Here is a 57,671-nt window from a genome sequence, read left to right as displayed (position 1 = left end):
AGTCGATGAACATAAAATCTTTGTAGATGCTATATTAAAAAAATTAAGTGATGTATTAGAAAGTGAAGACCCTTCTGCTTTCGAAATCGCAAAAACACACTTCCAACACTTTATAACAATTTACTTCCCGTTTATCCCAATACCAGCGGATATAAATACATGGGCAGCCTGTTTTTATTGCATCGTCCAACAATTTTTTGATCGCAGTGTAGATGAAGAGGAATTAAAAGACTTATTTAATGTAGAATATTTTCCTGTGAAAAGTGCAATTGCTTTAGTAAAACGGTTTGAAGATGAAGGATACTTTAACATAAAATGAGATGTTAGACTTCCCGCTAAACGCTCGCTTTCTTCATTGCTTCGCCTGCCTGCGCGGTGCTCATTACCGCTTTAGGGTTACTCCGCTCCTCACCAGGCTTCGCGTCTCGAAAGACAAGCGCTTGCAATCAGTCTGATAATCAAGTTTGTAGAAATTTTCTATACGCTAAAATTAATTTAAAATGAAATAGTTGGAAAAAACATAGATGTTCTATTTGAGTTTCTATGTTTTTTTTATGTAAAAAAAGTATTTTAATGAGATGGAAGTGGCGATAAAATCGAGTTGTAATTGGAGTGAATGCGACGAGGGGCTTAGGTCTCGGCTTACGGAAAGCAAGCAATAGTGAAAGGAAGTCATCGTTCTTATTTTTATTGGTACTAAACTGATTTAAAATTCGAAATTAAAAATCTCTAATATTTTCTCCTTATAAAAATAGGAAATATTGAAACAAAAAAGGAATGTGTTATAATAGAATGGTTGTAACGACTATTTACTTAATTATACATGCATTTTCTTTATTAAAAATGGACAGGCATGTATAGTACGAAAATACGTAAACACATATATTTTTTTAGATAATTTTGGAGGGAACTAACAATGACTGCTAAATGGGAAAAATTAGAAGCTAACGTTGGTCTATTAACTGTAGAAGTTGAAGCTTCTGAAGTAGATAAAGGTTTAGATGCAGCTTTCAAAAAAGTTGTTAAAACTATCAATGTACCGGGATTCCGTAAAGGTAAATTACCTCGCCCAATTTTCGAACAAAAATTTGGTATTGAAGCACTTTACAATGATGCTTTAGACGTAATTTTACCAGAAGCTTACAGCAAAGCTGTTGTAGAGGTTGGTATTGAGCCAGTTGACCGTCCAGAAGTTGACGTTGAGCAAATGGAAAAAGGTAAAACTTTAATCTTCAAAGCAAAAGTTACTGTAAAGCCAGAAGTAAAATTAGGCGAATACAAAGGCTTAGAAGTTGAAGAAATGGATGCAACTGTAACTGACGAAGACGTACAAGCTGAATTAACTACATTACAAGAGCGTCAAGCTGAGTTAGTAGTTAAAGAAGATGGTACTGTTGAAAACGGTAATACAGCTGTAATTGATTTCGAAGGTTTCGTTGATGGCGTAGCTTTCGAAGGTGGAAAAGGTGAAAACTATCCACTAGAAATCGGTTCAGGTTCTTTCATTCCTGGATTTGAAGAAGCTTTAATCGGTACTAAATCTGGTGTAGAAACTGATGTTAATGTAACATTCCCAGAAGAATACCACAGTGCTGAATTAGCAGGAAAAGCTGCTACTTTCAAAGTAACTGTTCATGAAATTAAAGCTAAAGAACTTCCTGAGTTAAACGACGAGTTTGCGAAAGACGTAAATGACGAAGTAGAAACTTTAGAAGATCTTAAAGCTAAAATCAAAAATGACTTAGTTGAATCTAAAAAATCTCAAGCTGAAGGTAGCTTACGTGATGCTTTAGTTCAAAAAGCAGCTGAAAATGCTGAAATTGAAATCCCAGACGTAATGTTCGAAAGCCAAGTTGACCGTATGGTTAAAGACTTTGAACAACGTATTGCACAACAAGGATTAAACTTAGAGCTTTACTACCAATTTACTGGTACTAAAGAAGAAGATCTTCGTGCTCAAATGCGTCAAGATGCTGAAGCTCGTGTAAGAATCGACTTAACAATCGATGCGATCATCGAAGCTGAAAAAATCGATGCAACTGAAGAAGAAATGAACGAAGAATTAACTCGTTTATCTGCAATGTACAACATTCCTTCTGAGCAATTAGTAACTATGCTAGGTGGAACTGACGCTGTACGTGATGATATTCAAATCCGTAAAGCTGTTGAATTATTAGTAGATAGCAGAAAAAAATAAGCGTTAAATAAACATATATTGACTTAAACAAGGCGCGAGATTTTTCGTGCCTTGTTTTTAAATAATGAAATATTTGGTAAAGTGAACTGATTCCTTTAAAATACACATATACATATGTTAGAATCTGTTATACAGATTTTAAAAAATTATTGTGGCTATACTAAAAATAATTCTTCAAAAGAAGGATTATTAGCTTAAGATTAGAATATATATATTCTAAAAATTTAAACAATTTTAGAGTAGTAATTAATTGCTTTGTTTATTTTGTATGCTATTATATAGCTACAAGATACATATTTTTGGGATTACATACATATTGAGTGTTTTTAGAAATTTTTAGAGGGAGTGAACATATGTTCAAATTTAACGAAGAAAAAGGACAGCTAAAATGTTCGTTCTGTGGAAAGTCACAGTCTCAGGTTAGAAAATTAGTTGCAGGACCTGGTGTATATATTTGTGACGAGTGTATTGAGCTTTGTACTGAAATAGTTCAAGAAGAGCTAGCAAAAGAAGAGGAAGTAGAGTTTAAAGACGTTCCGAAACCGAAAGAAATTTGCGAAATTCTTGATGAATACGTTATTGGTCAGGACAATGCGAAAAAAGCATTATCTGTTGCTGTATATAACCACTACAAACGTATTAATTCAAATAGCAAAATTGATGAGGTTGAGTTATCAAAAAGTAATATTGCAATGATTGGGCCAACTGGTAGTGGTAAAACATTATTAGCTCAAACTTTAGCACGAATTTTAAATGTACCATTTGCGATTGCAGATGCAACTTCATTAACTGAAGCTGGATATGTTGGGGAAGATGTTGAAAACATTCTTTTAAAATTAATCCAAGCAGCAGATTATGATGTAGAACGCGCTGAAAAAGGTATTATTTATATCGATGAAATTGATAAAGTTGCACGTAAGTCTGAAAACCCTTCAATTACACGTGATGTGTCAGGTGAAGGTGTTCAGCAAGCACTTTTAAAAATTCTTGAAGGAACTGTGGCAAGCGTACCTCCTCAAGGTGGTCGTAAGCATCCACATCAAGAATTCATTCAAATTGATACAACAAATATTTTATTTATTTGTGGTGGAGCATTTGATGGCATCGAACAAATTATCAAACGCCGTTTAGGTAAAAAGGTAATTGGTTTCAGTGGTGATTCTGAAAAGAGCGATTTAAACTCAAAAGAAATCTTAAACCATGTATTACCAGAAGACTTATTACGCTTTGGTTTAATTCCAGAGTTCATTGGTCGTTTACCTGTTTTAGCTAATTTAGAGCAACTTGATGAAGCATCATTAGTTGAAATTTTAACTAAACCAAAAAATGCTTTAATTAAGCAATATCAAAAATTACTAGAGCTTGACCAAGTTGAACTTGAGTTTGAGGATAACGCTTTAACTGAAATTGCTAAAAAAGCAATTGAGCGTAAAACTGGAGCTCGTGGACTACGTTCGATCATTGAAGGGCTTATGTTAGATATTATGTTTGAATTACCTTCACGTGAGGATATTCAAAAATGTATTATCTCAGCAGAAACCGTTAAAACTGGTGCAGCTCCTAAGCTTGTACTTGAAGATGGAACAGAATTAGAGTTAAAGAAAAAAGCAAATAAATTAGCTTAAGTACGGAACCAAATGCATTTGCATTTGGTTTTTTATTTTGACTTTTTTTAAGTGGTTTTTTATCTTTCTTTAAATACATAGGAACTTTACTCGGTAAACCTTGCCTTTAATTTTTAAAATTTGGTTTATCCTTCCATATAGAGGGCGATACTAAAATTAATTTCTACTTCAGTGGAGGGGTAAAGAATGAGTTTAACAACAATTATATTATTAGCTCAATTAGCATTAGGAACAATCGTTGCTTTGTATTTTATTCATTTATTAAAGGGTCAACGAACAACAAAAGTTTCGATTGACAGGGAATCTAAAAAAGAAATGGAGCAGTTACGTAAATTAAAGTCAATCTCTTTAACGGTTCCGTTAGCAGAGAGAGTTAGACCAACCACTTTTGATGATATAGTTGGCCAAGAGGATGGAATAAAAGCGTTAAAAGCTTCACTTTGCAGTGCTAATCCTCAACATGTAATTATTTATGGGCCGCCTGGTGTCGGAAAAACTGCAGCGGCTAGACTAGTATTAGAAGAAGCAAAAAAGAGCCCGAATACACCTTTTAAACAAGATGCAGTATTTATTGAATTAGACGCTACAACTGCCAGGTTTGATGAAAGAGGAATTGCGGATCCTTTAATCGGTTCCGTTCATGATCCAATCTATCAAGGTGCAGGTGCGATGGGGCAAGCAGGTGTTCCTCAACCTAAAAAAGGAGCAGTAACCGATGCGCATGGTGGGATTTTATTTATTGATGAAATTGGCGAACTTCATCCAATTCAAATGAATAAAATGCTGAAAGTACTTGAAGATCGTAAAGTTAAATTTGAGAGTGCTTATTACCAAGAAGAAAATCCTTCTATACCAGCACATATTCATGAAATTTTTAAACACGGTTTACCAGCAGATTTCAGATTAGTTGGTGCAACAACAAGATCACCAGAAGATATCCCACCGGCAATTCGTTCTCGTTGTTTAGAGATATTTTTTAGAGAATTAGAACAGGATGAAATTCAAGCAGTAGCTAAACGATCTGCTGAAAAAATAGAATTGAGCCTATCGGATAAAGCCTTAGAATTAGTAGGTACATATGCAAAAAATGGTCGTGAAGCGATTAACTTAATTCAGTTAGCTGGCGGTATGGTTTTAACTTCTGGTCGAAAAGAATTAATAGAAGATGATATTGGGTGGGTTGTTTCTGTAAGTCGTTTATCACCAAGACTTGTTAACAAAATTCCAGAAGCTCCAACTGTAGGATTGGTGAACGGTTTAGCCGTCTATGGAGCAAATATTGGAGCGTTATTACCGATTGAAGTAAGTGCAATGAAGGCAAAAGAAAGCGGTAAAGGATCAATTACAATTACTGGAATTGTTGAGGAAGAAAGCTTAGGTAATCAAGCTAAATCCATTCGTAGAAAAAGTATGGCAAAAGGCTCTTTAGAAAATGTTACAACAATCTTACGAAAAATTGGTGTACCAATCGATGACTTTACGATTCACATTAATTTTCCAAGTGGCGCATTAATTGACGGACCATCTGCAGGGATTGCCATGGTAGTTGGTATTTTTTCAGCAGTTAATAATGTTCCAGTATTAAATACAATCGCTATGACTGGTGAAATGAGCATTCAAGGTGATGTAAAACCAGTTGGCGGTGTACCAGAAAAAGTAAAAGCAGCTGTAAAAGCAGGGGCAACTAAAATTATTGTTCCGAAAGAAAACGATCAGGCTACATTACATCAATATAAAGATGTAGAAATATTAGTAGTAGATCGCATAGAAAAAGTTCTCCATGAGGTCTTTAAAGATAATTGGAAATTTGAACTACCAGCTCAAACAAAAACTGATTTCCAACAATTAACTTTGTTTGAAGAAAATCAATCGCAATCTATGTAGATAAAAATAAGTGTTCGAATCATTTCATTTTGAATAAATAAAGAATACAAACTATTTTTGCATTCTTTTTTCAATGAAGTGAGCGAACACTTTTTATTTTGTAGAAATACATTCTATATGATTTAATCTTATTACAAGTCTTACTTCTTATTTTTAGTTAAAATCAAGATTATCGAAAAAACTTATTATATATGTTATGTTCTAGTCAGTTTTTGATTGATTGTGCTGCTTCTTTATTTCTTTTAATGCATATCATTGTAAATGATATATATGTTAAGGTAAAATAACTAAATAGAATGAAAAACATGGAGGTGTAACGTAATGAATGTTACAAAAGAAAAAGTTGTACCCCTCCTACCTTTAAGAGGAATTAGTGTATTTCCTGCCACTATTGCACATCTAGATGTAGGAAGAACGAAATCGATAAAAGCTATACAAGAAGCTGATGAGTTAGATCAGTTAATTTTTGTTGTTACTCAAATAGATGCAGATACTGAAAATCCAAAGTTAGACGAATTGTACCATTTTGGGACTTTAGCTAAATTAACACAAAAAATTACACTTCCAAACGGCACTGTTCGTATTACTGTTGAAGGATTACACAGAGGAAAAATCAAATCAATTATTGATCAAAATGATTTCTTAACTGCAAAGGTAGAAGAATATCCAGATGTAGAAGATGAATCTAAAGAGCTACGTGCTTTAATGAGAACTTTATTGCAGCATTTTAAACAATACAGTAAATTGTCAAAGCGAATTTTGCCAGAGACAATTGCTTCAATCGTTAAGCAAGACCGCCCAGGTAAACTTGCAGATGCAATGATCGATTCAATTCCATTAAGAGAAGAAGAAAAACAAAAAATATTAGCAACAATTGATGTTACTGAACGAATACATATTATCTTAAATTTTCTTCAAGATGAAAAAGAATTATTAAAGCTTGAGGAAAAGATTGGTCTACAAGTTAAGAAAAATATTGATAAAACTCAAAAAGAATATTTCTTAAGAGAGCAATTAAAGGTTATTCAACGAGAACTAGGTGATCGTGAAGGTAAGACTGAAGAAGTTGATAAGTTTTTAACAAAAATTGAAGAGGCAAATATGCCTGAAGAAACAAAGGAAGTAGTACTAAAAGAGTTAGCTAGATATGAGAAACTACCTCCTAATGCTGCAGAAGCAGGTGTAGTTCGTACATATTTAGATTGGATGGTAGCTCTACCATGGTCTAAGCAAACTGAAGACACACTGGATATACACCGTTCCGAAAAGATACTGAATAATGAACACGAAGGTCTTGAAAAAGTAAAAGAAAGAATATTAGAATATCTAGCTGTTCAACAACTTACGAATTCATTACGTGGTCCAATTCTATGTTTAGCTGGTCCTCCTGGAGTTGGTAAAACTTCTTTAGCGAAATCAATCGCAAACGCTTTGTCTAGAAACTTTGTACGCGTTTCTCTAGGTGGCGTAAGAGATGAATCAGAAATAAGAGGACATAGAAGAACATACATCGGAGCTATGCCAGGTCGAATTATCCAAGGTATGAAGAAAGCAGGAACAAATAACCCTGTATTCTTACTTGATGAAATTGATAAAATGTCTAGCGATTTTAGAGGGGATCCAGCATCAGCAATGTTAGAAGTATTGGACCCAGAACAAAATCATACATTTAGTGATCATTACATCGAAGAACCATTTGATTTATCTCAAGTTTTATTTGTAGCAACTGCAAATGATTTATCAACTATACCAGGTCCATTACGTGATCGTATGGAGATTATTACTTTATCTGGATATACTGAACTTGAAAAAGTTAATATAGCTAAAAAACATTTATTCCCTAAAAAATTAGCAGAGCATGGCTTAAATAAATCTACTGTACAAATTCGTGAAAGTGCATTAAGTGCAATTATTCGTCATTATACACGTGAAGCAGGAGTAAGATCATTAGAGCGAATTCTAGCGACACTATGTAGAAAAGCTGCTAAGTTGATCGTTTCAAACGAAAGACAAAAAATAATATTTACCGATAAAAATATTGAAGAATTTTTAGGTAAGAAAACATTCTCTTATGGTCAAATGGAAAGTGAAGATCAAATAGGTGTAGCTACAGGTTTAGCTTATACTGCATTTGGTGGAGACACACTTTCTATTGAAGTATCACTATATCCTGGAAAGGGTAAGCTAACTTTAACTGGTAAGCTAGGGGATGTAATGAAGGAGTCAGCACAGGCTGCGTTCAGCTATATTCGCTCAAAAGCAGAAGAGCTGAATATTGACCAAAATTTCCACGAGAAGTATGATATTCATATTCATGTTCCAGAAGGTGCGGTTCCAAAAGATGGCCCTTCAGCAGGTATTACGATGGCAACAGCATTGATTTCAGCATTAACAAATAAACCAATCCGTAAAGAGGTTGGAATGACTGGTGAAATCACTTTACGTGGTCGCGTATTACCAATTGGTGGATTAAAAGAAAAAATGCTTAGTGCGCATCGTGCAGGTTTAACGACTGTTATCATACCTAAAGAAAACGAAAAAGATTTAGAAGATGTACCACCAATGGTGAAAGAAGGTTTAACTGTTATACCTGTTTCCCATTTAGATGAAGTGCTTGCGCATGCAATAGTAGGAGTGAAAAAATGAAAGTAACAACAGCGGATATTGTCATTAGTGCAGTCCGACCAAATCAATATCCAGATACACAATTTCCTGAAATCGCTTTGGCAGGTCGTTCAAATGTTGGGAAATCTTCATTTATTAATAAAATGTTAAATCGTAAAGCATTAGCCCGAACATCATCAAAACCTGGAAAAACGCAAACATTAAATTTCTTTCTAATTAATGAACAGCTTTTCTACGTTGACGTACCAGGTTATGGATATGCTAAAGTTTCCAAAAAGGAACGAGAAGCATGGGGGAAAATGATCGAAACATATATTACAACTCGTGAGCAATTAAGAGCTGTTATTTTATTAGTTGATCTACGTCATTCACCAACAGAAGATGATGTAATGATGTATGATTTCTTAAAGCATTACCAAATCCCAGTCATTATAGTAGCAACAAAAGCAGATAAAATTCCTAAAGGGAAATGGGATAAACATGCAAAAGTAGTTCGTGAAAAGTTACAGATTGAAGAAGGGGATGAATTAATTTTATTCTCATCTGAAACTGGTATGGGTAAAGAAAAAGCTTGGTCAGTAATTGATCGTATGTGTAAATAAAAAATGCTGGTGGCTAAAAGGCCACCAGCATTTTTTTTAGGTCTTCTTCCCTCAAACAACGATGATACTTGAAAAGGAATTACCGTAGCCTTCTGTCGTCAAGGGAGTCATTGTCCACCACAAACCATCAAATAAAGTTGGAAAGGTTTGTGGTTCTAAACTATGTATAGTTATTGAATCAAAAGAAACAATTAGAAAAGATAGAGTTAAAATTGAAACATAATTAAATGATACAATTTTCTATAGTGTTAGGAAGCCTCCATTTAAAACTGCTAGTTATGTATAAAAAAATATGTTTATTTTTTAGAAAATAGAAAATATAAACCGATAACAGCAATCAATATTGGCCAATAGTTCTGGAAATAAGAGACTTGTGATTGGATCGAACTAAGCATTGTTGCAAGCTTTTCATTAAAAAGGAAAAATAAAGACATAATAAATAATAGTAAACCAGGCAATAGCTCACCTTTTCCTTTTCGAGATTGTAGTAACATTCCGATTGAAATGATGAGTGTTAGAACGGACCAATGGCTTGGCCAATTTTTAAAATGTTCGATGGCATAAAAATGAATTCCAAATCCAAGCACGACAATTCCCGGGAATACATAATGAGTTTCTCTTCCTTTAAAGGCTTGAACGAGAAGTGCAATACCAGTTACCAAGATGGGAGTCGTCCAAAAGGTGAAAATATGTAAAGCTGGGACATGCCATTTTGAAATAAGATAATAAATGCCAAAGCCAATTAATAAGATTCCAATAAATAATCGATTTTTTTTCATAGCAACTCCTGTTTAACATTATTTGTAATCACTTTTATTTTAAAATTATTGTATAATAAAATTTGTGTACATTTAATAGTATAAGTCGGTTTAAAAATTCTACAAAATACTACATTTATGATAGCATATTGATGTAGAACATAGATATGATATTTTGCAAAGCAAAGATAGATATAAAACACAAGTTTGTACAAAGTTTTTTAGGGGGGCTTTAGGGCATGCACATCATTACAATAGGGATTAATTATAAAACTGCCCCAGTTGAAGTGCGAGAAAGGGTAGCGTTTGCTCCAAATGAACTACAGGACGCAATGAACTCATTAAAAAAAGAAAAAAGCATTTTGGAAAACATTATTGTTTCTACTTGTAATCGTACGGAGATTTATGCAGTTGTCGATCAAGTTCATACTGGTCAATATTATATGAAACGCTTTTTATTACAACGTTTTGACTTGAAAGACGAGGAATTATCACCATATTTAATCATTAAAACTGGGAATGATGCAATCAACCATTTATTCACTGTAGCTAGTGGTTTAGATTCAATGGTAATTGGTGAGACTCAGATTCTTGGACAAGTAAAAGATAGTTATTTACTTGCTCAAGAGAATAATGTAATTGGTACGATTTTTAATCAATTATTTAAGCAAGCAATTACATTTGCAAAAAAAGTTCACTCAGAAACTGGAATCGGTGAAAATGCTGTTTCTGTAAGTTATGCTGCTGTAGAGCTATCAAAAAAGATTTTTAGCAATTTAAAAGGCTGCAAAGTACTGATTGTTGGAGCAGGGAAAATGAGTAACTTAGCTTTACAAAACTTGTATTCACAAGGCGTTGGAAAAGTTACAGTTATTAACCGAACAGTTGAAAATGCTGTTAGACTTGCAGACCAATTTAATGGAATCGGAAAAGGGTTAGAATCACTTGAAAATGCTTTGAAAGAAGCAGATATCGTTATTAGTTCAACTGGATCAAAAGAATACGTTATTACGGAAAAAATGATTCGTCGAATTGAAAAATCAAGAAAAGGTAACCCATTATTCTTAGTTGATATCGCTGTTCCAAGAGATATTGAACCATCTATTCATCATATTGATAGTGCTTTCTTGTATGATATTGATGATCTTCAAGGAATTGTTGCTGAGAATTTAGCAGAACGTGAACGTGAGGCAGTAAAAATTAAGAAGGCAATAACAGAAGAAATTGATATTTTCCAATCTTGGTTATCAATGCTAGGTGTTGTTCCAGTAATCTCTGCATTACGTGAAAAAGCGTTAGATATTCAAGCAGATACAATGAGTAGTCTAGAAAGAAAACTCCCTCATTTATCTGAAAGAGATTTAAAAATTATCCAAAAGCACACAAAAAGTATCGTAAACCAACTTTTACGAGATCCAATTATGAAAGCAAAAGAAATGGGTACATCTAAACACTCAGAAGCACAAATTGCCCTTTTTAAAGAAATATTTAGTCTAGATGAAATTTTACAAGAACCTAAAGATGAAAAACTCATGCAAACTAATCAAGAAAAAGAGACTATTTCTTTAAAACAAAACTTAGGTTTTTTATGAGGTTTAGCTAGTGGCGCTTTTGGAAAGTAGTTTTATCTATCACTTATTAATCTTATTGTTTGCATGGAGTATCGTTTTTTCTTTTATAGATTTTATAGATACAAATAGGATGGCAAGTCGGGTAGCATTTTATTTGCTAGCAATTGTTTGGGTGTTTTCTTCTGTTTTAATGATTTACACCATTAGCCAATACAGTTTATATTCCTTTATTACTTCCAGAGAAGGGCTATATATTTATGTATGGATTATTATATCGCTATCATTGTTTATTAATTGGGTAGTAAAACTAGAGTACTTAGTTTTCTTTACAAATGTTGTTTCATTTTTAGTATTTTCATTATCAATTTTAATTCCGAAGGCGGGTAAAACAGCAACATTAGTCGATCAGTTAAAATCGGAATTATTATATATCCATATTGGACTTGCTTTCTTAGCATACGGTGCATTTACCCTGTCCTTTATTTTTTCGGTTATGTACATTTTTCAATATGTTTTATTAAAAAAGAAGAAATGGTCTACTCATTTAAAGAAATTGGGGAGTTTAGGTAAGTTGGAAAAAATGTTTATTACATTTAACTTATTTGGGGTTCCACTAATGCTAACTTCCCTTATTTTAGGTGTAATTTGGGCAAGTATTCGATTACACACATTTGTTTGGTATGATATGAAAGTAATAGGCTCATTTTTCGTTTTAATCATGTATAGTACATTTATGTATTTAAAGGTAAGCAACCGTTTCTATGGCAAATCTCTTTGCATATTTAACATCTGTTGCTTCTTAGTTTTGTTCGGAAATTATGTTGTTTCAAATCTATATTCAAAGTTTCATTTATGGAGTACGTAAGGAGATGTAACAATGCGTAAAATTATAGTTGGTACAAGAAGAAGTAAACTAGCACTAACACAAACTAAATGGTTTGTAGAAAAATTAAAAGAAGTAGCACCCGATTATAAATTTGAGTTAAAGGAAATCGTTACAAAAGGTGATGTAATACTTGATGTAACGCTTTCAAAAGTTGGAGGAAAAGGTTTATTCGTTAAAGAAATTGAACATGCGATGTTAACGAGTGAAATAGATTTAGCTGTACATAGTATGAAGGATATGCCAGCTATTTTACCTGAAGGTTTAATGATTGGATGTACTCCAAAACGCGTTGATCCTAGAGATGCACTACTTTCAAATAGTGGAAAAGGATTAATGGAACTTGAAGAAGGATCAATTGTCGGTACAAGTAGTTTAAGAAGAAGTGCTCAAATTAAAGCAGTTCGTCCAGATCTACAAATCAAATGGATTCGTGGAAATATCGATACACGTATTCAAAAGCTTAAGGATAATGAATACGATGCAATTATTCTAGCAGCAGCTGGTTTAACTAGAATGGGTTGGGCTGAAGAAAGTATTACTGAATACATTGACGAAACAATCTGTGTCCCAGCAGTAGGTCAAGGTTCGCTTGCTATCGAATGTCGTGAAAATGATACTGAAATCCGTGAATTACTAAATAGACTGAATGATGAATTAACATATACAACAGTAGAAACTGAACGTGTATTTCTTCATAAAATGGAAGGTGGTTGCCAAGTTCCGATTGCTGGATTTGCAACGATCGACGACAAAGATGAAATCTCGTTAACTGCATTAGTAGCTAAACCAGATGGAACAATCATCTTAAAAGAAACTGTTAAAGGTACTGATCCAACTGAAATTGGAGAAAAAGCTGCAAATCTATTAATTGAACGTGGAGCAAAGGATATTATTGATTCTGTAAAAGAGGCAGCGGATGAATAATTCCTTAAATGGAATGAAAATATTAGTGACAAGGGCAGAGCAACAAGCTGATGAATTCAATCAATTAATTCATCAGTTTGGTGGATGTCCTATTAATCTTCCACTTCAAAAAATAGTTAAAAGTGATATTTCAATTCATGAATTGGAAAAATTAGTTCTTGATTCAGAATGGATTTTATTCACAAGTGTTAATTCAGTAAATTATTTTGTGCAAAAGATTACAAAGGATCTTAAACAAAAAATTCTTCAAAAAAAAATTGGTGCTGTTGGAGAAAAAACAAAGAATCGATTAGTTGAAGAAGGATTTGAAGTAACTTTCATTCCAAGTCAATTTACTGGTAAAACATTTGCTTCTGAGTTAAGTTACATAGTAGAAAAAGGAACAAAATTTTTATTTTTACGTGGCTCTTTAGCGAGTGATAATGTAACAAAAATATTAGGTGATAATGGTCATATCGTTAACTCATTAACTGTTTATGAGACCATTGCAAATCTAGGAATTAAAAATGAACTGTTAAATTTATTAATAAATAAAAAACTGGATGTGATTACATTTTTGAATCCATTTAGTGTAGAACAGTTTTGTTTTTTGATTGGAAATACAATTAGTATGGAAGATTTAAAAAACATTCAGATTGCTTGTATCGGTGAAGTAACCGCACAAAAAGCTAGAGAAAAAGGTTTGAATAATATTATTGTTCCTAGTAAATTTACAACAGAGGCTTTAATTAAAAAAATAGTAGATGATATTGATTAATCAGATCGTCTTTAAAAAGAAGGAGAAAAAAATGACTTATTCTATTCCGTTTGATCGTCACCGTCGTTTAAGAAGTACACAAGCATTACGCTCTATGGTTAGAGAGACTCATTTACATAAAGAAGATTTTATTTATCCTCTTTTTGTTGTTGAAGGACAAGGCGTAAAGAACCCTATTAGTTCAATGCCGGGTGTATTTCAATTTTCGTTAGATGAATTAAAAAAAGAAATGGATGAAATTGTATCATTAGGTATAAAATCTGTCATATTCTTTGGTATTCCTGATGTAAAAGACGCAGTAGGTTCTGAAGCTTACTGTGCAACTGGAATCGTTCAACGTGCGATTTCACAAACGAAAGAACAATATCCTGAAATGGTTGTTATTGCAGATACATGTTTATGTGAGTATACAGATCATGGACATTGTGGAGTTTTAGAAGATGGGTATGTTAATAATGATGAATCGTTAATACTATTAGCAAAAACAGCAGTAAGTCAAGCACAGGCTGGTGCAGATATTATTGCTCCTTCAAATATGATGGATGGATTCGTAGCAACAATTCGCCATGCTTTAGATGAAGCTGGATTTGATAATATTCCAATTATGTCATATGCAGTAAAATATGCTTCAGCATTTTATGGACCATTCCGCGAGGCAGCTCAAAGCGCTCCAGGACAAGGTGATCGTAAGGCATATCAAATGGACCCTGCAAATCGTTTAGAAGCGTTCCGTGAAGCAGAATCAGATACAGTTGAGGGTGCGGATTTCTTAATCATTAAACCAGCTCTTTCGTATTTAGATATCATTCGTGATATCAGAAATAACTATCACCAACCAATCGTAGCCTATAATGTTAGTGGAGAATATGCAATGGTTAAAGCTGCTGCTTTGAACGGTTGGATTGAAGAAGAAAATGTTGTAATGGAAAAATTAATTAGTATGAAACGTGCTGGTGCAGATATGATTATGACTTATCATGCTAAAGATGCTTGCAGATGGTTATCAGAAGGGAAGTAATAATAAATGAGATCATATAACAAGTCAATTGAAGCTTTTGAAGAGGCAAAACAAGTACTTCCTGGTGGAGTAAATAGTCCGGTACGTGCATTTAAAAGTGTTAATATGTCACCAATTTTTATGAGTCATGGAAAAGGTTCTAAAATATATGATATAGACGGAAATGAGTATATTGATTATGTATTATCTTGGGGACCTCTAATTTTAGGACATTCAAATGAGCGTGTAGTTGAAGGCTTAAAGCGAACTGCAGAAACCGGAACTAGCTTTGGGGCACCAACATTAAAAGAAACAGAATTAGCTAAACTTGTTATCGAAAGAGTGCCTTCGATTGAAGTTGTACGAATGGTTAACTCAGGAACAGAAGCGACAATGAGTGCTTTACGTCTTGCTCGTGGATTTACTGGTCGAAACAAAATCTTAAAATTTGAAGGTTGCTACCACGGACATGGTGATTCTTTATTAATTAAAGCAGGTTCTGGTGTAGCTACACTTGGATTACCTGATAGCCCTGGTGTACCTGAAGGTGTTGCATCAAATACAATCACTGTTCCTTATAATGATTTAGAAAGTATAAGATATGCTTTTGAACAATATGGAGATGACCTAGCAGCGGTTATTGTTGAGCCGGTTGCAGGTAATATGGGTGTTGTTCCGCCAGTTGAAGGTTTCTTAGAAGGCTTAAGAGAAATTACGACTCAATATGGTACATTATTGATTTTTGATGAAGTTATGACTGGCTTCCGTGTAGGATATAATTGTGCTCAAGGTCATTTTGGTGTAACACCTGATATCACTTGCTTAGGAAAAGTGATCGGTGGAGGTTTACCAGTAGGTGCATATGGTGGTAAAGCTGAAATCATGAATCAAATTGCTCCAAGTGGCCCAATTTATCAAGCTGGAACTCTTTCAGGAAATCCTTTAGCGATGACAGCTGGTTATGAAACATTAAGTCAGCTATCTAAAGAAGATTATGTAGAATTTAACCGTAAAGCTGATATGCTAGAAGCTGGTTATAAAACTGCAGCTGAAAAATACAATATTCCACATTGTATTAATCGTGCAGGTTCAATGGTTGGTTTCTTCTTCACAAACGAAAAAGTTGAAAATTACGAAACAGCAAAAACTTCTAATTTAGAAATGTTTGCTAAATACTATCAACTAATGGCTGAACAAGGTGTCTTCTTACCACCATCACAATTTGAAGGTCTATTCCTATCAACTTCACATACAGACGAAGATATTCAAAAAACGATTGCAGCTGCTGAATACGCATTTTCGCAATTAGTTTAATTTAAAGTGGTGTCCTATTTTTAGGGCACCATTTTTTGTTATAGCAAATGAAGATGGTAAAGTTTCAGTAGAACTGATTGTACTAAAAAAATAGAGAAGTTCAATGAAAAACACCCTCAAGTTTCCTATTCTCCTAATTAGTAAATAATTTCAATGACATAGTTGCTCATTTTTACTTCAGTTTTTTCTGATACGATTCGTCCAGTGCTTCTAAAATACCACTTTTGATTTTACTTTTTCTATTCCCTTATTACTGTTTTTCTTAAATTCTATGATTATTAAACCTTTCTTAATATAAAATAACAATCTTTTCTTCATAAATTTTTCGTTTCTTTCATAAAAATGTAATGTCATAGACCAAATTGGACGATGAGAGGAGGACATTAAGGTGTCTTCAGAAAATCAAACAAATATTCGCTTTTCATTGAAAGAAACTGTCTGGTTCCAAAAAGGACAGGAAGTTAAAGAGGTAAGGTCACTCTCGTTAAATCCAGACATTACTATACAGCAATTTGAAGAATATGTTCAAGTGAAGGGTGTCTTAACCTTAGAAGGTAATTACACACCTGATTTATCAAATCAAGGTGATTATTACTCATTAAGAGAATTAGCACCTTCAAGAATGATTGAAAATGTAATCCCTCTTGAAGATGGTAGTTGTGAAATGAATCATCAGTTCCCTGTAGATATTTCAATACCATTAACTAGGATTACTGATCTTGAAAATCTATGTGTTTCAGTAGAGACATTTGATTATCAAATAGCTGAAAAAGGTAGTATTCAAATTGCTGCTGATTTATGCATTTCTGGTTTACATGACCATAATAGAGCAGTAGAAACTTATCAAGAACAAAGAGGCTATGAGCAATATAATAGCTACGCATACGAAAACGAATATCGCTCAAGTAATGAAGGAAATGAAGGATATGAGTATCAGCAGTATCAGGAAGAAAGAGAACAAGAAGAACAATTCCAGTTCTTTCATCAGCCAACTTCGGAACAGGAAACAAGTGCACAAGATAATCTTTACGGCAGTGATTGGATTCAATCCCTTGAAGAGAATGATGAGCAAGAAGAACAAGACACATATCCTGGGCAACCTACTTACTTAGAGGTTTTTCAGCCTGAAGAAGTAGTTGAAGATCGAGTCGAAGCAGTTGAAAATGAAGTGGAACATTATTTTGAGTTAGAGGAAAGCAATGAACAAAGTTATGAAGAGGAACAACAAGTAGAAGAACAATCTAATTTTGAAATTATGGCTCAGTCAGAGCAGTCAGAACAGTTAGAAGAACAATCAGAGGCTCAAGAGGAAGAAGAATATGAAGAAGTATTTAGAGGCTTTAATATATCAGCTGAAGCAATAGAGCCGCAAGCAATGGAACCGCAAGCAATGGAACCGCAAGCAATGGAACCGCAAGCAATGGAACCACAAGCAGTGGAACCACAAGCAATGGAACCACAAGCAATGGAACCACAAGCAGTGGATACAACCCCGAGCTTCTTAATGAATAATAATGATGCAGAAGCTAGTCAAAGTGAAAATGATACACAGGTATCTAACAATGTAAATAATACGTATAATGAACGACCAAGTTTCTTGAATAATGATTTTAATGTACACAGTTATTTAAACAATTCATTAAATAGTAGACCTAGCTTCTTAGATAATGATTTTAGCACTTTGCAAAATGCTACTAATGAAAACAATGCACAAAAAGAAATAGAAAAATATGAAGAACTATATAATCGAACTTTAGAGCAAAACTATCAACCATATGTTAACCAACAATATCAGCAAGCGCCATTTGCATATAATCAAAATCAAGAACAATTCTATCAAAATCCATTCCCTCAAGTAAATCAAGAAAATAATTTCGAAAGTCCAAATGATGCTCGTCAAACACCACCATATTATGCGGATTATTACCAAGCACAAGTGGAGCAGCAAGAAGCACCACCACCACCTGAATTACCAATAGTTGAAATAAAAGCTGATCCAGTTGGTAAAAAGGAAGTAAAAGAAGAAGTAAGCGAAGCAAGAAGCGTTAAAAGTGACAATCTACTTTCAAGTTTGTTTACTGGCGAAGGAAGAGAAGATTCTTATACTAAATTAAAATTATATTTAGCTCAAAATGGAGATACAATTGAATCTGTAGCTAAAAAATATAATCTACAAACTCAGCAGTTGAATCGGGTTAATAACTTGAATGATGAATTTTTATCAGAAGGGCAAATCATTTATATTCCTGTAACTGCTATAAAACAATAACAATATGGTGAGAGCTTTGTATTAGTTAAGACACTTGTCTACTAATACAAGGCTTTTACGCATTTAGAAAGTGAGAGTGACGCATCTTGTATAGAAAACCTAAAGATGAAATAAGCGTCATTTTAGCCCAGTATCATATTGTACCAAATTATTTTGAAACTGTTGGTAAGGTAGTTAAAATCTATACGAATCAAGGTGTATTCGCACTAAAAGAGGCAAACGTAAATCGAGTTTATAGAAATAATTTGATTGAAAATGTGCGTTCTTTACAAGATAAAGGCTTTCGAAATGTTGTACCAATCTATCATACCCAGAGTGGAGATTATATTGTTGAATTTAATACGAAGCATTACTATTTAATGCCGTGGATTGAAAGTGTTGATGAAAAGTCAGATGAGAATTTACATTTTCAACGAATGTTTACTTCACTAGGTAAGATGCACAACAGTACACAAAAAGAGAAAAAGGTAGATAAAGATCAATTACAAATCCATTATGATACGTTAACAAAAAGGTGGAGTAAAGATAAAGAAGTATTAGAAAATTTCATTGAAGTTGCAGAAGATAATTGGTATATGTCACCTTATGAACTAAGCTATTGTACTTATTTTCATAAAATATTAAGTGCACATCAATTTGCTAAGGGACAGTTAGATGAATGGTTTAAAAAAATGAAGGAAACTGAAAATACTAGAGTTGTCATGAACCATGGAAATTTATCTATTTCCCACTTTCTTGTAAATAAAAGAGGTGAAGGAGTCTTTATCAATCTAGAAAATGCACAAGAAACTACACCAATTCAAGATTTAACGAATTATTATAAGAATTCTTTTAAAACATATCCTATTCAGCAATCTGATCGTAATACTTGGCTTAAAATGTATGAAAAGAATTTTTCATTAAGAGAAGAGGAAAGAATGTTATTTTTAAGTTATATGGCATATCCAACTCAGTTTTCTTCCAAAATTTCTAAATATTTAAAGCGATCTGGGGTTAATAATGAAAAAGACAATGTAAGAGATTTATTAAATGCATACTGGCATATGATTAATATTGAATATTTTGTCTCTAAAATACAAGAGGATATTGAAGCAGAGAAATCTATAGATGGTTTATGAGTTCAAACTGATAATTAAAAGAAAATATAAAAACATCTATCCAATAAAAGTATCACTGCAATGGATAGATGTTTTTTTGTTTATTATTTTACATGACGTTTAATTGCATTTACTACACTTTTACGTACAAAATCCTTGTCCGTAATATGATCCTTTGAAAAAGAGATTCGAACATTATTTTCATCTGTTCCAAATAACTTTGAAAACTTACTAGTTGTTTCTTTTTGATTTTGATTAAGTTGAAGGATTAAGTCGACTGTTTTGTCAAAGCTTAAATAGTTCACTTCAACCTCTTCTAATTTACCACGGAATTCGCCATTCATTGGGTAAAATTCAAATTCTTGAATGATCTTTCCATATTTCTTTTTGTTTTCACTATCTCTTAATACAAATCCTTCTTCTTGAAGTGCCTGGATAACTGTTTTTAAGCCTACTGAAGGAACAACCTGAACGCCATCAGCATCATATTGGTCAACAGCTTTTTCTATTTCTAAATGAGTTTTAATCCAAATATGGGATTTGTGAAGTGATACTGGTGTATTTTCAGATAAAGTGAAAAAGAAAGGAATAACAACTTCTTCATTTGCATTTATTATACGATCAACTGATACGATAAATTTTTGTAAAGTACCATTCTTGTTAATAATTTTATCATTTGATTCAACTTGATATTCAGTCATTACATGTAAAAAGACGGAATCTAGCTCTTGTTTAACTCGACCACCTTTTATATATAATTCACCTTTTACTCGTTCACCAGCTTGATATTCTGTTTTTTCAAGCTTTGTATCAATTCTCGTTCCACCGATTCCGAGAACACGAGCTAATGTATTTTTAAATAAACCCATGAATATCCCCCTAAAAATTATATCTACATACTATATAATTATCGCATAATTAAATAAGTACTAGTATACCAGAATGTTAAATAATCATTACAATTATTTTTCGTATTTTTTTTATGTATTAAAAAATGTGGTACTATATTGACACTTATTGAATAATCTAGAAAGAAATTAGAAATAATGTTGACTAAGCTTAAGAAAATTTTGTAGACTATTACATATATTCATAATGAAATGCAATGATAGGGAAGAGTACAACGAACTAGTTCTTCAGAGAGGAAACCATTTGGTGGGAGGTTTCTAGAAAATAGAGTTGGAATGTCGCCCTTGAGCAGTGACTTCGAAAGCAAAGCTTTTGGTGATTAGAAGTTACCGGATGATCCGTTATCTTTTTTAAGTGTGTCAGTTAAACACAAGTTTTTTCTGACAAAAAAAGGTGGTACCGCGAATTCAACTCCATTCGTCCTTTTCAAGGATGAGTGGAGTTTTTTTATTTTTCAATAATTATTAGAGGAGATGAATCCGAATGGAAACTACAAAAAAATCATTACCAACAAAATATGATCCGAATTTAGTTGAAAAAGATCGTTACCAATTTTGGTTAGATGGGAAATTCTTTGAAGCACAAGTGGAATCAGAAAAGCCGAAATATACAATCGTAATTCCTCCACCAAACGTAACTGGAAAATTACACTTAGGTCATGCTTGGGATACAACATTACAAGATATCTTAACTCGTACTAAACGAATGCAAGGTTATGACGTACTTTATTTACCAGGTATGGACCATGCTGGTATTGCTACACAAGCAAAAGTTGAAGCGAAATTAAGAGAAGAAGGCTTATCAAGATATGATTTAGGACGTGAAAAGTTCCTAGAAAAAGCTTGGGAGTGGAAAGAAGAATATGCTTCTCACATTCGTTCTCAATGGGAAAAAATCGGTTTAGGTTTAGACTACTCCCGTGAACGATTCACATTAGACGAGGGTCTATCTGATGCAGTAAAAGAAGTATTCGTTAAGCTATACAACAAAGGCTTAATCTATCGTGGTGAATATATCATCAACTGGGATCCAGCAACAAAAACAGCTTTATCAGATATCGAAGTTATTTATAAGGATGTTCAAGGTGCATTCTACCATATGCAATATCCATTAACAGACGGAACTGGAAAAATTCAAATAGCAACTACTCGTCCTGAAACAATGCTTGGAGATACTGCTATTGCGGTTCATCCAGAAGACGAAAGATATAAATCAATGGTTGGTAAAACAGTTACACTTCCTATCGTTAATCGTGAAATTCCAATTATTGCTGACGATTATGTTGATATGGAATTTGGTACTGGAGTTGTAAAAATTACTCCTGCCCATGACCCGAATGATTTTGAAGTTGGAAACCGTCATGACTTACCTCGTATTCTTGTAATGAATGAAGATGGTACGATGAATGAAAAAGCAGGAAAATACAATGGTATGGATCGCTTTGAATGCCGTAAACAAATCGTTAAAGATTTACAAGAGATGGGTGTTCTTGTTGAAATCGAAGAACATATGCATTCTGTAGGTCATAGTGAACGTAGTGGAGCGGTTGTTGAGCCATATTTATCAACTCAATGGTTTGTTAAAATGCAACCACTAGCTGATGCCGCTGTAGCATTACAAAATTCTGATGATAGCGTAAAATTTGTACCGGATCGTTTTGAAAAGACGTATCTACGTTGGATGGAAAATATCCGTGACTGGTGTATTTCACGCCAATTATGGTGGGGACATCGTATTCCGGCTTGGTACCATAAAGAAACTGGTGAGATTTATGTAAATCAAGAGCCACCAGCTGATATTGAAAATTGGAATCAAGATAACGACGTTTTAGATACTTGGTTCAGTTCAGCATTATGGCCATTCTCAACATTAGGTTGGCCAAATGAAGAAAGTAAGGATTTCCAAGCTTACTTCCCAACAAATGTATTAGTAACTGGTTATGATATTATTTTCTTCTGGGTATCTCGAATGATTTTCCAAGGAATTGAATTTACTGGTAAACGCCCATTTAACGATGTTTTAATTCATGGTTTGGTACGTGACGAGCAAGGACGTAAAATGAGTAAATCACTTGGTAATGGTGTTGACCCAATGGATGTTATTGAGAAATATGGAGCAGATTCATTACGTTACTTCTTAACAACAGGAAGTTCACCAGGTCAAGATTTACGTTTCAGTATTGAGAAAGTTGAGGCTACTTGGAACTTTGTAAACAAAATTTGGAATGCTTCTCGTTTTGCTTTAATGAATATGGAAGGCTTCACATATGAAAATATCGATTTAACGAAAGAAAAATCTGTTGCTGATGAATGGATTTTAACTCGTTTAAATGAAACAATTGAAAGTGTAACATCTTTAATCGATCGTTATGAATTTGGTGAAGTTGGCCGTGTACTTTATAACTTCATTTGGGACGATGTTTGTGACTGGTATATTGAAATGGCAAAGATTCCTTTATACGGTGACAATGAAGATGCAAAAAATATGACACGTTCAGTTCTTGCACACGTACTAGAAAGCACAATGAAACTTTTACATCCATTTATGCCTTTCGTAACTGAAGAAATTTGGCAATCTCTACCTCACAAAGGGGAGTCTATTACAGTTTCTGCTTGGCCAACAGTTAAAGAGGAATTAACAAATAAAGAAGCTTCTGAAACAATGAAAATATTAGTTGAGTTAATTCGTTCAGTACGTAATATTCGTGCAGAAGTAAACACACCAATGAGCAAAAAAGTTCAACTAATGATCTCTGCAAAGGATGAAACGATTGCAGCTGCATTAGAAGAAAATCGTTCATATATTGAGCGCTTCTGTAATCCAGAAGAATTAACAATTTCTACTAACCTAACTGCACCAGAGAAATCGATGTCAGCAGTAATTAGTGGGGCAGAGCTTTATCTTCCTCTAGAAGGTTTAATTAATCTTGAAGAAGAGAAAAAACGTTTAGAGAAAGAATTAGAAAAATGGACTAGTGAAGTTGAACGAGTTCAAAAGAAATTAAGTAACCAAGGATTTGTAGCGAAAGCTCCTGAATCAGTTATTGAAGAAGAGCGTCGTAAAGAGAAAGATTATCTTGAAAAACAAGAATCTGTAAGAGCTCGAATTGCAGAACTAAGTAAATAAGTAATTTAAGCAGTTAATCTGCAATAGAAATTAGTTAAAAAAAACGACGAATTGAGTTAATGATTCGTCGTTTTTTACTATAAAGGTAGGGTTAAGATGGTTAATACATATGAGGAAGCACTGAAATGGATGTATAACAGAACAAAATTTGGCATTGTACCTGGACTACAAAGAATGGATGAAATGCTAGTTAGACTAGGTAATCCTCAGCTAAGTGTCAAAGCAATTCACGTCGCAGGAACGAATGGAAAAGGCTCTACAATTACTTTTCTTCAAAGTATTTTATTAGATGCAGGGTATACTGTAGGAACTTTTACATCACCATATATATTAGATTATCGTGAACAAATCATGTTCTGCGGTGAAATGATTAGTAAACAAGAATTTATTCAACTAGTAAACTGTATGATTCCAGTTGTTGAAGAAGTTGAACAGTTACCATGTGGTGCGCCAACTGAATTTGAAATCATTACAACTATGGCTTTTTACTTCTTCGGAAAAATAAAAGAACATGACATGTTTTTAATTGAAGCTGGTTTAGGTGGGTTAGAGGATTGCACAAATGTAATGACACCTCTAATTAGTGTCATTACGAGTATTGGCCACGATCATCAACAAATTCTTGGTGAAACAATAGAAGAAATCACTAAGCATAAGGCAGGAATTATTAAAAAGGGAATTCCAATTGTTACAGCAGAATTGAAAGAAAAAGCTTTAACGATTATTCAAAATGCCGCAATCAAAAATGAAGCTGATTATTTTGAGTATGGTAATCATTTTTTTGCTTCTCCATTGAAAGATTCACTTTATGAAATGTTTAATTACAAAGGCAATGGTAGGTTAATTGAAAATATTGAGTTATCAATGCTAGGGCACCATCAAATTAGGAATGCTTCTTGCGCAATCTGTGTTGTTCAATTATTACAAAATCAATATGGAATGAAGTTTAGTGAAGATAATATAAAAAGAGGATTAAAAATAGCACTAAAAGCAGGAAGATTAGAACGAATAGCTTCAAATCCTATCATTTATATTGATGGCGCACATAATGTTGAAGGAATTAAAAGTTTAGTGGAGACGATGAATAACCGTTTTCTTGATAAGGAAATAAAGATTCTGTTCTCTGCCCTGAAAGATAAAAATACTCGAGAGATGTTAAAAGAATTACGAGAAATAACAAATAATATTGTCATGACTACTTTTGATTTTCCTAGAGCGATGAATAAGGAAGAATTAATTTCGAATGCTAGTACACTTAATATAAAATATGAAAGTGATTTATCTGTTGCAATCGATAAGAATATAAAGGAAATGCAGGAAAACGAGATATTGTTAATAACCGGTTCTTTATATTTTATCTCGGTAGTAAGAAGATATTTACTAAAAAAATTCGCTTAGAATTGTAAAGGAGGGCCCATAATCTTGATTAGTAAGCATAGTAATAGGTTGATTTGGATCGCATGGATTGTTCTAATGCCAATCATAATTTATTATGCTAATATGGCTAGCCCTCTTAGACAAATAGATCGTTCAAATTTTTTAATTATAATCGCGTTATTTCTAATTGTAGCCAATATGCCGATTAAAATTAATGATGCTACATTTTCTTTTATTTTCGGAATCTCAATATTGGTGTTTTTATCGTATGGTTTAGTTGCAGAACTTTTAATAAGTCAATTGGCCTATTCGATTCTGTATATAAGATTAAGTATTACAAAAAATACTCTCTACCGAATGCCGCTTAATTCGTTAATGTTTGCATTATGTTCTATTGGTAGTGCACTACTTTATTATTTAGTTGGGGGAAAGATTGAACCTACTGGAACTAAAGAAATATTGAATAGCTTATTTCCAATCCTCATATACACACTAGCATCTTTTTGGATTAATCAAATCGTTATTTATTTTATTACGATTTATTTATATAAAAGAGAAATGAAATTGATAAATAGGGAATTTAAGTGGGATTTGTTTATCTATTTATTAATGTATCCAATTGGAATAAGTCTTTATTTAATGCTAGAGACAAAAGGATATATTACGATAATCTACATAACGATTTACTATATCATTTTAATGATTATTCTAAACTCTTTATCCTCTGCTTTAAATATGAACAAATATTTAAGGCAAACAATGAAAATCAGTCAAAAACTTTCTCAAAGAATGGAAGAAGAGCAAGTAATCGATGAGTTTTTTGAACAATTAACTACTTTAATTCCAGTTTCATATGGGAATTTATTTATAGTCGAAGATAAATCACTTAAATTAATAAGATATTTTCAAAATAAATGTGATGAAAAAATATTTAGTTGTCCTTACTTTGATACGCTTGAAGGGTCAATCTCTCAAAAAGTATTTTTTGAAAAAAGAAGATATAGTTTTAACAGACGATCACAATGGTACACCAATGATCATTTGAAATTTTTAGAAGCAGAAAGTTTATTATCAATCCCAATTATAAAAAATCAAGAAGTAGTTGGTGTACTCACAATTGCATCGGAACAAAAAAATGCATTTGAAAAATACCAAGTAGTTTTGATCGAAATCCTTGCATTATATCTCGTAATTGCAGTTGAAAATGCAAGGTTTTACTTACAAACAAAAATCAGAAGTGAAACTGATGCTTTAACCGGCTTATATAATTTTGAATATCTCGAATCTAAAATTAAAGAAGAATTTGAACGGTTGAAAACATTCAAGATAAAGACAATTTCATTACTTCTTATTGATTTAGATTATTTTAAAAGAGTGAATGACAGGTACGGTCATCAAGCAGGTAATGAAGTATTATTTGAAGTTGCAAGTCGGATTAAAATGGTAGTGAAGAAAAGTGGTTTAGTTGCTCGTTTTGGTGGAGAAGAATTTTCAGTACTGCTTGTAAATCATAGTGACAGAGAAACATATGATTTAGCAGAAGAAATTAGAAAATCGCTAGAAACTATTCCATTTTACATTACAAATCATCTGACTAACGAAGATCAAAAGATTAAGTTAACAGTAACAGCAAGTATAGGTGCAGCAGTTGCACCATTTGTGGCGATAGAACCGTCAGACTTAATTCGATGTGCAGACAGAGCTATGTATTCAAAAGCAAAAAATGCTGGAAGAAATAAAGTGGCAATGTATAGCAAATAACCACCGGGAATCCTACGGTGGTTATTTATTTATGTAGATAAGAAATGAGCAAGTTTTTGTAATTTTTTGTTGCACGATACCTGTTTGTCCTCGACAAATGTCGGCGTGTTTTTCTGGGATTATATGTTAGTATTTTTTTACGTTTTAAAATAAAGTAGTAGGAGGATTCATATGGACAAGTCCTCAAAGATATCAATTAAAATTAATGGCGAGGAAAAAGCGTTTAAAGAAGGTTCCGTTAATTCCCAAAATCAGGTAGAGGAGAAGAACGGGGAATTTGGATGGGTTTTACCAACTCCTGATGGGTTAGGTAAAAAAGTAATCGTTTTAGATGATGTTAAAAAGAAGAAAAAGAATAAGCCAGAGCAAAAGGTGAAGGAGAAAAGGAAGATTTCTTTTTTCACAAAGAAGTCACCTTCAAAAAGTATTATTATTTCTATAATAGGAGCAAGTTTAATAGGACTATGTTTTGGGTTTGTATTTTTAGGGATATTTAAACAATCAAAGCCAGATGCACTTAACACAACTAAAAATAGTGTATCGGTTTCTGGTACAGCAACGAACCAAGTCCAAATGAAGATTCCAGCAGTGAAGTTTGATCTAGCACAAGTTGGAATGTATAAAAGCATGGAATCAGCGAAGAAAAATGAAAAAGAAGTATCTACAAATGGCTTTACCCCCGTCATTTATGAAAAAAATAATAATTTTTTCGTCGTTATTGCCTTGAGCGGGAAAGATAGCACGTTTCTAGCAGATGAAGTTAAGAAAAAATTTAAAAGTACTTATTTAAAAGAAGAAACAGTTGGAGGGCAAATATACAAAGGCCCAAAACAATCAGTAGATATGTATAAAGCTGAAGTGGAAACATTTAATTTTATGTTATCGTATTTAACAGATAATAACTTTAATAATGAAAAACAACTTGAACAAATAAGCTCAACGATGTTAATTCTAAGTAAGCAAAAAGATTATATTAAAAATAAACAATTACTAAGTGGACTTAAGCACTTACAAAACATCGAAAAAGTAATGTCCTCAAGCAGTAAACAAAATCTAAATAAAGTAACCCAATCAGTCCAATACGACATGTTATCCTTATTTAAAATATTAAAAGAACAAAAAAATACACTAACAAATTAAATTTTTGTTAGTGTATTTTTAGTTTGTTGAAATATAAAATAGTCAATAGAGTAAACGTACTCTAAGTGATCAGTTATTATTGATTAAATTATCATTTTTTGATGATTTATTCTTGATTTTAAATTTTAAAATGTTTGAGCAATTTTTTATTTCAACAACACTAGTAATGTTTTTTTTGAAGTTGAAAATATTATGAGCTAATTCAAAAAACAAATTCGATCTATTAGATTGTAAATTAATTAGTTATTATTTGACTACAAACAGTTTATTAAACAGCCGTTATATTACTTTAAGTAAAGGCTATTTGATTAGGTTTTTATTGCAAACTTTTTTTGATGAAAAAGTTGATTGGAACGGAAGGGTGCTCGACTCCTATGGGATTAGCGGGAAGGCTGAGACCCCGCAGGCTTGCCGAGGAGGCTCAGGTCTCGCCCCATGGAAAGCGAGCATCCTGTAGTGGAAATCAACATCACTCTACTCCTTTACGTAAATTTGATAATAAGTTTGAAGATTATTTTTTAGCAGCGTGAATGCACTGACAAATTATTTTTGTTAGTGTATTTTATATTACAAATTGAATGAAAGAAATTAATATTTATCATTAAAAATTTCTTATTGTAATTTATATCTATTCAAATTTTAAGCAAAATTTATTCTGAAAAGACTGGATTTAGACATAAAATATATAAAAATGAAATTTTAATATTAGGGTATTTTAATACTTAACAAAACTTTCATTTTTATTACATTTTAATAACGAATAGACAACGAAAAGTGTTTTTTACTAATTTGTGTTATAGTGATTACTTGGGTAGGATAGTCATGTATCCTTCCTTTTAAAAAAAAATAATAGGTGAATGAAATGAAAAAACTTATATTAGCCTCTGCATCTCCTCGAAGAAAAGAACTTCTTAGCATGTTAAATATCCCTTTTATCATTGCAACTAGTGATGTTGAAGAAGTAATGGAGCAGAACTTGCAGTCTTCTGAGATTGTATTGAAATTGGCGGAAGAAAAAGCTATAGATGTATCTAATAAATTTCCAAATGCAGTAGTAATCGGTGCTGATACGATCGTTACTTATAATGATAAAAAACTAGGTAAACCTACCTCAAAAGAAGATGCATTTGCCATGTTAAAAATGCTATCTGGAAAAACACACGAGGTTTTTACTGGAGTTTCAATTATTAATGAAGGTAAAAGTAGTAGCTTTTATCAATGTACAAAAATTACCTTTAGTGAACTAAGTGATCAAGAAATAATTGATTATATCAATACGAATGAACCGATGGATAAAGCTGGTTCTTACGGCATACAAGGATATGGCGGAACATTTGTAGAGAAAATAGACGGCGACTATTATTCTGTTGTTGGACTTCCGATCAATAAAGTTAAGAAAAAACTAAGAGAACTAAATTTTTAACTTTTGATTTGAGGTGATACTTTGTCAAATTCGGTTCTCATTAAAGATTTTCCGAAAGATGAAAGGCCAAGAGAGCGATTGTTAACATTTGGTCCCGGTAGTTTGTCTAACCAGGATTTACTTGCGATCTTATTAAGAACTGGGACAAAAAATGAATCGGTTTTAAAAGTTTCAAACGAACTTTTATTGAAATTTGATGGACTAAGATTATTAATGAATGCGTCTGTTGAAGAAATATCTGATATTAAAGGTATCGGTGAAGCAAAAGCTGTACAGCTAATTGCTGCCTTTGAATTAGGAAAAAGAATTAATCGACTTCAATATGACGAAAGATTTATTATTAAAAGTCCAGATGATTGTGCAAAATTTATGATGGATGAAATGCGATTTCTTGAACAAGAACATTTTGTATGTTTATACTTAAATACGAAAAATCAAGTTATTGCCCGCGAAACTATTTTTAAAGGTAGTTTAAATGCATCGATTGTTCATCCTCGTGAAGTTTTTAAAGAAGCTTTTCGTAGATCTGCAAGCTCGATAATTTGCTTACACAATCATCCGAGTGGGGATCCTACTCCAAGTCGAGAAGATATCGAAGTAACAAAACGATTAGTTGAATGTGGAAAAATAATTGGAATCGAATTACTAGACCACATCATAATTGGTGAACATAAGTATGTCAGTTTAAAAGAAAAAGGTTACGTTTAAGGGTGTTCATTAGTAACTAATTGTTTTATAATGTAAGTTATGGATAAAAACCTGTTATTTACTAACGATAAGAGAATATAGTATAGATACTTTAAATATGAATTTAAGTTGTAAGTTTTAGAAAGGGAGATACATATGTTTGGATTAGGTGGATTTACTCGTGATTTAGGAATAGACTTAGGTACGGCAAATACTTTGGTCTTTGTAAAAGGAAAAGGAATAGTGGTTAGAGAACCTTCTGTTGTTGCTTTAAGGACGGATACGAAACAAATTGTTGCTGTAGGTGGCTCAGCAAAACTAATGATTGGTCGTACTCCAGGAAATGTTGTTGCAACTAGACCAATGAAAGATGGTGTAATTGCTGATTTTGAAACAACAGCAACAATGATGAAGCATTATATTGATCAAGCTCAAAAAAGTAACGGATTTTTCTCACGTAAACCTTACGTAATGGTATGTGTACCATCAGGTATTACTGCTGTTGAAAAAAGAGCCGTTATCGATGCAACAAGACAAGCTGGTGCACGCGATGCATTCTTAATTGAAGAACCGTTTGCTGCTGCAATTGGTGCTAATTTACCGGTTATGGAACCGACAGGTAGTATGGTTGTTGATATCGGTGGAGGAACAACTGAAGTTGCAATTATCTCATTAGGTGGTATCGTTACAAGTCAATCGATACGTACTGCCGGTGATGATATGGACGAAGCGATCATTCAATATATTAAAAAGAACTATAACTTATCAATCGGTGAACGAACTGCCGAACAGTTAAAGCTTGAAATTGGTTCAGCTATTAAAAGTGAATCAGATGAACAAATGGATATTCGTGGTCGTGATTTAATTTCAGGTTTACCTAAAACAATTACAATCCATGGAGAAGAAATTGCAACAGCATTAAGTGATACAGTTGCGGCAATTGTTGAATCTGTAAAAAATACATTAGAGAAAACGCCACCTGAGTTATCAGCAGACATTATTGATCGTGGAATCGTACTTACAGGCGGTGGAGCACTTCTTCGTAATATTGATAAAGTAATTGCTCAAGAAACAAATATGCCTGTAATAGTTGCAGAAGACCCTCTTGACTGTGTTGCAATGGGGACAGGTAAAGCGTTAGATAATATCGATATTTTCAAAAAGAATTTCGGTGCAAATTCAAATCAATATCGATAAAATTGAATTGAAAATGTTTTAAAAAATAAGCTAGTTTTCTAAAAAAAGTGAACTACTATATAAGTTCTTTAATAAGAAGATTAGTTGAAATTTGTAATCCTCACTATAATTAGTGAGGATTACATTCATGAAATCGTTAGAACAAAAAGTTGAATTGTTATAAGAGGGTGTAAGAATGCCACAATTTTTTCAAAATAAACGTTTAATGATTGTCTTAGCTGCTATTATCTTACTAGTGGCACTTCTAGGTTATTCTTTAAGAAGTAATAGAAACCTTTCAATTCCTGAGCAGTTTATTAAAGATACAGTAAGTCTGACTGAAAAAGTATTTAATAAGCCCGCACAACTTATTGCGGGTTTATTTAATAATATTGCGGACTTAAAAGATACATATGATGAAAATCAAGTTTTGAAAAGTAAGCTCGATAAATATGTTGAATTATCTGTACGTGAGAAAGCATTAGAAAAAGAAAATAAAGAATTAAAAGACATGATTGGAATTAAAAAAAGCTTAAGTGATTATGATACATTTCAAGCTACAGTAACGATAAGAGATCCGGATAAATGGCAACAAATTATTACCATTGATAAAGGATCGATAAGTGGTATTGAAAAAGAAATGGCAGTTATCACTTCTAAAGGCTTAATTGGTAAAGTTAAAAATGTTTCTAAATTTTCATCCACTGTACAATTATTAAGTTCTTCAGATCGCACAAATCGAATTTCTGCTAAAATTCAGCAAAAAGATACGGTTTTTGGTTTGATAGAAGGTTATGATGTTGAGAAACAAGCTTTATTATTCAAACGAATTCCTTCAAATGCAAAAGTAAAAAAAGGACAAATTGTTGTGACTTCAGGTCTTGGTGGTGTTTTCCCAGCTAATCTTCCAATAGGTAAAGTTGAGGAAGTTGTGCCTGATGAACATGGGCTAACACAAACAGCTTATATTAAACCGCAAGCAGATTTTAATGACATAAATCATGTGCTAGCTGTAAAGCGTTCAATTGATCAGCCACAGAAAGGAGAGTAATTAGTAAATGAGTAAGTATGGTTTACCTCTCCTTTTAACATTTCTGTTTATATTAGAAAACATTTATGTATCAACTGTATCGCCAAACATTCTTGGTCATAATGCGATTATTGTTCCACATTTTTTATTTTTTGGTTTATTATTTATTACATTATATTACGATCCGAAGAAGGCACTTTTTTATGGTGTTATCTTTGGATTCATTTATGATATTGTTTATACAGAGATTATAGGTATATATTTAGCTGCTTTTCCGTTATTTATCTTTTTAATAAGTCAAGCAATTAAAATACTTTATGCGAATTTATTCGTTCGAAGTATTCTTGTTTTAATATGGACTGTAGCCTTAGAATATTTAGTATACGGATTAAATGCGTTGTTCGGATTTACTAATATGAATAATCTATACTTTTTGAATCATCGATTATTGCCGACATTATTACTGAATGCACTATTTATATTAATTTTTGCATATCCTTTTTCATCATTATTAAGAACAATTAGTGAAAATAATGAGGAAAAATAAAGGATTTTTCGGGTGCATGTCGAATTATACAATCGGGGTGAACACTTATCATGGAACAGAGGCAACAATATGTTACAATAAAAGGAACGAAAGATGGTCTAACACTGCACCTCGATGATACATGTTCTTTTCAAATTTTAGTAGATGAAATTGAAGAAAGACTGTCTACCCACTTGTTTGAGAGCAATGATCGTCCCTTACTTGCAGTTCGTTTAAAAATAGGAAATCGTTTTTTATCTCCCGAACAAGATGAAATTATTCGTTCAATTGTTCGTAAAAAGAATAATCTTGTGGTTGAAACAATCGAAAGTAATGTGATTTCGAAACAAGATGCTATTGAATGGATGAAAAGGGAGGAAATTGTACCTATTTGTAGAATGGTAAGATCCGGTCAGATTCTCCAAGTGAAAGGTGATTTACTGTTAATCGGTGATGTTAACCCAGGTGGAACTGTTATTGCGGGTGGAAATATCTTTATTATGGGTGCACTAAGAGGTACTGCTCATGCCGGTTTTAATGGTAATAAGGAGGCAGTTATTGCGGCATCAATAATGAGACCAATGCAGTTGAGAATTTGCAGCATAATGAACAGAGCACCGGATCATTATGGTGATGAAGGCAATGAGATGGAATGCGCGTATATAAACGAAGACAGCCAAATCATTGTCGATCGCATACAATTTCTGACTCATCTTAGACCTAGTTTGACAAGGTTAGAAAGGGGCATGATGTAACTGTGGGAGAGGCTATAGTAATTACATCTGGTAAAGGTGGAGTTGGTAAAACAACTACATCAGCAAATTTAGGAACAGCATTAGCGATGTTTGGAAAAAAAGTGTGCTTAATTGACACTGATATCGGCCTACGTAACTTAGACGTTGTCATGGGATTAGAAAATCGCATCGTCTATGATTTAGTGGACGTTGTTGAAGGGCGCTGTAAAACGCATCAGGCATTAATAAAGGATAAGCGTTTTGAATGTTTATATTTATTACCTGCTGCACAAACAAGCGATAAAACTGCTGTTTCTCCTGAACAAATGAGAGAGCTTGTTGATGAATTAAAAAAAGACTATGATTATATATTAATAGACTGCCCTGCTGGTATTGAACAAGGATATAAAAATGCAGTAGCAGGTGCAGATAAAGCGATCGTTGTCACAACTCCTGAAGTTTCTTCAATTCGTGATGCAGATCGTATTATTGGATTATTAGATCAAGAGGATATTGAACCTCCTAAACTAGTAATCAATCGTATTAGAAGTCATATGATGGAAAATAGAGATAGCTTAGATGTTGATGAAATTACTTCAATGTTAGCTGTAGATTTAATTGGTATTGTCCAAGATGATGAAAACGTTATTAAGGCAACTAATAGTGGTGAACCTGTAGCGATGAATCCAAATTCAAAAGCTTCTATCGCATATAGAAATATTGCAAGAAGAGTGCTAGGGGAATCTGTACCATTACAATCATTAGAGACTGAAAAGAGTATTTTCTTTAAAGTGAAAAAATTATTTGGCATCCGATAACACTTCGTAAAAAGCGAAGTGTTTTTCTTTTTTATTTCTCAAATTTCCTCTTTAATCACTTCCAAAATCCTGTCTAATACCTTGGTCCACTTTTCAAATTATCTACTCATAAGTTGTCCTATCGATTCATATAAATTAAATAACTAGGTTGCGAGGAGAGGTGACACTTTGAGTAAGCGCGTAGATGATATAAGAAAGCGGATCGCTAAACGTCGTGAACAAGAAGAAAAATGGGGAAATCCGAATCAATTGATGAGCAAATTTCCGGTAAAAGAAGTGCAAAATACTGAGGGTGGATACACTTATACTTATGATGACTTGGTAGAAGAGCAAGGTAAGAAAATAATGAATAACTCTAACTTTATGTTTAGAAGTTTATTATGTGCGATTATTGTACTAGCTTTAGCCATCATCTTAAAAAGTAACTCACCTATGGCATCTCAAGTTCGGCATGGTCTTTCACAAGTTTATGAAAGTGAATTTCAGTTTGCTTCCTTACAGAAATGGTATGAAGATCGGTTTGGGAGTCCTATCGCTTTTTTACCACAATTAAATGATCACAAAGAGAATGTAGGAAATGATAATTATGCTGTTCCTGCAAGTGGTAAAGTACTGCAAAGTTTTAAAACGGACGGTCAAGGTATATTGATTCAAACTGAAGCTAACCAAAAAGTAGAGTCAATCAAAAAAGGTCGAGTACTTTTTGTAGGAAAGAAAGATAATTTAGGGAATACGGTCATTATTCAACACGCAGATGGTTCTGAATCTTGGTACGGAAAATTAGGAACAACTAATGTAAAAGTTTATGACGAAGTAGATAGTAAAAAGGTTATCGGAACGGTATCATCCAATGATGAAGGGAATCTAGGAACTTATTATTTCGCAATTAAAATGGGGGAAAAATTTATAGATCCGAAACAGGTGATTCCATTTGAATAAATGGCTAATTCTTCCTTCCAAAATTTCTGTTCATCCACTGTATTTATTAATTGCATGTATTGGCATTATGACAGCTAATTTTTGGTCAGTATTGTTTGTATCAATTATTATTTTCTGCCACGAATTAGGTCACGCCATTGCTGCTACTTCATTTAATTGGAGAATAAATAAAATTACGCTACTTCCGTTTGGGGGAGTAGTAGATCTTGATGAACATGGGAATCGACCAACTTACGAGGAGTTTATTGTTACAATTTCTGGCCCCATTCAACATTTAACTTTATATATAATCGCTAACTTCCTATTTCAAATGAATTTAATGCCTGAAAACCTCTATACACTTTTTATCAATTATAATCTTAGTATTCTTTGTTTTAATTTATTACCAATATGGCCATTAGACGGAGGAAAATTAATCTATCAGTTATTTTCATTGATCTTTCCGTTCGTTAGAGCTCATATATATAGCTTGTACTCATCTTTTGTATTTTTATTGTTATCCTCATTACTTACAATCATAATTCAGCCTATGAATATTACAATTTGGGTTTGTCTTTTATTTTTAATCGTTTCCTTATGGGGTGAGTGGAAAAATAGGCATTTTGTTGTTATACGTTTTTTAATGGAACGGTTTTATGGAAACGAACAATATATCCAAAAAATCAAATCGATCTCCTTGAATAAAGAAACAAAATTATTTCAAGTTTTTTCTAACTTTCAAAAAGGCTATAAATACAATGTTGTCTTCTCTCTTGATAAAAAAAATCAACAAATGTTAGATGAAAATGAATTATTACATGCTTACTTTACTGAGAAGAAAGCAACCTACTCGCTTGAAGAATTAATTAGTTAGATTTCATTATTTTATACATTTTTATAAACTGAGATAGCTTGATATGAAGCCAGCTTTATAGTGTTGAAGCCAGTACAATTTCAGCTCAGAATAGAGTTTAATATTAAGTTTGCAAACAAAAAGATGGTCTCTAGTGAGGCCATTTTTTGTTGTTTTTATTCAAACATACCACGAAGAATCTTTTGGAATATAGTCATAATAATACAATATTGAAGGTATCCTTTTTTGAATTATTATATCGTTTGAAACTCGTCTGCCCCATTCATCGTCTTCTCCAAAACTGATATTAAGAAATTTATGTGCAGAGGCAATCTTTTTTGAATAGCACATTAAATGATTTGGTTTTCGATAATAATAATTTTCATCTTCCCCATGTGCAAACTCTTTCCCATATTTACAAACTTTAGAATATTGGTTATTAAAATTTACTAAAACGTCAAATACAATACAGTCAACATTTGGCGTTTCATTGATTGCTGAGCAGAGTGTTTCGATATAATTCGGTTCTATCCGATCATCGTCATCTATAAAAACTACATAATCTCCTTTTGCTTGCTCAATTAGAACATTTCTTTTTTCACCAATGCTTCTTTTTTTATTTTCCAAAAGTACTAATATTTCAACTGGATATGTTTTACTTTGTTTATCTAATTCATTAATAATTTTATTTAAATACCCCATTCTTTCGGGGACGGTTGGAATAAGAATTGATAGAATTATATCCATATAATCGCTCCTATCTATATCAGGATTAAGTAAAAGAAAGGGTAAAATAAGGTTTCTTTAAAGAAGAATGTAACAGAAATCTTAATATAATATTCAATTTCTAATATTCATGTGAGTAGACTAACTAATTAGATTATATTAACTAGCTTTTTTCTATTTAAATGAATAAAATGTGATAGATACTATACATAGTTAGGAAGATGAATTTGAAGAAAGTTATTATGAATGTAAAACATTCTGAGAAAAGAATTGCTGTAACTGAAAATGAACAGCTAGTTGAATGGTTTTCTTCTGCAGACCAAAATACATATGTAGGAAATATATATGTAGGACAAATCCAAGAAGTAATGCCTAAATTAAATGCAATTTTTGTAAATATAGGTTTAAATAAAAATGGCTTTATGAGATTCGAAGATACAATTGAGGGTAAAGAATCAGAAATCAATAAAGACGAATTAATAAGAAAAAAGTTCCAAAAAGGACAATATATTTTGGTTCAAGTCATAAAGGATGCGTTTGATGAGAAAGGTCCTAAGCTTACAAATAATCTAGAGTTCTCTGGTGATTACGTTGTATACTTCCCTCTTACAAAACAAGTTGCTGTTTCAAATAAAATAAAAAAAGAATCGAAACGAAATAAATTATACGCATTAGGCCGAGATCACACAAGTGATAATGAGGGGCTAATTTTCAGATCTTCATGTGAAAATGCTGAATCAGATGTGATTTTAAATGAGTTAAAAGGCTTTCAAACATTTTATGATTCATTAAAAAATCAAAGCTTTAAAAAAATCACTTGTTTATGGGAAGCGAATTCCTTGTTTACTAAGTTTTTTAAATTACATCCTAAAGATACAATTAGTGAATTAATTATTGATGATTTAGCTTCTTATAAAAATTATTTGCCTGAAGATCTTCAAATCATTAGTTACAGAGGAAATGAAAATATTTTTGTGGCATTTAAAATTGAAGAACAAATAGAAAAATCTTTTAAACAAATTGTATGGTTAAAAAATGGTTCATTTCTACTGATCGAGCAAACTGAAGCGATGACAGTGATTGATGTAAATACAGGTAAATTTAGCGGGAAAAATAATCGTGAAGAAACTGTGTATCATACTAATCAATTAGCTGCAATTGAGATTGTTCGTCAATTAAGACTTCGTGATATTGGTGGAATGATTATTATTGATTTTATAAATATGAAGTCCGTTGAACAGCAAAAAAGTATAGGTGATCAATTAAAGGAAGCCTTTAAAAATGATCGAGCATATACAAAGCTATTTGGATTTTCTGACCTTGGTTTATTTGAACTTACACGTAAAAGAACAGCTCATTCACATATCGAAGCAACACATCAAAAATGCCCAGAGTGTAATGGTAGTGGGCTTGTAAAAAACACAGTTCAGACAGTTTTCGAGCTTGAAAGGACGCTTTGGGAGCTCTCAACAAGTCGTGATATTGAGGCTTTACTTGTTGAATGTAGTGAAGATGTCGCAAAAGCATTAAATGGAGATCAGAATAATCATGTACAAAGACTAGAAAAAGCAATGTTTATAAAAATTTGTTTGAAAATTATAGCTTCAAAAACACCATTTTATAATATCGTTAGAACTGGTACGACAAAGGAAATAACAAGCTATTTAGAAACAGTCATTAACTGAAGTAGTTGTTGACATTCGACATGCCCCGTGGTAACATCATAATGTTATTGTTTGTAGCGCACCCGTGCTACAACCGCACATAATAGGTATTAAATTGCTTTTTTAGCATGCCTATTTGTGGCGAGTCTTAGACTATTGAGGAGGTGCAATTATGTACGCAATTATTGAAACTGGTGGTAAACAAATCAAAGTTGAAGAAGGTCAAGCAATCTACATCGAGAAACTTGATACTAACGCAGGTGAAACTGTAACATTCGACAAAGTTTTATTCGTAGGTGGCGAAAACATCAAAGTTGGTAGCCCAACTGTTGAAGGAGCTACTGTAACTGCAAAAGTTGAAAAGAACGGTAAAGCTAAAAAGATTCTTGTATTCAAATACAAATCTAAAAAGAACTACCGTCGTAAGCAAGGTCATCGTCAACCTTACACTAAAGTTGTTATCGAAAAAATCAACGCTTAATTTTAAGTAATGACTAAAATAACAATTGAACGTTTAAAAGATGGACGTATAGGTTCCTTTAAAATAAGTGGACATGCATTTTTTTCTGATGCTGGGACTGACATTGTTTGTGCCGGTATATCAGCAGTTTCAGTAGGAACTGTAAATGCTTTGGAAGCAATTTGTCGTATAGATTCCGAATTAAATACAGTAATTGATGAAAAGAAAGGTTTCTTGAAGTATCAATTACCGATTGATTTAAATGAAGATTATATGCAAAAAGCGCAACTTATCCTTGAAGCGATGATCGTATCTTTACAAACTATCGCTGCAAGTTACGGTGACTATGTCACTATAAACGAGTAAAACAGGAGGTGTAACCATGTTAAAATTAAATCTTCAGTTATTTGCTTCTAAAAAGGGAGTAGGTTCTACAAAAAACGGTCGTGACTCAATGTCAAAACGTCTTGGCGCTAAACGTGCTGATGGACAATTCGTAACTGGTGGTTCAATTCTTTACCGTCAACGCGGCACTAAGATTTATCCAGGTGTAAACGTTGGTCGTGGTGGAGATGACACATTATTTGCGAAGGTTGATGGCGTAGTTAAATTCGAACGTTTAGGCCGTGACCGCAAACAAGTAAGTGTATACCCTGTAGCTCAAGAAGCTTAAGAAACTAACTTAGAAACTCTAACCTTTTAGGTTAGAGTTTTTCTGTACTTAAGACATTTTTATATATAATAAATTGCTATAAAAAATGTTGTTATAGCAACCTCTCAAACAATATGCTCCAAAGACTCGGCATTTTACAAGCTACACACTAGTTTGAGACTTTCAAAATGATCAATCAAAATGTCGAGTCAAACTTTTATATTACCTTCATAAATACGAAAAATGTAAACCTATAGGAGAATACAATGCAGGAAAAATGGGACGTTCTAGAGGTATTAAGACATTCACGTCATGATTGGTTAAATCGAATTCAATTAATAAAAGGATACATGGCCACAGGTCAATCTGACCAGCTAGAAGAAACGATTACGAAAATTGTTGCTGATTCTTTGAATGAAGCTAAAATCTGTTCGTTACAAATTCCAGAGTTTGCAGAATTTATCATTACCTATAACTGGAAGCCTCGTACAATTGTGCTAGATTATGAAATTTTAGGAGAACCATGTTCGCTTAAAAATTTAGACGAAGTGATGACAGTATGGATTCAAAATTTTTTAGAAAAACTAGAATCTTGGGTACATATTTATGAGGAAAATTTTGTTAGTTTAACAATTGAAATAAATGATAAAACAGTTAGTTTCTTTTTTGACTTCAGAGGTAAACTAACAAAGAAAGAAGATATGTTGAAGTGGATTGTTTCATCATCAAATGACAGCTCAAAAATCAGAATGATGTCATATTTTTGTGAGACAGAAGAGTGCAGTATCGAATTTAAAATGGAAAAATAAAAGAGTGGTGGATGTATGTTTATTGATCAAGTCAAGATATATGTAAAAGGTGGAGACGGTGGAAACGGTATGGTAGCCTTCCGTCGTGAAAAATATGTTCCAAAAGGTGGCCCTGCTGGTGGAGACGGTGGTAGGGGAGCTAATGTTGTATTTAAAGTGGATGAAGGCTTAAGAACATTAATGGATTTCCGTTATAAACGTCATTTTAAAGCTGATCGTGGTCAACATGGTATGTCTAAAAATCAACATGGTAAAAATGCAGAAGATATGATTGTAAAAGTACCACCTGGGACGATCGTAACAGATGCTGATTCAGGTGAATTAATAGCTGACCTTACAATGGATGGTCAAACAGCTATTATTGCACGAGGAGGCCGTGGAGGCCGTGGAAATAGTCGATTTGCAACGCCTGCAAATCCAGCTCCAGAAATAGCTGAAAATGGTGAGCCAGGTAAGGAAAGAAACATTAAACTAGAACTTAAAGTTTTAGCTGATGTTGGATTAGTTGGTTTCCCAAGTGTTGGTAAATCAACATTACTTTCTGTTGTAAGTTCTGCTAGACCAAAAATCGCTGAATATCATTTTACAACAATTGTTCCTAATTTAGGTGTTGTAGAAACTGAAGATAATCGTAGTTTTGTAATGGCCGATTTACCAGGGTTAATTGAAGGAGCACATCAAGGTGTTGGACTTGGGCATCAATTCCTACGTCATATTGAAAGAACACGTGTAATTGTTCATGTAATAGATATGTCAGGTCTTGAAGGCAGAGACCCATATGATGATTACTTAACAATTAATCAAGAGCTAAAAGAATATAATTTACGTTTAACTGAACGACCTCAAGTAGTCGTTGCAAATAAAATGGATATTCCAGAAGCTGAAGAAAACTTAATTAAATTTAAAGAGCAAGTTGGAGATGAAGTTCAAATTTTCCCAATTTCTGCGGTAACACGTCAAGGTTTACGTGATTTACTATTTACAGTTGCAGATTTAGTTGAAACAACTCCAGAATTCCCACTTCATGACGAAGAGGAAGACAAACCATTACGAGTTCTTTATAAATATCAAAAAGAAGAACCTACTTTTGAGATTACTCGTGAAAGTGATGGAACGTTCGTCGTTAAAGGTGAAGAGCTTGAAAAGATATTCAAAATGACTAACTTTGAACGCGAAGAGTCAATTCGTCGATTTGCACGTCAAATGCGTGGAATGGGGATTGATGAAGCACTACGTCAACGTGGCGCGAAAAACGGAGATATCGTTAAAATTTCTGAATACGAATTCGAATTTATCGATTAATAATTCCTTTATAAAAAGAGGGTGTCCAAGTGGAACACCCTCTTTCTTATTTATTCATAAATAAAATGCTGTAAATATGACTTGTAAGATCGCAATTAAGAAGTCTCTCTCGCAATCGAATAGTGAAATGCAAATAAATTTCGAGAATCGCAAATAAAATTGACACAATCGCAATTAAAATTCAAGAATCACAAATAAACTTAGCAAAACTACAAATAAATTCCCACAAATCGCAAATAAGATAAAGTTTTACTCATACTAGTAAAGGTATTTTGACTTAAAATTGAACAAAAATAAGACCCATTAAAAGGAAAAGGATCAAATTCACACAGATTTTTCTATTTCGACTAAAAAAGTGTTTAAAGCTTGCTGAAATGATCATCAACAAGATCAAAAACAAAACTACAATAAAAGCCTGAATGTGATACCCCAGATCTACAATAAAAAAAGGATGCCCATATGTCCCTTACTCTGACACATGAGACAACCCCTTTATTGTTTAATCAAAGAAATCTACCAATTCAAACCACTTAAACCTTCACTTAAGGTATGTCTACCAAAAAACCTTCATTTTTTAATTGTAAGATCGCACTATCAAGTTGCTGTTCACTATCTGCCTCGATCGTATGAAGATGTGTTCCATTTGTTAAATTAGAAAGTGGGACGGAGCTAGTTTCTCCCATTTTTTGAAGAAATAAGCTTATATCATAACGGTTCGCAATTTGTAATTGGGCTGTGATATATCCATAGACGGGATGTTCAACCATTACATCCTTAACTGTAACACCGTGATCGACTAATATTTCTAGTTCTTTTTGCGTGTCTTCAGCTGTATGGTGACAAATAATTACTTTTCTAATTTTGTTCGTTTCCTTATTAGGATGTATATAAATATAACCTTGTGCAGTTGCTAGTATTGGCTCATTTTTCGCTTTTAAAAGTGTAATATCACCTACAACAACTTGTCGACTAACATTTGCTCTTTTAGCTAAGGAATTGCCTGATAAGGGCGACTCAGACTCCTTTAACCATTGTAATACTTTCTTTCTTCTTTCTTCCCCTAAAAGTTTTTTATTCATTTTAATTTCCTCGATTAAAAGTTTTGATTAATGATTAATTTTAACACAGATGAAAATTTGACTAAGTCTTCTTCTGTTGTTTGTTTCCCGACTGAAACTCTGAAGAATTGTTTTGCTTCATGAGGGTCTCTTCCGATTGCTAACATCGTTTCTGAAGGTTTCTGCATGCCAATTGCACAGGCACTTCCTGTTGAAATGGCAAATTGATGTCGATTGCATTCAAGCATGACAAACTGGCCTTCAAGTCCAATGATCCTCATTCCAATTATATTTGGAATACACTCTCCATCAGAACCTTCAAATTTTACAAGATGTTGAACATCTTGTAATTGTGATTCTAAAACATTTTTTAAATAGTGACATCTCTTTTGCTCTTCGTCTTGATTTTTTATGATATGACCAGCTGCTGTTACGAATGATGCAATTGCTGGGACATTAACAGTACCGGGACGAATCCCACTTTCATGAGATGTACCGGGATAGATTGGTTGACAAGTTAATTTAGGATTTAAATAAAGGGCTCCGATCCCTTTTGGTCCATATAATTTATGACCTGAAATACTAAGACTAGAAATTTCATATTTTGAGACATCTATTGCTATTTTTCCAAATGATTGTACACAATCGCAATGAAGTAAAATATTTGATGAATTAAATAAATTTGCAATCTCGTTAATCGGTTGAATAGCTCCAATTTCAGAATTGACATGTTGAAAAATGCCCAATACAGTATCTTCGCGAATTGCATTTTCAATCACTTCTAAGGATATAATCCCGCTATTTGTAACTGGTAAATAAGAAACTTCATATCCTTGTTCTTCCAGTACTTTTAAATAATTGCTAATTGAAGAATGCTCTAATGTTGTGGTTAATATGTGTTTTCCGACTTTTTTTGTACTCTTTAAGAGGGTTTGAATAGCAATTAAATTTGATTCAGTTCCTCCACTTGTAAAGTAAATTGAAGCGGGGCTAGCATTTATAAATCCTGCTAATTGCTTGCGGCATGCTTCAAGTAACAGTGATGCCTTTGAGCCAATATCATGTAAACTTCGCTCATTTCCAAAGTAATTTTTAGAGGCAGTGACAAATGTCTCAATGGCTTCTTCACTCATTGGAGTTGTAGCAGCATAGTCTAAATAAATCAAATTATAGTCTCCTTTTTTACTCATTAAAAAAAAATTTCTTGTCATTAGTTTAAATATATGTAAATATAGGTGTCAAGACAGCTTTTTTATCTATAAGATAAAATTTAAATAGATGAACTGTAAATGGAGGGGGCAACTATGCGAACTGCAGACGTTGTCATTATTGGCAGTGGGATTGCTGCATTAATGGCTGCTGAGGAAATTTGTCAGTCTAAAAATGTGATTCTATTCACAAAGAAAAAAATTTGGGACAGCAATTCGATGCTTGCACAAGGTGGAATTGCAGCTGTAATGTCTGATGATGATTCTTGGGAACTTCATAAACAAGATACGCTCGAAGCGGGTTGTAATGTAAATAATATAGAAGCAGTAGAAGAACTAGTAAAGAACGGAACAACATCTATGAAGGATCTTGTTTCTATTGGCATGGAATTTGATAAAGATGAATTAGGTCAGTTTCATCTTGGTAGAGAAGGAGCGCATCGGAAAAATAGAATTTTACATTCTGGCGGAGATGCCACTGGAAAGCATTTAGTTGAAACTGTTTTTGCACGGATAAAAGAGAAAATAACGATTATTGAAAATGAAATGGTAATTGATTTAATCATACAAGATGGAAAATGTAAAGGTGTTTATATACTTAATGAAAATGGGGAATTAGAATCCTGTTTTGCAAACACAACACTTCTGGCGACTGGCGGTATTGGGGCAATGTATCAATTTAGTTCTAATAATAAGGCCATAACCGGAGATGGAATTGCTATGGCATATCGAGCAGGTTGTGAGATGGCTGATTTGGAATTTATTCAATTTCATCCTACCATGCTTTATATTAATGGGGCATGTAAGGGTCTAGTATCAGAAGCTGTTAGAGGTGAAGGAGCTTTTTTAGTAACGAAAACTGGTCGTCGCATTATGAAAGGAATTCATCCATTTGAAGATTTAGCACCAAGAGATGTTGTTAGTAGGGCGATTTTTAATGAAATGCAAAACGGGGAAGAAATCTATGTATCGATCGAAATGATTGATGGATTTGAAAAACGTTTCCCAACAATTACTGCCAATCTTATTAATAATGGAATTGATTTACAAAAAGGATTGATTCCTGTTGTTCCAGGTGCACATTTCCACATGGGTGGGGTAAAGACATCTGCAAATGGAGAAACGACTATTCCAGGATTGTATGCAGTAGGAGAGGTTGCTTGTACAGGTGTACATGGTGCAAACCGACTTGCTAGTAATTCTTTATTAGAAGGGATTGTGTTTGGTAAAAAGGTTGCGAAATTTATAGCTGACCTTCCTTTATCTAAAATAAATGAGAACCCACCAAAATACATGATACCAAGATTTAGAATCTTACCTAAAAAAGATGAAATTAAAGAAATAATGATGAAATATATCGGTATTGTAAGAAATGAAGACGATCTAAATAAAGCAATCACATATTTTTCTTATTTCTTAGAGTCTAAAACAGTTGATTCACGCCCGATGAACAAAGAGGAACTAGAAAGATACAATATGTTAATGACTGGAAAACTAATTGCAGAAGCTGCTATAAGAAGAAAAGAAAGCATCGGCTCACATTTTATAGAATATATAGATCAACCAGCTAATATTTGAGGAGAGAAATTCATGAATACATTAAAAGCTAAAAAAATGATTGAGCAATTTTTACTAGAGGATATTGGGGAAGGGGATCTATCCTCAATTCATATTTTTCCAATGCATGAAAGAACAACTGGAAAAGTACTTGCTAAGGCAGATGGAGTAATTGCGGGTACGGAATTAATCGAAATAACGTATAAATTACTTCATGATGATATAAAAGTAACACTGCACGTTAAAGATGGTGAATCTGTTCAGGCAGGGCAGCTAATTGCAGAAGTAGAAGGACCAGTTCAAGTGTTATTATCAGGTGAAAGAGTTATGCTTAATCTTTTACAACGAATGAGTGGGATTGCAACGCTTACTTCAAAAGCAGTTGAAACATTAAACGACGAAAAAATCAAACTTGTCGATACAAGAAAAACGATGCCAGGTTTACGTTTGTTTGATAAGTATGCAGTTACTTGTGGTGGAGGAGCGAACCATCGTTTCGGTTTATATGATGCAGTGATGCTGAAAGATAATCATATTGCTTACGCAGGTTCAATTAAAAATGCTGTTGATTCATTACGAAATAAATTAGGTCATATGGTCAAAATTGAAGTCGAGACTGAAAACAAAGATCAAGTTCTTCAAGCTATTGAAGCGGGTGCCGATGTCATTATGTTTGATAATCGTACGCCAGATGAAATAAAAGAATTCGTTAAGCTTGTTCCAGAAACGATTGTAACTGAAGCTTCTGGTGGAATTACTTTAGATAATTTAGCAAGTTTTCAAAACTGTGGTGTAAATGTTATTTCTTTAGGCTGTTTAACACATTCGGCAAAAGCATTAGATATAAGCTTCTACTTGTAATAAAGAGGGATTGGAGTGGGGAAAATGAACGTTTTAGATATGATACAAAAAAATGAAGGATATCAAATTCCTGATGAGTATTATACATTATCAACTGAAGAAATGGAAAAAAGAGTAAAAGATATAAAAGAGAGATTAGGTGATGCTCTTTTCATTCCAGGTCATCATTATCAAAAGGAAGAAGTTGTCGTTTTTTCAGATTCGACTGGAGATTCTCTACAACTTGCTCAAGTTGCTGCTAATAATAAAAAGGCGAAGTATATTGTATTCTGTGGAGTTCATTTTATGGCAGAGACCGCAGATATTTTAACGGAAGACGAACAGATCGTTATTTTACCTGATATGAGAGCAGGCTGTTCAATGGCAGATATGGCAGATCACCATCAAACTGATCGTGCATGGGTAGAGTTACAAAAGCTTTTTGGAGACACGATTTTACCGTTAACATATGTTAATTCAACTGCTGCTATTAAAGCGTTTGTCGGTAGAAATGATGGAGCAACCGTAACTTCATCTAATGCTAAAAAGGTTGTTTCATGGGCTTTTACACAAAAAGAACGTATTTTATTCCTACCTGATCAACATTTAGGTAGAAACACAGCATTTGAATTAGGTGTACCATTAGAGCATATGGCAATTTGGAATCCAATAACGGATACTTTAGAATATGAGGGCGATCTAAATAACATTAAAGTAATACTTTGGAAAGGTCACTGCTCGGTTCATGAAAATTTTACAGTGAAAAATATTGAGAATGTACGAAAAAATCATCCAGATATGAGAATTATTGTGCATCCAGAATGTTCAAGAGAAGTTGTAGCAGCAAGTGATGACAATGGATCTACGAAATATATTATTGACCAAATTGAAGCTGCACCTGCAGGAAGTAAATGGGCAATTGGAACTGAGATGAATCTGGTTCAAAGAATTATTAAAAATCATCCTGATAAGGAGATTATTTCATTAAATCCATTTATGTGTCCTTGTTTAACGATGAATCGTATCGATTTACCACATTTATTGTGGTCTTTAGAAAATATCGAAAAAGGTAATATCCAAAATATTATTACAGTTGATAAACAAACTGCAAAAGATGCAATTAAGGCATTAGATAAAATGCTTGAGCTTGCTTAAAAATTAAATAGCAAAAAAATAAAATCATTTAGTACAATATGAGCTAAATGATTTTTTTATAGAAAAAACAAGAATAAAGTAAATACTTATACAAGCTTACTCGTCATAAATTAAAATACCTTCTATCATAAATACAAATATTCAGACATACATTGTTGTGAGGTACTAATGTACAATCCAACGTAGAGGCAATTGGTCAGGAGGGGAAAAGGTGAGAATTCACATAGTAATAAAGGGCGATACCCTTAAGAGCATTGCTCAAAAATATAACATCGACTACGAAGAGATCGTTAAATTAAATGCCCAACTAAGTAATCCAGATATGATCTATCCTGGCATGAAAATAAAAGTGCCAGAAAGGGGAGAAAAGCCAGCCCCATTAGGTTCTAAAAAGGAGGTACAGCAACCTAAGCCAAGTGTTGCTTTGGAGGTAGAAGAAGGAAATGTTCAACCTGTAGCTCAGACACAACCTGCTGTCATGCCGAATACAAAGCCAGTTGATAATAATTTGAATATTAATGTAGAGGTTACACCGACAGTAAAACCTGTAATTCAGGTACCTATTCCACCTGCGAAACCGACTGTATCACCTGCGACAAATAATGCGAATCAACAAGTATCTCCTGTTCAAACTGGAAAACCAAATGCGAACATACCGCAAGTTGTTTCGCCAGTGGCAGTTAAAAATCCGATAAATGAAAATAAATCAAATGTGAACACCAAGGGAGGACAAAGCATGTCAGAGAAAAAGAACTACTTCCCAGGATCATTGGTTTCTCCGTCAACACCAAATCCGCAAGTATCACCAGCGGAAACAGGTAAACCAAATCAACAAGTATCGCCAGTAGCAACAGGAAAACCAAATCAACAAGTATCACCAGTAGCAACAGGAAAACCAAATGTGCAAGTATCACCAGTAGCAACAGGAAAACCAAATGTGCAAGTATCACCAGTATCAACTGGAAAACCGAAAGAGCAAGTCTTACCAGTAGCAACAGGAAAACCGAATATGCAAGTATCACCGGTATCAACAGGAAAACCAAATATGCAAGTATCACCAGTATCAACAGGAAAGCCAAATATGCAAGTATCACCAGTATCAACAGGGAAACCAAATATGCAAGTTTCACCTGCAGCAACAGGAAAACCAAATATGCAAGTGTCACCAGTGGCAACGGGAAAACCGAATATGCAAGTATCGCCAGTATCAACAGGAAAACCAAATGCGCAAGTATCACCAGTAGCTACTAACAAAGCACAAACATTACCAGCATATATGGGGCCAAATAATGCAGCACAAACTTTACCAGCATATATGGGGCCAAATCCAAACGCAGCTCAAACGCTACCAGCATATGTAGGACCAAACCCAAACGCAGCCCAAACGTTACCAGCATATGCAGGACCAAATCCAAACGCAGCCCAAACATTACCAGCATACATGGGACCGAACGGAAATTTCCCACAAACATTACCAGCATATATGGGACCAAATGAAAACTTCCCACAAACAATGCCGGCCTATATGGGACCAAACGCAAACTTCCCACAAACAATGCCAGCATATATGGGACCAAACGCAAACTTCCCTCAAACATTACCGGCCTATATGGGACCAAACGCTGGCTTCCCATATTATCCACGAGGTGAAGGAGGGGCATTACCAACATTACCGAGTTTTGGAGCTATGCCGATGTTGCCAGGAGGAGAAGTAACAGGAGCGACTGGAGGAGTGCCAGTAGCACCAGTTCCGCCAACTGCGATGCCAATGCCATTACCTGCACCTGTTCCAACACCTTTACCAGCACCAATGCCAGGAAATACTGGGCAAACAATGCCATCGTATATGGGACCGAATCCAAATACAGGCCAAACGCTACCAGCCTATATGGGACCGAATCCGAATTTAGCTCAAACATTACCGGCATACATGGGACCGAACGGAAATTTCCCACAAACATTACCAGCATATATGGGACCAAATGAAAACTTCCCAGCAACAATGCCAGCATATATGGGACCAAATGAAAACTTCCCAGCAACATTGCCAGCTTATATGGGACCAAATGAAAACTTCCCAGCAACATTGCCAGCATATATGGGACCAAACGCAAACTTCCCAGCGACAATGCCAGCGTATATGGGGCCAAACGCAAACTTCCCAGCAACAATGCCGGCATATATGGGACCAAATGAAAACTTCCCAGCAACAATGCCAGCATACATGGGACCAAACGCAAACTTCCCAGCAACAATGCCAGCATACATGGGACCAAACGCAAACTTCCCACAAACATTACCGGCATATATGGGACCAAATGAAAACTTCCCACAAACATTGCCAGCTATGGACTATCCAAAGTTCCAAGGCGGACCAGTTGTTTCACCGTATGCGACTGGACCGACACCAATGTATCGTGATGCATCAGAACCTTATTTTGATCCAAATTCGCAATTATTTACTCCTTATGCACAAAATCAGTCTTCATACGGAGTGCCATATTTTGAGGAAGACGAACAATAAAGAATTTTATTTAAAAAGGCGATTATTTTCTAATCGTCTTTTTTTTATTTTAACTATTTCATACAGGAATTAATTGGAGTAGAAATTGAGTTAACATGTAATAGCCTATAAAGGCTACTTTTTTACTTAAAATGAGTTTCAAACCATCTATTAACAATTTAAAATCCACCTAAAAAGGTCAACCTAACTTTGTAATACAACTTTGGTATTACAATTGGGTGTAAATAAAGGGAGGGTTTTATATTGAATAAAAAAGGTCTTATCGTTGCTACAGGTACGGTGCTAACAGCTTTAACATTATCTGCTTGTGGAACAAACAATAATGCCATGAATGACCATAAAAGAAATGTTGGTTATGAAAAAGTAAACTTCAATAGACCGACAAACCCTTATGCTGTTAATTATCGTTATGAAAACGTAAACTATCCTAATAACCAAGATTATTTCACAAAGAAAAATAATCACTACGGAAATGATCGTATAAATGAAGGTTTAAGTAGTGAGTATTCTAATGATGGCGTTATCCATGACGGAACGTATGGAAGAAATGTCAACAATATGAATAGAAACTACAACATGGATCAAGTTCGCTATAATAACGATCTAAATACAGCTCCTCTTGTACCATATACAAATATTAGTACAAACACTAATATGAATGCGGGTGAACGAAAGTTTGCTGACCAAATTTCTAAACGAGTAGAACAAATGTCAAATGTATCCAAAGCAAGCACGGTTGCTGTTGGTGATCAGGTTCTTGTTGCAGTAGATTTGGTAAATAAAAATGTTGATGAAAGCGCATTTAGATCAAAAATTAAAGACGCTTTATCACCATACACTAGTGGTAAAAAAGTATATGTAACATTCGATGGAACAATTAGAAATAATTTAAATAACATTACAAATAATGTTCCAAATGCCACTAAAAATGTATTATACGATACAAAACAAAATGTTAAACATATGTATCGTAATGTAAAAAATGATGTGAAGGATGCAACCAATCCAAACCGATAAATATTAATTTTTTACATTGAAAAGGAAGAAGCTCATGCTTCTTCCTTTTTAAAGTTTCAGTTTAGGGATACAATTCCCAAAGATTAGTTACTTTTAGTTCTTAGAATAGTTAAATAATTCGTTTGATGAGGGTTCAACAATATGGTAAAGTGATTTTTATATTGACCAAAAGTTTGAAGTGGTCAATTGGGTAACAAGAGAAGTTGAGGTGAGTTTTTTGAAAAAGCAAAATATTTTACAAGCTGCCACAAAGTCATTTACCATTTTTGGCTATAAAGCAACTACAATGAGTCAAATCGCAAAACAGGCAAATGTTGGAAAGGGAACGATTTATACTTTCTTTAAAAATAAAGAAGAATTGTTTGATGAAATCATCAATAATTTGATTACTGAAATGAAATTTTTAGCTGAACAATCCATTCGTGATGAAGATTCATTCATTGAAAAAGCACATAAAGGAATTGAAGTTTTTATAGCCTTTCATAATGAACATGAATTAACAATAAAGTTACTTCAGGAACAAAAAGAAATTGGAACGACTATAGTACATGACGCTTTAAAACGATTGAATCATTCAATCATTCTATACATACAGAAAAAAATTGAAGAAGCAATAGAAAAGAAAGAAATTGTTGAATGTGATCCCGAAATCACCGCTTTAGTCATGTTTCGACTTTATACAACACTTAAAATCGAATGGGAGAAAGAGCATGAAGCACTAAGTCCTAAAAAAATTACAGAGTTATTTAACTTTTATATCCTAAATGGCTTATCAAAAGCGTAGGAGTAAGGTCAGAGGATTAGGAGGAGAAAATTTTTGATTTTAAAACTAGACAATAAAGATAAAAAAATGGCAAATTCAATTTTAAATGTACAGTTACCTGCATATATGGTAGAGGCAAAGTTAATCAATTTTGAAGGAATACCACAATTAAAGGACAATGTCGAAAGTATTAGAGATTCCAAAGAAGTCTTTATCGGTTATGTGATTGAACATGATTTAAAAGGATTTTTGGCCTATTCAGAAGGCGATAATGAATATCAAATATGTAGATTGGTAGTACATCCTAGTTGCTTTAAGCAGGGAATTGCAAGAAAATTAGTTCATTATTTTTTAAATGAAATTGCAAAAAAGAAAAAGGTAATTGTTTCAACAGGATCAGATAACCTACCAGCCATTAACTTATATAAAACTTTTGGTTTTAAATTTCATAAGAAAATTGAAGTGGCACCTAATTTTTTTATATCTCTATTTGAAAATCTATCTGATCATTAAAGATAAAATTACAAAGTTAAAAAGATAAGATTCTTTCATAAGAAAAGATGAAGATCATTAGCTTTCATCCCCCTTCCCCAAAGACAACGCTTTAGGGTTTTTTGTTTAGATATTTATGGCCATTTACTATAAAAATTTTAAACAGTTTGGATAAAGATAAAAGGAATGGTCAAACTAAAAAAGCTTGTATGATTTTGTCTAAAGGAGTGGATGTTTGTGAAAAAGTTCATTTTAATATTTGTTTGTTTACTAGCTTTATTAATACCGGCACAAACTGAAACATTGGCAGCTCATAATGATATTCATCCTAGTTCGAACAAAAAGGGGATTACAATCATTTTACATAAAGTCTATATAAACGGTGAAGTGATTGAAGAAATTTATATTAATCAACACAAAACCCTGGGGCAAGTCAAAAAAGAATTTAAGGGTTGGAAAGTCATAGAAGAAAATGATGATCAAATCGTATTAATGAAAAAAATTAATGATCTTTCTCCTACTTTAAAATCCAAAGGTTATTTAGGAATAAATTCAAATGGAGTTTTGAATTTATATATTGGAGCGCCAAGTGGTAATAATATTATTGAATCTTTTTTTCAAATAGATACGAATAAATTAGAAGTAAATAAACAAAAGCAGCTTGAGAGAGGGATTAAAATTTCGACCAAAAATCATTACGATTATCTATTACATTACTTAAAAGAGTATGAAAGAATCGTAAATTGAAATTCGTATTTCGACTGTGGTCAATCGGTAACGACTAACTAAATATAAAAAATAATCCACAAAGATGATTTATTTTCCTTGTGGATTTTTTGTATTTTTATGGATCAAGTCATTTTTCCGATCGCGAACTTCCTTTTCCTGAGCTCTTTCCCATTCGTTTCGCAAAATTGAATAAACATACGTATCATGCGCTGTACTACCTTGTATTAAATACTCACGTAGTAGACCTTCATTCGTAAATCCTATTTTTTCAAGGAGTTTTTGGGAAGGGAGATTTTCTGGATAAACGATTGCTCCAATTCGATTTAGTTGAAGAATATCAAATCCATATGATAATAATGCTTTTAAAGCTTCTGTCGCAAAACCTTTTCTCCAATAGTCTGGGTGTAGCTCATAGCCAACTTCTGCCCTTTTGTTTCGTTCTTGGTAGGCTGTAAATCCACAGGTTCCAATTAATTTGTTTGTTTCATTATCAATCATTCCCCAACGGATGCCATTGCGCGTTTCATACATTTCTCTAAAATAGTGAATTACGTCCAATACTTCACTACTATTTTTTAGTGCATCTAGTCCATAATATTTGGTGACATCTTCTCTTGATAAAATATTGAACATTCGATTAAGATCAGTGACTTTGATTTCTCTTAAATAAAGTCTCTCTGTAGTTAGAACTGGAAACATGTTCAAATCGAATAGCCTCCCTATGTATTTTCTTAAGTATCGAGCTTTTAAAAATTTGCTATATTTTTTAGTCATTTTTATATGAACTTTTTAGTTAAATCATATGTATAAAATTTTTATTTTCGACAGCCGACTATTTTTCTCCTTCTTCTATCTATGGTACAATGGAATACATGTAAAAAGGGGAGAAAACCATGTACGAATACATAATTGGAAAGATAGAATGGGTTGGACCAGAATATATTGTAATTGATCATAATGGAATGGGCTATCAATTATTTACACCTAATCCGTATGTTTTTAGACCTTCAAACGAAATCTTAAAAGTTTATACTCATCATTATGTAAGAGAAGATGTTATGATGTTATATGGTTTTAAAACACTAGATGAACGTACTTTATTTCAAAAATTGTTAAGTGTGTCAGGAATCGGACCTAAAGGTGCCTTGGCAATTGTTGCGACTGGAGAGCCAAATCAAATTGTTCATGCGATAGAAGAAGAGGACGAGGCATTTTTAACAAAATTTCCTGGTGTTGGTAAAAAGACAGCAAGACAGATGATCCTTGATTTAAAAGGAAAACTTGAAAAAGTCTTTGGAGCAGTTCAAGTCGATTTATTTACTGACATAGATGCTATTGAAGAGAAAGAAAGTGCAGCATCTTCATTAGATGATGCAATTGAAGCTTTAAAAGCATTAGGCTATGCAGAAAAAGAAGTTAAAAAGATCGTACCATTATTAAAGAATGAAAAACTTTCAACTGATGAATATATTAAAAAAGCACTTCAATTACTTTTGCAAGCTAAGAGGTGATGAATATGGATGACCGAATTTTATCAAGTGAAAGTAGTGGCGAGGAATTTGATCAAGAACTTTCACTACGGCCTCAATCATTAAGGGAATATATAGGGCAAGATAAAGTTAAAAAGAATTTGCAAGTTTTTATTGAAGCTGCAAAAATGCGAAATGAGTCTCTAGATCATGTTTTATTATACGGTCCTCCTGGATTAGGTAAAACTACTTTAGCAGCGATTATTGCAAATGAACTAGGTGTTGGATTCAAAACGACTTCAGGTCCAGCAATTGAGCGTCCTGGAGATTTAGCAGCTATTTTGACTTCACTTCAACCAGGTGATGTATTATTTATCGATGAAATTCACCGACTGCCTCGAACAGTAGAAGAAGTACTTTATCCAGCAATGGAAGACTTTTTCTTTGACATTGTAATTGGCAAGGATGCAACTGCTAGGTCGGTAAGGATTGATTTGCCACCATTTACATTAATAGGTGCAACAACTAGAGCAGGACTTCTTTCTTCACCACTTAGAGATCGTTTTGGAGTATTAAATCGGTTAGAGTTTTATACAGTTGAACAGCTAGCATTGATCGTTAAAAGAACAGCAGAGTTATTTGGAATGGAAATTGAAAATGACGCTGCTTTAGAGGTAGCTAGAAGGTCTCGAGGCACACCTCGAATTGCAAACCGTTTATTACGAAGAGTTAGAGATTTTGCTCAAGTTCAAGGAAGTGGAATCATTACCTTTGAAATAGCAAAAGACTCTTTAATTCAAATGCAGGTAGATGAAGCAGGTCTAGACCATATCGATCATAAATTGTTATTAGCTATTATTGAGCGATTTAAGGGCGGTCCTGTTGGGGTTGATACGATTGCAGCTTCAATTGGCGAAGAGTCACAAACGATTGAAGATGTATATGAGCCATATTTACTTCAAATTGGATTTCTTCAGCGGACTCCTAGGGGACGAATTGTTACGGATTTAACATACAAACATTTTGGGTTGCAGGTGCCGGAGCAATGATTGATTTGTCAAAAATTTTAATTACGTTAGGAATTATCTTATTAGTTGTTGGATTGTTTATTCGATTTGTAGGGAAACTTCCAGGCGATATTTTTATAAAAAAAGGAAATGTATCGTTTTACTTTCCGATTGTAACATGTATTATCATAAGTATTTTACTTTCACTTATTTTTTCACTATTTGGGAGAAAATAAATGAGTACGAATATAAATAGAGTTTGGAAAAGGGGATTATGATAATCTTCCTTTCTCCATACTCCTGAAATTTATGAGGTGTATAGAAATGGATGTAAATTTATTTGATTTTGATTTACCTGAAGAATTGATTGCTCAGACGCCTTTGTTGGACCGAGAAGCATCGAGACTAATGGTATTACATAAAGAGTCTGGAAATGTAGAGCATAAACAGTTTCCTGATGTGTTAGATTATTTACAAGAGGGCGATTGTTTAGTTTTAAATGAAACAAAAGTCATGCCTGCTAGATTATTTGGTGTGAAAGAAGATACAGGTGCCCAAATTGAAGTATTATTACTTCAACAAGAAGAGCAGGATGTATGGGAAACATTAGTTAAGCCTGCTAAAAGAGTAAAAGAAGGTACAATCATTTTATTTGGAGATGGAAGATTAAAGGCAGAATGTGTAGGTTCTAGTGATCAAGGTGGAAGAAAATTAAAATTCCAATACGATGGGATATTTTATGAAATCTTAGACCAACTAGGTGAAATGCCGCTTCCCCCATATATTAAAGAAAAATTAGAAGATAAAGATCGTTATCAGACTGTATTCGCTAAAGAAATTGGTTCAGCGGCAGCACCAACGGCAGGTTTACATTTTACAAAAGAACTCTTAGCTAAAGTTCAAGAAAAAGGTGTAAAGTTAGCATTTATTACGTTACATGTAGGTTTAGGTACATTTAGACCGGTAAGTGTAGAATCTATTGAAGAACATGATATGCACTCGGAATACTACTATATGTCTGAAGAAACGGCTGAACTATTAAATGAAACGAAAGCAAACGGTGGTAAAATCATTACTGTTGGAACTACTTCTACTCGCACAGTTGAAACGATTGCTACAGCTAATAACGGTAAGTTTGAAGGGGCTAGTGGTTGGACGTCTATCTTCATTTTCCCAGGATATAAATTTATGGGAATTGACGGGATGATTACGAACTTCCATTTACCAAAATCAACTCTAATTATGCTAATTAGTGCCTTAGCTGGTAGAGAACCAGTTTTAGCTGCTTATAAAGAAGCAGTAGAACAAAAATATCGCTTTTTTAGCTTTGGCGATGCCATGTTAATACTTTAAGAATTGAAAGGAATCGAAAAATGACAGCAATTCGTTATGAACATATTAAAACTTGTAAGCAAACAGGTGCGAGATTAGGAATTGTCCATACTCCACATGGTTCATTTGAAACTCCCGCATTTATGCCTGTTGGAACTTTAGCCACTGTTAAAACAATGGCTCCTGAAGATTTAAAAGCAATGGGATCAGGTATTATTTTAAGTAATACTTACCATTTATGGTTAAGACCTGGTCATGAGATTATTAAAAAAGCTGGTGGCTTACATAAATTTATGAACTGGGATCGTGCAATCTTAACAGATTCAGGAGGATTCCAAGTATTTAGCTTAAGTCAATTCCGAAAAATAGAAGAAGAAGGCGTACACTTCAGAAATCACTTAAATGGCGATAAATTATTCCTTTCACCAGAAAAGGCGATGGAAATTCAAAATGCATTAGGTTCTGATATCATGATGGCGTTTGATGAGTGTCCACCATACCCTGCTGAGTATGATTATATGAAACGTTCAGTTGAGAGAACTAGCAGATGGGCAGAGCGTTGTTTAAATTCACACCAAAGACCAGAGGATCAAGGATTATTTGGTATTGTACAAGGTGGAGAATACGAAGACCTTCGTAAACAATCTGCAAAAGACTTAGTTTCTTTAGATTTCCCAGGCTATGCAATTGGTGGATTATCAGTTGGTGAACCAAAGGATGTAATGAATAGAGTTTTAGAGTTTACGACACCTTTCCTACCAACTGATAAACCAAGATATTTAATGGGAGTAGGTTCTCCTGACTCATTAATTGATGGCGCAATTCGAGGAGTGGATATGTTTGACTGTGTACTTCCAACGCGTATCGCTCGAAATGGTACATGTATGACTAGTGAAGGTCGATTAGTAATTAAGAATGCAAAA

At 33.4% G+C, this 57,671-nt stretch carries 52 protein-coding genes and 2 other annotated features (2 of these 54 running past the window's edge); of the genes, 46 read left to right on the top strand and 6 right to left on the bottom strand.

Annotated features, from left to right (window positions below):
* From BM319_RS11750 to yihA, 6 genes are all read left to right on the top strand, one after another.
* A protein-coding gene (locus tag BM319_RS11750; protein ID WP_091022764.1) for a hypothetical protein crosses the window boundary here: on the top strand, positions 1-319 show its 3' end. 665 nt of this gene lie to the left of the window's left edge; the window shows 319 of its 984 coding nt (coding positions 666-984); its start codon lies beyond the left edge, outside the window; the stop codon is at positions 317-319.
* A gap of 597 nt (positions 320-916) precedes the next feature.
* On the top strand, positions 917-2,197 hold the full coding sequence (tig, locus tag BM319_RS11745) for a trigger factor (RefSeq protein WP_069035203.1): 1,281 nt from the start codon (positions 917-919) through the stop codon (positions 2,195-2,197).
* 353 nt (positions 2,198-2,550) lie between these two features.
* Positions 2,551-3,822: an ATP-dependent protease ATP-binding subunit ClpX gene (gene clpX, locus BM319_RS11740; RefSeq protein WP_069035202.1), complete on the top strand. Its 1,272-nt coding sequence runs from the start codon at positions 2,551-2,553 to the stop codon at positions 3,820-3,822.
* Between the two features lie 186 nt (positions 3,823-4,008).
* On the top strand, positions 4,009-5,706 hold the full coding sequence (lonB, locus tag BM319_RS11735) for an ATP-dependent protease LonB (protein WP_069035201.1): 1,698 nt from the start codon (positions 4,009-4,011) through the stop codon (positions 5,704-5,706).
* A 321-nt stretch (positions 5,707-6,027) separates the two neighbouring features.
* Positions 6,028-8,352 carry an endopeptidase La gene (gene lon, locus BM319_RS11730; protein WP_091022762.1) on the top strand — a complete coding sequence of 775 codons (2,325 nt, stop codon included), beginning with the start codon at positions 6,028-6,030 and terminating at the stop codon, positions 8,350-8,352.
* A complete protein-coding gene (gene yihA, locus BM319_RS11725; protein ID WP_069035199.1) occupies positions 8,349-8,933 on the top strand; it encodes a ribosome biogenesis GTP-binding protein YihA/YsxC in 585 nt (194 codons plus the stop codon). Before lon ends, yihA begins: the two co-directional genes overlap by 4 nt.
* 296 nt (positions 8,934-9,229) lie before the next feature.
* On the opposite strand, the gene BM319_RS11720 is transcribed toward yihA, so the two are convergent.
* Complete coding sequence (locus tag BM319_RS11720; RefSeq protein WP_069035198.1) at positions 9,230-9,712, bottom strand: LiaF transmembrane domain-containing protein; 483 nt, start codon at positions 9,710-9,712, stop codon at positions 9,230-9,232.
* 218 nt (positions 9,713-9,930) lie between these two features.
* Here BM319_RS11720 and hemA point away from each other — a divergent pair, with 218 nt between their 5' ends.
* The 8 genes from hemA (at position 9,931) to ysxE (ending at position 19,527) form a co-directional block, all read left to right on the top strand.
* Positions 9,931-11,283 (top strand): glutamyl-tRNA reductase, encoded by a 1,353-nt coding sequence (gene hemA / locus BM319_RS11715; RefSeq protein WP_091022759.1) that lies wholly within the window; start codon positions 9,931-9,933, stop codon positions 11,281-11,283.
* Between the two features lie 10 nt (positions 11,284-11,293).
* Entirely contained in the window at positions 11,294-12,127 is an 834-nt protein-coding gene (gene ccsA, locus BM319_RS11710) for a cytochrome c biogenesis protein CcsA (protein ID WP_069035196.1), read from the top strand.
* 12 nt (positions 12,128-12,139) lie between these two features.
* Positions 12,140-13,072, top strand: coding sequence for a hydroxymethylbilane synthase (gene hemC, locus BM319_RS11705; protein WP_091022757.1), 933 nt, complete (start codon positions 12,140-12,142; stop codon positions 13,070-13,072).
* Complete coding sequence (locus BM319_RS11700; protein WP_069035194.1) at positions 13,065-13,829, top strand: uroporphyrinogen-III synthase; 765 nt, start codon at positions 13,065-13,067, stop codon at positions 13,827-13,829. The genes hemC and BM319_RS11700 overlap by 8 nt, the downstream gene beginning before the upstream one ends.
* A 31-nt stretch (positions 13,830-13,860) precedes the next feature.
* Positions 13,861-14,847 carry a porphobilinogen synthase gene (gene hemB, locus BM319_RS11695; RefSeq protein ID WP_091022755.1) on the top strand — a complete coding sequence of 329 codons (987 nt, stop codon included), beginning with the start codon at positions 13,861-13,863 and terminating at the stop codon, positions 14,845-14,847.
* Positions 14,848-14,853: 6 nt separating this feature from the next.
* Positions 14,854-16,140, top strand: a complete 1,287-nt coding sequence (hemL, locus tag BM319_RS11690) for a glutamate-1-semialdehyde 2,1-aminomutase (RefSeq protein ID WP_091022753.1) — start codon at positions 14,854-14,856, stop codon at positions 16,138-16,140.
* Positions 16,141-16,528: 388 nt separating this feature from the next.
* Positions 16,529-18,409: a LysM peptidoglycan-binding domain-containing protein gene (locus BM319_RS11685; protein ID WP_091022751.1), complete on the top strand. Its 1,881-nt coding sequence runs from the start codon at positions 16,529-16,531 to the stop codon at positions 18,407-18,409.
* 86 nt (positions 18,410-18,495) lie between these two features.
* A complete protein-coding gene (ysxE, locus tag BM319_RS11680; protein WP_175403532.1) occupies positions 18,496-19,527 on the top strand; it encodes a spore coat protein YsxE in 1,032 nt (343 codons plus the stop codon).
* 83 nt (positions 19,528-19,610) lie between these two features.
* Here the strand turns inward: ysxE and BM319_RS11675 are convergent, their stop codons facing one another.
* Positions 19,611-20,375, bottom strand: coding sequence for a sporulation protein (locus BM319_RS11675; protein ID WP_091022749.1), 765 nt, complete (start codon positions 20,373-20,375; stop codon positions 19,611-19,613).
* Positions 20,376-20,602: 227 nt separating this feature from the next.
* Positions 20,603-20,843: a binding site (T-box leader), on the top strand.
* A 55-nt stretch (positions 20,844-20,898) separates the two neighbouring features.
* Here BM319_RS11675 and BM319_RS11670 point away from each other — a divergent pair.
* From BM319_RS11670 to BM319_RS11610, 13 genes are all read left to right on the top strand, one after another.
* Positions 20,899-23,541 carry a valine--tRNA ligase gene (locus tag BM319_RS11670; RefSeq protein WP_069035189.1) on the top strand — a complete coding sequence of 881 codons (2,643 nt, stop codon included), beginning with the start codon at positions 20,899-20,901 and terminating at the stop codon, positions 23,539-23,541.
* 96 nt (positions 23,542-23,637) lie between these two features.
* On the top strand, positions 23,638-24,939 hold the full coding sequence (locus BM319_RS11665) for a bifunctional folylpolyglutamate synthase/dihydrofolate synthase (RefSeq protein WP_091022747.1): 1,302 nt from the start codon (positions 23,638-23,640) through the stop codon (positions 24,937-24,939).
* 24 nt (positions 24,940-24,963) lie between these two features.
* Positions 24,964-26,679 (top strand): sensor domain-containing diguanylate cyclase, encoded by a 1,716-nt coding sequence (locus tag BM319_RS11660; protein WP_091022746.1) that lies wholly within the window; start codon positions 24,964-24,966, stop codon positions 26,677-26,679.
* 171 nt (positions 26,680-26,850) lie between these two features.
* On the top strand, positions 26,851-27,819 hold the full coding sequence (locus BM319_RS11655) for a hypothetical protein (RefSeq protein ID WP_091022744.1): 969 nt from the start codon (positions 26,851-26,853) through the stop codon (positions 27,817-27,819).
* 862 nt (positions 27,820-28,681) lie between these two features.
* Positions 28,682-29,242 carry a Maf family protein gene (locus BM319_RS11650; RefSeq protein WP_091022742.1) on the top strand — a complete coding sequence of 187 codons (561 nt, stop codon included), beginning with the start codon at positions 28,682-28,684 and terminating at the stop codon, positions 29,240-29,242.
* Positions 29,243-29,263: 21 nt separating this feature from the next.
* A complete protein-coding gene (radC, locus tag BM319_RS11645; RefSeq protein ID WP_091022740.1) occupies positions 29,264-29,950 on the top strand; it encodes a RadC family protein in 687 nt (228 codons plus the stop codon).
* A 135-nt stretch (positions 29,951-30,085) separates the two neighbouring features.
* Positions 30,086-31,126 carry a rod shape-determining protein gene (locus tag BM319_RS11640; RefSeq protein ID WP_069035183.1) on the top strand — a complete coding sequence of 347 codons (1,041 nt, stop codon included), beginning with the start codon at positions 30,086-30,088 and terminating at the stop codon, positions 31,124-31,126.
* 175 nt (positions 31,127-31,301) lie between these two features.
* Positions 31,302-32,156, top strand: coding sequence for a rod shape-determining protein MreC (mreC, locus tag BM319_RS11635; RefSeq protein WP_069035182.1), 855 nt, complete (start codon positions 31,302-31,304; stop codon positions 32,154-32,156).
* A gap of 7 nt (positions 32,157-32,163) precedes the next feature.
* Positions 32,164-32,682, top strand: a complete 519-nt coding sequence (mreD, locus tag BM319_RS11630; RefSeq protein WP_069035181.1) for a rod shape-determining protein MreD — start codon at positions 32,164-32,166, stop codon at positions 32,680-32,682.
* A gap of 47 nt (positions 32,683-32,729) precedes the next feature.
* Complete coding sequence (gene minC / locus BM319_RS11625; RefSeq protein WP_056472554.1) at positions 32,730-33,416, top strand: septum site-determining protein MinC; 687 nt, start codon at positions 32,730-32,732, stop codon at positions 33,414-33,416.
* 2 nt (positions 33,417-33,418) lie between these two features.
* Positions 33,419-34,213: a septum site-determining protein MinD gene (minD, locus tag BM319_RS11620; RefSeq protein WP_056472557.1), complete on the top strand. Its 795-nt coding sequence runs from the start codon at positions 33,419-33,421 to the stop codon at positions 34,211-34,213.
* A gap of 168 nt (positions 34,214-34,381) precedes the next feature.
* Positions 34,382-35,152, top strand: a complete 771-nt coding sequence (locus BM319_RS11615) for a M23 family metallopeptidase (RefSeq protein ID WP_069035180.1) — start codon at positions 34,382-34,384, stop codon at positions 35,150-35,152.
* On the top strand, positions 35,145-36,005 hold the full coding sequence (locus BM319_RS11610; protein WP_069035179.1) for a site-2 protease family protein: 861 nt from the start codon (positions 35,145-35,147) through the stop codon (positions 36,003-36,005). The genes BM319_RS11615 and BM319_RS11610 overlap by 8 nt, the downstream gene beginning before the upstream one ends.
* A 159-nt stretch (positions 36,006-36,164) precedes the next feature.
* On the opposite strand, the gene BM319_RS11605 is transcribed toward BM319_RS11610, so the two are convergent.
* Entirely contained in the window at positions 36,165-36,731 is a 567-nt protein-coding gene (locus BM319_RS11605) for a glycosyltransferase family A protein (protein ID WP_069035178.1), read from the bottom strand.
* 206 nt (positions 36,732-36,937) lie between these two features.
* Between BM319_RS11605 and BM319_RS11600 the strand changes: the two genes are divergently transcribed.
* The 6 genes from BM319_RS11600 (at position 36,938) to obgE (ending at position 41,597) form a co-directional block, all read left to right on the top strand.
* The gene (locus tag BM319_RS11600; protein ID WP_175495600.1) at positions 36,938-38,395 is read left to right on the top strand and encodes an Rne/Rng family ribonuclease; all 1,458 of its coding nucleotides are present in this window, start codon (positions 36,938-36,940) and stop codon (positions 38,393-38,395) included.
* A 61-nt stretch (positions 38,396-38,456) separates the two neighbouring features.
* Positions 38,457-38,533: a sequence feature (ribosomal protein L21 leader region), on the top strand.
* A gap of 13 nt (positions 38,534-38,546) precedes the next feature.
* Positions 38,547-38,855 (top strand): 50S ribosomal protein L21, encoded by a 309-nt coding sequence (rplU, locus tag BM319_RS11595; protein WP_025672164.1) that lies wholly within the window; start codon positions 38,547-38,549, stop codon positions 38,853-38,855.
* 9 nt (positions 38,856-38,864) lie between these two features.
* Complete coding sequence (locus tag BM319_RS11590) at positions 38,865-39,200, top strand: ribosomal-processing cysteine protease Prp (RefSeq protein WP_091022736.1); 336 nt, start codon at positions 38,865-38,867, stop codon at positions 39,198-39,200.
* Positions 39,201-39,216: 16 nt separating this feature from the next.
* Positions 39,217-39,507 (top strand): 50S ribosomal protein L27, encoded by a 291-nt coding sequence (gene rpmA / locus BM319_RS11585; RefSeq protein WP_025672162.1) that lies wholly within the window; start codon positions 39,217-39,219, stop codon positions 39,505-39,507.
* A 245-nt stretch (positions 39,508-39,752) separates the two neighbouring features.
* On the top strand, positions 39,753-40,295 hold the full coding sequence (locus tag BM319_RS11580; protein ID WP_069035176.1) for a Spo0B C-terminal domain-containing protein: 543 nt from the start codon (positions 39,753-39,755) through the stop codon (positions 40,293-40,295).
* A gap of 15 nt (positions 40,296-40,310) precedes the next feature.
* A complete protein-coding gene (gene obgE, locus BM319_RS11575) occupies positions 40,311-41,597 on the top strand; it encodes a GTPase ObgE (protein WP_091022733.1) in 1,287 nt (428 codons plus the stop codon).
* A 542-nt stretch (positions 41,598-42,139) separates the two neighbouring features.
* Here obgE and BM319_RS11570 read toward each other — a convergent pair.
* On the bottom strand, positions 42,140-42,682 hold the full coding sequence (locus BM319_RS11570) for a transcription repressor NadR (protein WP_091022732.1): 543 nt from the start codon (positions 42,680-42,682) through the stop codon (positions 42,140-42,142).
* Between the two features lie 8 nt (positions 42,683-42,690).
* A complete protein-coding gene (locus tag BM319_RS11565) occupies positions 42,691-43,845 on the bottom strand; it encodes an IscS subfamily cysteine desulfurase (protein ID WP_502686144.1) in 1,155 nt (384 codons plus the stop codon).
* 114 nt (positions 43,846-43,959) lie between these two features.
* Between BM319_RS11565 and nadB the strand changes: the two genes are divergently transcribed.
* The 8 genes from nadB (at position 43,960) to BM319_RS11525 (ending at position 52,958) form a co-directional block, all read left to right on the top strand.
* Positions 43,960-45,441 carry an L-aspartate oxidase gene (nadB, locus tag BM319_RS11560; protein ID WP_091022725.1) on the top strand — a complete coding sequence of 494 codons (1,482 nt, stop codon included), beginning with the start codon at positions 43,960-43,962 and terminating at the stop codon, positions 45,439-45,441.
* Positions 45,442-45,453: 12 nt separating this feature from the next.
* Positions 45,454-46,281 (top strand): carboxylating nicotinate-nucleotide diphosphorylase, encoded by an 828-nt coding sequence (gene nadC, locus BM319_RS11555; protein WP_025569223.1) that lies wholly within the window; start codon positions 45,454-45,456, stop codon positions 46,279-46,281.
* Positions 46,282-46,320: 39 nt separating this feature from the next.
* Positions 46,321-47,415 carry a quinolinate synthase NadA gene (gene nadA / locus BM319_RS11550; RefSeq protein ID WP_502686145.1) on the top strand — a complete coding sequence of 365 codons (1,095 nt, stop codon included), beginning with the start codon at positions 46,321-46,323 and terminating at the stop codon, positions 47,413-47,415.
* Between the two features lie 211 nt (positions 47,416-47,626).
* Entirely contained in the window at positions 47,627-49,939 is a 2,313-nt protein-coding gene (locus BM319_RS11545; RefSeq protein WP_139226521.1) for a LysM peptidoglycan-binding domain-containing protein, read from the top strand.
* A gap of 243 nt (positions 49,940-50,182) precedes the next feature.
* Positions 50,183-50,956 (top strand): YhcN/YlaJ family sporulation lipoprotein, encoded by a 774-nt coding sequence (locus tag BM319_RS11540; RefSeq protein WP_069035170.1) that lies wholly within the window; start codon positions 50,183-50,185, stop codon positions 50,954-50,956.
* 208 nt (positions 50,957-51,164) lie between these two features.
* Positions 51,165-51,740, top strand: a complete 576-nt coding sequence (locus BM319_RS11535; protein ID WP_069035169.1) for a TetR/AcrR family transcriptional regulator — start codon at positions 51,165-51,167, stop codon at positions 51,738-51,740.
* Positions 51,741-51,773: 33 nt separating this feature from the next.
* A complete protein-coding gene (locus tag BM319_RS11530; protein ID WP_069035168.1) occupies positions 51,774-52,232 on the top strand; it encodes a GNAT family N-acetyltransferase in 459 nt (152 codons plus the stop codon).
* Positions 52,233-52,448: 216 nt separating this feature from the next.
* Positions 52,449-52,958: a BofC C-terminal domain-containing protein gene (locus BM319_RS11525; protein ID WP_175495599.1), complete on the top strand. Its 510-nt coding sequence runs from the start codon at positions 52,449-52,451 to the stop codon at positions 52,956-52,958.
* Between the two features lie 69 nt (positions 52,959-53,027).
* Here the strand turns inward: BM319_RS11525 and BM319_RS11520 are convergent, their stop codons facing one another.
* Positions 53,028-53,639 carry a GNAT family N-acetyltransferase gene (locus tag BM319_RS11520; protein ID WP_091022855.1) on the bottom strand — a complete coding sequence of 204 codons (612 nt, stop codon included), beginning with the start codon at positions 53,637-53,639 and terminating at the stop codon, positions 53,028-53,030.
* Positions 53,640-53,833: 194 nt separating this feature from the next.
* Here BM319_RS11520 and ruvA point away from each other — a divergent pair, with 194 nt between their 5' ends.
* From ruvA to tgt, 5 genes are all read left to right on the top strand, one after another.
* Positions 53,834-54,451 (top strand): Holliday junction branch migration protein RuvA, encoded by a 618-nt coding sequence (gene ruvA / locus BM319_RS11515; RefSeq protein ID WP_091022719.1) that lies wholly within the window; start codon positions 53,834-53,836, stop codon positions 54,449-54,451.
* Positions 54,452-54,456: 5 nt separating this feature from the next.
* A complete protein-coding gene (ruvB, locus tag BM319_RS11510; protein ID WP_069035164.1) occupies positions 54,457-55,458 on the top strand; it encodes a Holliday junction branch migration DNA helicase RuvB in 1,002 nt (333 codons plus the stop codon).
* On the top strand, positions 55,455-55,652 hold the full coding sequence (locus tag BM319_RS11505; protein WP_056472616.1) for a DUF2905 domain-containing protein: 198 nt from the start codon (positions 55,455-55,457) through the stop codon (positions 55,650-55,652). The genes ruvB and BM319_RS11505 overlap by 4 nt, the downstream gene beginning before the upstream one ends.
* An 88-nt stretch (positions 55,653-55,740) precedes the next feature.
* Entirely contained in the window at positions 55,741-56,769 is a 1,029-nt protein-coding gene (gene queA, locus BM319_RS11500) for a tRNA preQ1(34) S-adenosylmethionine ribosyltransferase-isomerase QueA (protein WP_069035163.1), read from the top strand.
* Positions 56,770-56,789: 20 nt separating this feature from the next.
* Positions 56,790-57,671, top strand: the 5' portion of a protein-coding gene (tgt, locus tag BM319_RS11495) for a tRNA guanosine(34) transglycosylase Tgt (protein WP_069035162.1). It continues 258 nt past the right edge of the window; the window shows 882 of its 1,140 coding nt (coding positions 1-882); its start codon is at positions 56,790-56,792; its stop codon lies off the right edge, out of view.

This window comes from Bacillus sp. UNCCL81 (assembly GCF_900112535.1).
GTDB lineage: Bacteria > Bacillota > Bacilli > Bacillales > Bacillaceae_G > Gottfriedia > Gottfriedia luciferensis_B.
Note: the sequence above shows the minus strand (reverse complement) of the source record. Positions and strands in the feature narration are given on the sequence as shown.

Coding starts and splice junctions, on each gene's coding strand:
- tig (WP_069035203.1), top strand. CDS start 917: ATGACTGCTAAATGGGAAAAATTAGAAGCTAACGTTGGTCTATTAACT.
- clpX (WP_069035202.1), top strand. CDS start 2,551: ATGTTCAAATTTAACGAAGAAAAAGGACAGCTAAAATGTTCGTTCTGT.
- lonB (WP_069035201.1), top strand. CDS start 4,009: ATGAGTTTAACAACAATTATATTATTAGCTCAATTAGCATTAGGAACA.
- lon (WP_091022762.1), top strand. CDS start 6,028: ATGAATGTTACAAAAGAAAAAGTTGTACCCCTCCTACCTTTAAGAGGA.
- yihA (WP_069035199.1), top strand. CDS start 8,349: ATGAAAGTAACAACAGCGGATATTGTCATTAGTGCAGTCCGACCAAAT.
- BM319_RS11720 (WP_069035198.1), bottom strand. CDS start 9,712: ATGAAAAAAAATCGATTATTTATTGGAATCTTATTAATTGGCTTTGGC.
- hemA (WP_091022759.1), top strand. CDS start 9,931: ATGCACATCATTACAATAGGGATTAATTATAAAACTGCCCCAGTTGAA.
- hemC (WP_091022757.1), top strand. CDS start 12,140: ATGCGTAAAATTATAGTTGGTACAAGAAGAAGTAAACTAGCACTAACA.
- BM319_RS11700 (WP_069035194.1), top strand. CDS start 13,065: ATGAATAATTCCTTAAATGGAATGAAAATATTAGTGACAAGGGCAGAG.
- hemB (WP_091022755.1), top strand. CDS start 13,861: ATGACTTATTCTATTCCGTTTGATCGTCACCGTCGTTTAAGAAGTACA.
- hemL (WP_091022753.1), top strand. CDS start 14,854: ATGAGATCATATAACAAGTCAATTGAAGCTTTTGAAGAGGCAAAACAA.
- BM319_RS11675 (WP_091022749.1), bottom strand. CDS start 20,375: ATGGGTTTATTTAAAAATACATTAGCTCGTGTTCTCGGAATCGGTGGA.
- BM319_RS11670 (WP_069035189.1), top strand. CDS start 20,899: ATGGAAACTACAAAAAAATCATTACCAACAAAATATGATCCGAATTTA.
- BM319_RS11665 (WP_091022747.1), top strand. CDS start 23,638: ATGGTTAATACATATGAGGAAGCACTGAAATGGATGTATAACAGAACA.
- BM319_RS11655 (WP_091022744.1), top strand. CDS start 26,851: ATGGACAAGTCCTCAAAGATATCAATTAAAATTAATGGCGAGGAAAAA.
- BM319_RS11650 (WP_091022742.1), top strand. CDS start 28,682: ATGAAAAAACTTATATTAGCCTCTGCATCTCCTCGAAGAAAAGAACTT.
- BM319_RS11640 (WP_069035183.1), top strand. CDS start 30,086: ATGTTTGGATTAGGTGGATTTACTCGTGATTTAGGAATAGACTTAGGT.
- mreC (WP_069035182.1), top strand. CDS start 31,302: ATGCCACAATTTTTTCAAAATAAACGTTTAATGATTGTCTTAGCTGCT.
- mreD (WP_069035181.1), top strand. CDS start 32,164: ATGAGTAAGTATGGTTTACCTCTCCTTTTAACATTTCTGTTTATATTA.
- BM319_RS11605 (WP_069035178.1), bottom strand. CDS start 36,731: ATGGATATAATTCTATCAATTCTTATTCCAACCGTCCCCGAAAGAATG.
- rplU (WP_025672164.1), top strand. CDS start 38,547: ATGTACGCAATTATTGAAACTGGTGGTAAACAAATCAAAGTTGAAGAA.
- BM319_RS11590 (WP_091022736.1), top strand. CDS start 38,865: ATGACTAAAATAACAATTGAACGTTTAAAAGATGGACGTATAGGTTCC.
- rpmA (WP_025672162.1), top strand. CDS start 39,217: ATGTTAAAATTAAATCTTCAGTTATTTGCTTCTAAAAAGGGAGTAGGT.
- BM319_RS11580 (WP_069035176.1), top strand. CDS start 39,753: ATGCAGGAAAAATGGGACGTTCTAGAGGTATTAAGACATTCACGTCAT.
- obgE (WP_091022733.1), top strand. CDS start 40,311: ATGTTTATTGATCAAGTCAAGATATATGTAAAAGGTGGAGACGGTGGA.
- BM319_RS11565 (WP_502686144.1), bottom strand. CDS start 43,845: ATGAGTAAAAAAGGAGACTATAATTTGATTTATTTAGACTATGCTGCT.
- nadB (WP_091022725.1), top strand. CDS start 43,960: ATGCGAACTGCAGACGTTGTCATTATTGGCAGTGGGATTGCTGCATTA.
- nadC (WP_025569223.1), top strand. CDS start 45,454: ATGAATACATTAAAAGCTAAAAAAATGATTGAGCAATTTTTACTAGAG.
- nadA (WP_502686145.1), top strand. CDS start 46,321: ATGATACAAAAAAATGAAGGATATCAAATTCCTGATGAGTATTATACA.
- BM319_RS11520 (WP_091022855.1), bottom strand. CDS start 53,639: ATGTTTCCAGTTCTAACTACAGAGAGACTTTATTTAAGAGAAATCAAA.
- ruvA (WP_091022719.1), top strand. CDS start 53,834: ATGTACGAATACATAATTGGAAAGATAGAATGGGTTGGACCAGAATAT.
- ruvB (WP_069035164.1), top strand. CDS start 54,457: ATGGATGACCGAATTTTATCAAGTGAAAGTAGTGGCGAGGAATTTGAT.
- BM319_RS11505 (WP_056472616.1), top strand. CDS start 55,455: ATGATTGATTTGTCAAAAATTTTAATTACGTTAGGAATTATCTTATTA.
- queA (WP_069035163.1), top strand. CDS start 55,741: ATGGATGTAAATTTATTTGATTTTGATTTACCTGAAGAATTGATTGCT.